We start from the raw sequence: 56,441 nt of genomic DNA on the forward strand, positions 1-56,441 counted from the left end.
GCCGCCAGCGTTCGTCCTGAGCCAGGATCAAACTCTCCATAAAAGTGTTTGACTTGCTCATTTTGCACACCGAATGTGCTTGTTTGAATTCCCTCTATATAATAGAAAGAATGTTTGACGTACTGGTTGGTTCGTTCAGTTTTCAAAGATCGAATTGTTGTCGTTCGCTCGAAAGCGACCTTTACATCATAACATTTAAAGCGATGTGATGTCAACAACTTTTTTCGTTTTTATTTCTTTGTCGTTTTTAGCGACAAGATAAATCTTAACATGTTTCGCTTAAGTAAGTCAATACTTTTTTTGAAACATTGTATTGCTTCGTTTGCGTTGCACCGTTTGTTCTTGATGCGACGCTTAATAATATAGCACGGTTTAAAAGTTACCGTCAATAGTTTTATTTAAAAAAATCCCCTTTCTCAATTTAAGAAAGAGGTTAACAGAAAAGCACAAGGTTAATCCGCTGCCGGTTTATAGGTTCTATGGAAGATCTGCGGTCCTTTCGTCTCTTGCAGTATGACGTTTAACACGCCTTTATCGACCAGATATTCAATCATAGATGATAAATCCAATATATACTCCTGTATTTCAGGATGCACTTTCAATTCACCGAATGACCAAGGTTCTTCCCTCTCATTCATCAGGGTGAGCAGATGGCGGGCACTTGCTCTCGAACGTTTGCTGACGGAATGTTCTACGGCAAGAATCATCAATTGGATTCGTTTATCCGTCGGTTCCCCGCTCTCAATCAATTCCTGATACAGCTTATAAATCTCCGGTTCGATCCGCTTCACCTGGTTCCATACCGTGACCTCCGGATGAAACCCTTTCTCTATAATAGCCAGCCGGGCGAGATAGTGCAGGGAATGAACCATACGGCTGTAGGAATCCAAGTACTGCCCGGAATCGTACAAATCTTTGGATTCACTGTAACTTCGAATCAGCTTTGCAAACTCGATCGCTTTCTTCAAATCACGAGTCTTCTGTGGGAATTCCCTTAAGTTTTCTTTTAAGTGGCTTACATACTCATTTCTTTCAAATACAATCGTCCCGTTGATGACCCATTCAACAGAACGGCGGTAGGAGCTGGTGTCGATCCAATGCTGAAGCAATGTTTCATCTACTATATGCATGGCTGCCGATTTATTATCGAATTCGTAATGTTTTACATACCATAATTCTTCCGCATCCCTGACAATAATGAAAAGAATAACATCGAAATTATCGGTAACAGGGCTGATCGGCTTCATCTTCTCCAATAGCAGAATACCGAGTGTATTGCTTTGGCTCGCGCGCTCTTGATAGATCGGGCGTAATACATCTTCCATTTTTCTTCCTCCAGATTCAGTTTCCCTTACGTATCTTTTTATTCGCTGTTATTTGGCAAATTCCTTTTTTCCATGCGTATTTATGGCAGGAAAAATATGCTATACTACTTGGTAGATACGAAGGAGGGACCGGCATGGCCTTGAAATACAGCAGCAAGATCAATAAGATTCGTTCCTTTGCTTTCTGGCTGATTTTTCTGGGGATTGGTGTCATGTATATCGGCATCGTCTTCAAACAGACTCCTTGGTTAATGACTGTCTTCATGATTCTGGGAATGTTGTTCGTCGGTTTGAGTACCGTCGTTTATTTCTGGATCGGTTTATTGTCGACAAGGACCATCCAAATCATCTGTCCTTCCTGCGAGAAGCCGACAAAGATGCTCGGAAGGGTGGATGCCTGCATGCACTGCGACCAACCACTGACCATGGATCCGTCCTTGGAAGGCAAAGAATTCGACGAACGCTACAATTCGAAACGATACAAACGACAAAAACCGAAAGAACAGTCCTGATTCAGAAAGAGCCGCTATAGGATAGCGGCTCTTTCTATTTGTACATATAAAAAAACTGAAAGCGAAGGCTTTCAGTTTCAATGAGAATTCTTCGATTGACAGTCGGAACATACTCCGTACACTTCCATGCGATGATGACTAACATTAAATCCAGTCACCTGTTCGGCCAATGATTCTACTTCGTTCAAGCTTGGGTAGTGAAAGTCGACAATCTTACCGCATGATTCGCATATCGCATGATAGTGATCACTGGTATTACAATCAAAGCGGCTGGATGAATCTCCGTAGGTCAATTCACGGACAAGGCCGATATCTTTAAAGACGCGGAGATTATTGTAAACCGTAGCTACGCTCATGTTTGGAAATTTACTTTCCAAGGCTTTGTAGATTTCATCAGCTGTCGGGTGAGTCATAGAATTCAGCAGGTATTCAAGCACCGCATGACGCTGTGGAGTAATCCTCACACCAGAGCCTTTCAATGTATCAACGGCTTCTTGGAGTCGATGATCTGACACAGTCATGCACCTCGCTTTCATTAACTGATTCTTGATTTATAATATTATTAAATTAGAATCCTTACAATTAGTGTAACCTCTGATAAAAGCTTTTGTCAATATAAAGACAGCTGCAGATGTTTACACGTCAGGGTTCAGCAGCGACTCTCTGCCGCCAAGCTGCTTATTGATATAGCGTGCTGCAACAAAGAGGAAGTCCGAAAGACGATTTAAATAGGATACGACCAACGGGTTCTGCAGGTCTTCCTCAAGCGCGACAGCAATCCGCTCCGCGCGCCGGACGACTGTACGTGCCAAATGGAAAGAAGCCGAAGCCTCATGCCCGGAAGGTAAAATGAAGTTCTTCAACGGATCCAAAGACTGATCCCACTCATCAATCTGGTTCTCAAGCAGATCGATATGCTCTTTCTTCACCTTCCACATCACTTCCTTCCCTTTAGGGGTGGCAAGCTCCGCGCCAACGTGGAACAATACAGTCTGGACGTTTTCAAGCGCCTGCATAAAAGCATCTTTATCGGCCCAGTCTTCCTTTCTCAAATAGCTTAATGCAAGACCTATATGGGAATTCGCTTCATCACACGTTCCGTAAGCTTCTACGCGGACATCGTTCTTCGGTACTCTCTGACCATAAATCAAGGACGTCTGCCCCTTATCTCCTGATCTTGTATAAATTCTCAATTTCAGTACCCCCGTTTCGTGTCGATTATATTTTGCAGTTCGCCCTCTCCACTTAGAAAGACGGACAGATTATCTTCAAACAATTGGAATCCTCTCGGCACATACCCCGGCGAAATGCCGGAAAGATGCGGAGTGACAGTGACTTGTTTTTCTTCCCAATAAGGATGCCCCTCAGGCAGCGGCTCTTCCTCCATTACATCAAGAACAGCATGAGCGATATCCCCGTTCCTGACCGCTTCCAACAAGACATCAGTCGCCACCAGATCCCCTCTTCCCATATTCAGAAAGATACAGGTTTCCGGCATGGCAGCGAAGTGCTCCTTCTTTAAAAGGTACCTTGTCTCTTCGGTACTCGGAAGGACAGCGACAACGAAGTCAGCCAGCGGAAGAATCAAGTCCATTTGTTCCACAGGAAAAACACGATCGAAATGAGGACGCCGCTTTCCTGATTTGGAAATGCCTGTCGTCTTCATATGAAACGCCTTCCCAAGGCGGGCAACCTCCTGGGCAATCGCTCCTGTTCCGAGCACGACTAATTTCTTCTCGCTTATTTCTGTCATGGTCAGACGCCTGTCCCACTTATGCTGTTTCTCATTCTCCATGAGCGTTTTTGCCTGTCTGCTGACCTGGAGCAGCATGGAAATGGCATACTCCGCCATCGGCCTGGCATGAATACCGCGGACGTTCGTAACTAGAATTCCCCGCTTTTCGATGTCTTCAAACGGCATCTTATCCATCCCCGCCGATAGCACCATAATCCATTTCAACTTTTTAGCGGCGGTGATTTTAGTTTCGTCCAAATCCTCGCCGTATGTAATCAGTACATCTGCATCTTCAAGGTAATGCACCCCTTCATCCATTCCGTGGCAGAAGCAGAATTCAGCCTCGGAAAACCTGGTCCGAAGGTTATGTTGTATTTCATCCGGTACACGTTTAATGACGGAAACGATCTTCATAGAGTTCCCTTCTTTCCTTGGTTTTGTGCAAAAGGAAACCATAGTCCCTGCATGACTATGGTTTCCTTCTCAATTATTGCAGGTTTTCACGAATGTATTGGAGCGCTGCTTCGACATGGCCCTCAACCTTCACTTTACGGAACTCTTGTGCAAGATTCCCTTCTTTATCAATAATGAAGGTGGAGCGTTCGATACCGTAATATTCTTTACCGAAGTTCTTTTTCAGTTTCCATACACCAAACTGCTCGGATACTTCCTGGTCTTCATCGGCCAAAAGTAAAAATGGCAGATCATGCTTATCAATGAATTTTTCATGGGATTTAACTGGATCGGGGCTTACTCCCAGAATTACAGCATCCACGTCGCCGAAGCTCTCGTGATGGTCACGGAAATCACACGCTTCCGTTGTACATCCCGGCGTCATGTCTTTCGGATAAAAGTACAAGACGACGTTTTTCCCTTTATAATCGGATAGTGACACCTGCTCCCCATTGCTGGCAGGGAGTGTGAAATCTGCTACTGGCTTTCCTTGTTCAACTGTCATGAAGGACCCTCCTAAATGAATTCTACCTTAAGGGTACCTCATATGAAGACAAACTTCCAACATCAACGATCTGCCTGATGCTTCTGCCACACTTTTGCTACGAGGGCAGCAGGAAGTGTATAACCGATCATCGCTTCCAGAATAGCGATCCACTTCCCTATCCCGACAGGAATCATATCCCCATATCCTACAGTAAATAAAGTAATGCCGCTGAAATAAATGCTGCGCGCAATCTCCCCCATCCAAAGCGGCTGATAAAGGCTGGATTCAATTCGATAAACGGCCATTCCCTGATTCAGAAGGGCGGCATATATAATTCCGAACCCTATCATGACGATGGCGTAGAGAAGCATAATGGAAATGAAGAGCTGAAAAGAGAAGATCTTATGCTCGAATTCCAAAGAAACGAAGATCTGCCTAAGGCTTGCGGCGATCAAAACAAGTGCGGCCACAGTAATGATGATAGTAATCATGGCATGCTCCCTTTCCCAAGGGCGGAAGGATCACAAGGCCCTCCTTTTCTCTTATGAGGGCTTGTACGATTTTATGCTACTCTCCCTCCGTCACTTTCTTATGAAAAACCGGGCGAATGCACATCCCGCTTTACCGGACCCTGCATACGATACTGTAAACAATGGAAAGGGGGAATTGTGAATGGGTTACGGATATGGCGGAGGCTTTGCGCTAATCGTTGTTCTTTTCATCCTTCTAATCATCGTTGGTGCAGCGTTCGTATACTAAAATCGATACACTAACCTACTTACGTTAAATCGTAAAGGTGGCTATCTTTTTCCGGTGTAAACGATCGGTTACTGTTTCAACGCTCTAGAGTGAAGGAACCGGAAGAAAGACATCCTCTCAGGATGTCTTTTTCCATCTGTCTTCATGAATGGACAAGCATGCTACAATGGTTAGGAAGGAAGAGGTTATAGGAGGTTTATAAAATGAATTTCACTTCATCAGAACAATTATATAAAGAAGCACAGGAACATATCGTCGGAGGGGTAAACTCTCCGTCCAGAGCCTACAAAGGTGTCGGCGGCGGTTCTCCGGTTTACATGGAGCGCGGGGAAGGATCCCGCTTCTATGATGTAGACGGGAATGAGTTCATCGATTACCTGGGAGCTTATGGCCCGATCATCACCGGACATGCCCACCCTCATATTACAGAAGCCATTGTGAAAGCAGCCCACAACGGAGTTCTCTATGGAACGCCGACTTCTCTTGAGAACCGGTTTGCGAAAATGCTGAAAGACGCCATCCCGTCTCTTGATAAAGTCCGTTTTGTTAATTCAGGTACGGAAGCGGTGATGACGACGATCAGAGTGGCGCGCGCGTACACAGGCCGCAATAAAATCATCAAGTTCGCTGGTTGTTACCACGGCCACTCCGACCTCGTACTTGTGGCAGCCGGATCCGGACCATCCACTCTCGGCACCCCTGACTCTGCCGGCGTTCCGAAAGCCATTGCCCAAGACGTCATCACCGTGCCTTTTAATGATATCGAGCCATTTAAGGAGGCACTTCGTAAGTATGGTGACGAAATCGCAGGCGTTCTGGTAGAGCCGATTGTCGGCAATTTCGGAATTGTGGAACCAAAACCGGGCTTTTTACAACAGGTAAACGATCTGGCTCATGAAGCCGGCGCGCTTGTCATATACGACGAAGTCATTACAGCATTCCGCTTTACATACGGCAGTGCCCAGCAGCTGCTGGATATCGAGCCGGATATGACAGCAATGGGTAAAATTATCGGCGGTGGTCTGCCGATCGGGGCATACGGCGGACGCGCAGACATCATGGAACAGGTTGCTCCCCTCGGACCTGCTTACCAGGCAGGAACGATGGCTGGGAATCCAGCATCCATGTCTGCTGGTATTGCCTGCCTGGAAGTGCTGCAGCAGGACGGCGTGTATGTGGAAATGGATCGTCTCGGCAAACGTCTGGAAGATGGTATCCATAAGCATGCAGAAAATGCAGGAATCCAAATCAAAATCAACCGCCTTAAGGGTGCGTTGACCGTTTATTTCACAGATGAAGAAGTGGAAAACTATGAGCAGGCGGAAAATACCGACGGCGAACAATTTTCCAGATTCTTTAAACTGATGCTCGCAGAAGGCATCAACCTTGCCCCGTCGAAATATGAAGCATGGTTCCTCACTACGGCTCATACAGATGAAGATATCGATCAGACATTGGCGGCAGTCGAACGTACTTTTCAGACCATGGCCGATGAAGCATGACCTATCCCCTCCCGTTTTTCCGGGAGGGATTTATTTTATTGTAATTTATCTGAATATTCAATTGATTTAACAAGAATGGCATGCTATGATATATACATAATTCTGAATATTCCCACGAATTATGATCTTTGTTTCATTTCTTTCCCTTTTCATAGGTTCCAGCCAAACAGCTGGATCCCCTCAGGCTTATGCATCTACTTAGCATAAGCTTTTTCTTTGTGTTTTTTTACAACCAAAATAAGGTATAATGGGTTCATCGTTCGTCTGTAGCAGCAGATTGCTACCCATATTATATAGAAGGATGATGTTAGCATGAAACTCGGGGCAAGAATGATGAAGACAGGCTTGGCAGTCGGCGTCGCTTTATATATCGGCCACATGGTCGGATTTGTATCGCCTTTACTTGCTGCTATTGCCGTTGTTTTCTCCATCCAGCCATCCATTTACCGTTCGTACCAGTCTATTATTGAACAACTGCAAGGGAATACCATCGGGGCAATCATCGCTATTGTGGCCGTTTTCACTTTAGGTAATGATCCATTCATCGTTGGTTTTACCATCATTATCGTCATCGGCGTGACGACGACTCTCCGCATGAATGAGAATACCATTTCTCTGGCTGTCGTTGCCGTTATTGCATTGATGGATTCAACCGATCAGACCTTCCTGTACTTTGCAGGCTCGAGGTTTACATCGATGTTGATCGGTATCCTTGCTGCATTTATTGTGAATTTGGTTTTTCTGCCTCCACGATACGAGACGAGGCTGTTTATGAAGATCGATTCCGCCACCACGGATATTTTGCAGTGGCTGAGGGTCACGACCCGCCAGTTATCCGATGAACCTGCGTTAAAGTATGAAATCACACGCATACAGGACAACATGCGCTGGGTAGACCATACGTATCTGCTTTATTCCGAAGAGCGGACCTATTTCAAAGGCACCCGTTTCTCCAAAGGACGTAAACTGGTCCTTTTCCGTCAGTTAATTACAACAACGAAAAAATCATTTGATGTCCTGAAGGCTTTCTACCGGCTGGAACATAAAATTGAGCAGATTCCCGAAGACTTTCAGGATGCGCTCGTCCAAGAGCTGGACAAATTAATCAACGCCCATGAAAAACTGATTTTATCCCTGAAGGGCAGAATTAAACGGACACATAAACAGTCCCTTCGTCAGATTGAAGAGCCGGATATACCACTGTTGGTGGAACGGCTTGTTCATGTCTACGAAGAAAATAACAACCCTGATAAACTGGTATTCCTGCCGCTCGCTTCTCAGTTAATGGAGTATTATTACCAACTGGAGAAATTGAAGAGGCTGTTGAAAAGCTACCAGAATCACCATCAGGATGATTTCATTCAAACAACGGATAAATAAGTTTTTTGACGGAAGAGTATTCCCCGTTGATCCGGCAGACCTAAATATCCATAGAAAAAAAGCTGCCTCCAAGAGGCAGCTTTTTTCTATGGAGAAGACGACAAATCTTCTTCAAATGATTTTTTCCAGCTCGAACTATTTGCTATTTCTAAGCGCCCGACAACGAATGTACTTTACCTTATTTCCTGTTTATTCGTGTCCAGTTCCTGCACCTGATACAGATCATAATAGTGCCCGCGCTGCTGGATCAGTTCTTCGTGACTGCCGACTTCGACAATCTCTCCATTTTCAATCAAGACGATACGGTCTGCATGTGTGATGGTCGACAACCGGTGAGCGACGATAAAGGTCGTTCTTTCCGATGCCAGACGTTCCAGCGCACTTTGAATCAAGCTTTCACTTTCCAAATCCAAAGCGGAAGTTGCTTCATCCAAAATCAACAGAGCCGGATCCTTGAGAAACACCCTCGCAATGGCTACGCGCTGCTTCTGACCACCTGACAACTTCACTCCCCGCTCACCGACGAGTGTATCGTATCCGTTGGTCAATCCCATGATGAAGTCATGGGCATTGGCAGCTTTGGCGGCTGCAATGACTTCTTCATCCGAAGCATCCGGGTTTCCCATCCGGATGTTCATGGCAATGGATTCGCTGAACAGGATGTTGTCCTGAAGTACCATACCGACATTGTCACGAAGGGATCGGGTTTCGTAATCGCGGATATCTTTCCCATCAATCAAGATCCGTCCTGATGTCACATCATAAAATCGCGGAATCAAACTGATGAGCGTCGATTTTCCCCCTCCGCTCATACCGACCAGAGCAATCGTTTCCCCTTTTTCTACATCGAGCGACACGCCCTTCAGTACGTCCGGCTCGTCGTCATCATAACGAAAAGAAACATTCTCTATCTTCACATCCCCATAAGCGTTATCCATCTTCACTGCACCTTCGCGGTCCGTGATGTCATACTTCTCATCCACGAATTCGAATACCCTGTCCATCGACGCGATTGACTGTGTAAGAACGGTCGCCGAGTTCACCAGTCTGCGAAGCGGATTATAGACCCTGTCCATATACCCTACGAACGCAACCATCGTACCGATTGTAAGGGAACCGGTGATGACCTGATATCCGGCAAACGTAATGACGAGAAGCGGCGCCAGGTCCGTGATCGTATTCGTCACGGAGTACGTGTAGGCATTCCAATTCGTATGAACAAGGGCCTTATCAAGAAAATTCTTGTTCTTCCCATTAAATTGGTTCTGTTCATAATCTTCGAGCGCAAAACTTCTTGTCACAGGTACTCCCTGGACCCGTTCATGCAAGTGACCCTGAACTTCTGCCAATGCCTGAGAACGGTCCCTCGTCAGCTTACGTAGTCTGGCGTAAAAGAATTTGACAGCGAATCCGTAAAGCGGGAAGAGAGCGATTGACACAAGGGTGAGCAGTGGATCCATTGTCAGCATAATGATGACAGCTATAACGATCGTAATCATATCCAGCCATATGTTCATAAGCCCGGTAATAACGAACGTCTTCGTCTGCTCTACATCATGGATGACCCTTGATATAATCTCCCCTGTCTTCGTCTTTGAATAGAAACGGAGACTGAGCCGCTGGATGTGATCGAATAAACGCTCCCTGATGTCGTACAGGATTTTATTTCCGATCCATTGAGCCAGATACTGCCGAATGTATTCAATGGGTGGTCTGATGACAAGGAACACAAGAAAAGCTGCGCCCATAAGAAGCAGGAGGTTGTCCATTTTCTCAGAAGCCGCCAGCCCTTGAGCATTGATGATGTCATCAATGACATATTTAATGATTAACGGCATTAATAATGGAATGGAAAACTTAACGATTCCGATCAGAATAGTTATAATAATTTTACCTTTATAAGGACGGACAAATTGGAGATATCTCTTGATGCTGTCCAAACAAACACCTTCTTTCATTTAACCCTGTAACACAAGGAAGCGCACTTTTTAAAGTGCGCGGAGACTGCTTATCTATACGTCAAATAACGCTCGTACCACTGATCGATGAATTCCGGAGAAAACGGTCCTTTTCTCTGCCTGATCCACCGAATTAACGTATCTATATTGTTATATAGAATTCTGTCTAAAACATGCGGATAATTCATCTTACGCTTGTGTACATCATATTCGTCTTCATCAAGGATTTTGAAAGTCATATCAGGAAATACTTTGACATCAAGGTCGTAATCGATGTATTTGATCGTTTCCTCTTCGAAGATGAAGGGAGAACTGATGTTACAGTAATAGTATACTCCGTCGTTCCTTAACATACCGATGACGTTGAACCAATGTCTGGAATGGAAATAACAGATGGCCGGTTCACGCGTCACCCACCTGCGCCCATCACTCTCCGTAACGGTCGTACGATCATTGGCTCCGATAATAACATTCCTTGTTCCTTTTAAAATCGTGGTGCTTTCCCAAACTCTGTGCAGCTGCCCATTGTGCTTATAACTTTGGATTTCAATCCTTTTTCCTGCTTCTGGGCCGGGCATAATATCCCCCCTTCCCTTTCTATCCGCACTACCTTCTTTCCATTATAACGACAAATAGATGGGATTGAAAATAAATAGGACTGCATCAAAAGAAAAGAAGCCGCCTGGCATCCAGGCGGCTCCTTCCATTCGGGGGATTGTGACAGGCTAATAAACAGCCTGGTCAACCTTACCAACGTCTCAGGTTACTTTTTCTTAGCCTGAGATTTTTGGTTCTGCTGCTTTACGTGCTGTGCATCAGTTTCCTGTGCAAATTCAGCACCGTATTGGTTTTGACCCTGAGCAGCTTGTTGGTTCTGTTGTTTTACGTGATTTTTATCAGTACCAGCAGCTGTTTTGTTTTGTTTTGGTTGCTTAGCCATGTGTATCACCTCCGCAAAAATTATTGTGTACAGGAGGCAGGCTTTTCATTCCTCAAAAATAAATTTTTCTAACAAAAAAAGTGCAGGGCCTCCTGACAATGAAGACCTTGCACTTTTTTTCAATTAGTTGGATAGACGTTTCGTTCCAATGTAGCGCTGGCTCCAGTAGTTGCTGGAAAGAGAGCTGATCTCTACACCATTTGTAGAACCAGTGTGAATGAACTGGTTGTTTCCTACATAGATACCGGCATGGGATGCACCAGGCTTGTACGTTTCAAAGAAAACGATGTCCCCGCGTTGACGGCTGGAATCGCTGACGGACGTCATGCGGCTGTCTGCATAAATGGATGCAACCGTACGAGGGATGCTGATTCCTTTTTGAGCAAACACATAGTTAAGGAAACCACTGCAGTCAAACCCGGCCGGAGTGGAACCCCCCCATACGTAAGGCGTACCGATGTGTTTCTTAGCCTCTTGAATAACACCTTCTGCATATCCAGAGTTTGAGCTGGATGCATTTGAGGTAGATGTATGACTAGAGGAGGAAGAAGACGAAGAGGAGGAAGAAGAAACCGTACCATCCACTTTGATCTTCTGACCGACATAAATCATAGAACCGGAAATATTATTCAGGCTGCGCAGTTTAGAAACAGATGTTCCGTATTTATAAGCAATACCGGAAAGCGTATCTCCGCTCTTCACTGTGTAGGAGCTTGCTGAAGAAGAACTGGAAGATGAGCTGGATCCTTTAGACGCAGAGCTGCTGCTTGAACTGTTGGAGCTGCTGCCGGACAAAGAAAGCTTCTGACCAGGATAAATGATGTCACTGGAAAGTCCGTTGATGCTCTTCAGTTTGGATACGGATGTACCGTTACGGGAAGCAATTACCCAAAGGGAATCACCGGATTTAACCGTGTAAGAACCGCTTGTAGAAGTAGAAGTATTAGAACTTGAACTGCTCTTCGTTGATGAACCTTTTTCAACAATCAAATTCTGACCGACATAAATGATGTCTGAATTTAAACCGTTCCAAGATTTGATTTCTGAAATAGATCCGTCATATTGATGGCTGAGTCCCCAAATAGTGTCTCCGGATTTAACTTTATGTAATTCGTCCGCAAATACAGAAGATCCCCACAATGATGCCCCAATCAAAGCTCCGCCGACAGCCGTCACAAGTTGCTTTTTATTCATAATTTATTTAACTCTCCCTATGTATATAATTATTGAAATTATGTGGTCAATTAACCTATGTCCCATTATTCATCTATGACACGTTTTTGTAAATAGCCCGAAACTTCAACAATTACCAACATTTCACGCTTGACACCTTATCAAATAAGGGTTTCTTTGGTTTCATTACAGTTACTTTACAAGTTTGTTACATACGTGAAGGAGTATCGTTGCAGGTATGAGGAATTCGTTGCAGCGCAGACTAGAGCTATAGGAGGAATAGCTATGTATGTAGGTAGAGACTTGTCCGCACTGACGATGGAATCTAAACAGGAATGGCAGGATAAAGAACTCGGTTACTTCCATTATGCCTTATCCCAATCCGCCCCTTATTTGAATGCAGAAGGTGTTACATTGCTCAGGGAGATCAATAACGAAATAAAGCGCCGCGGTCTTAAAGGCAGCAAAGAAGCTACCTGGACCAACGGCACTCATACAGTCATCGATTAATATAGGGATGGGCTTTCTGATGAGAAACTGGGAATGGATATGCTTCAAGCGCTTCTTCATCGACGAAGCGGGCACGGGCACGATCGAGCTCGCCGCCGGTGACGGTAGCTTTGACGACATCCATTTCCCAAATCAAATGGGAAAAGACGTGTTTGATTTGAGTAACCGTCTCCTCAAAGCGAATGCTCAAGCCGTATTCCCCGTAGAACCAGTGGACGGCGGCTTCCATATCAAGGTCTTCCATCGGCACCATTGGATACTGCCACAAGGAGGCCAAAAGACCTTCATCCGGTCGTTTTTCTATAAGCACTTCTCCCTCTTCGTTCGTAATAACCAAGAGCAGATAAGGGTGTTTTTTCTGTTTCTTTTTCGACGTTTTTACAGGTAATTCTTCCTCGATACCTTGTGCGAAAGCCCGGCATTCGGATTGGACGGGACACAAAAAGCAGGAAGGAGATTTGGGTGTACATATGAGGGCACCCAATTCCATCAGTCCTTGATTAAAGGAGCTGGGATCCTCCTGCGAAATAACTCCACGGACGAGGCCTTCAAAAAGTTTCCTTGTGCTCTGTTTAGCGATATCGTCTTCTACATGGAGCACCCGGGATAAGACACGCATGACGTTCCCGTCTACCGCCGGTTCCGGTATATCATAAGCAATACTCAGAATCGCTCCCTTCGTGTAAGGACCGACCCCTTTCAAACTCCCCAATTCATCCGGATCATCCGGGACGACGCCGCCATAATTTTCGACGACCTCTCTCACGGCGTTTTGGAGATTGCGGGCACGGGAATAGTAACCAAGCCCTTCCCACGCTTTCAGAACTTCCTGCTCTTCTGCTTCTGCTAATGCTTTCGGAGTGGGAAACTTAGTCACAAAGTGGTTAAAGTAAGGGATGACGGTATCAACCTTCGTCTGTTGGAGCATAATTTCTGATACCCACACTCTGTAGGGGTCCTGATTCTCCCGCCATGGGAGAATTCTTTGTTCCTGTTTAAACCAATGGATCAGCTGTTCTCTGAACGATCCACCATTGAAATCCTTTAATATGTGCTGTACTCGATCTGTTTTTTTCATTGTTGATCATCCTTCGTGATAAACTACTATTGAAGCTTCCCGGCCAAAGGAGGTAGAGACATGGATACTGCCACACATATAGTCATGGGAGTGGCTCTGGGCGGGCTTGCCACACTGGATCCCGCTGTTCAATCCGACCCGGCTTTATTTAATGCCGTACTCGTCGGTACGATCGTCGGCTCTCAAGCACCTGACTCCGATACCGTGTTGAAATTGAAGAACAACGCTGTTTATATCAGACACCATAGAGGAATCACCCACTCCATCCCTGCTGTCGTTCTATGGGGCATCAGCATTCCGGCTGTCATTCACGCCTTTGTGCCTGAAGTAAGCTTCCTGCACCTGTGGCTCTGGAGTTTCCTTGCGGTTATTCTTCACGTCTTTGTCGATGTGTTCAATGCCTATGGGACACAGGCTTATCGTCCATTTACGAAAAGATGGGTGGCTTATGGCTTCATCAACACCTTCGACCCTTACATTTTCCTGATGCATATCGCAGGGATTATCGCCTGGAACCTCGGTGCATCCCCGGGGCCGATGTGGTTGATCATCTACTTCGTCATTGCCCTTTATTATGTCAAAAGGTATATGGATAAACGGACGATTGTCAAACGGATCCACGCCCACTTCGGTGATGTAGAACAAATCGCGACATCTCCTACGATGAAGCAGAATATTTGGAGAATCGCCATTACGACACCGGACAAATATTACGTCGGCCGCGCTGTTGACGGTGAGATAACGATCCTGGACGAGTTTAGGAACAAACCGATCGATTATGAAGACCCGGTCGTCAAAAAAGCATTAACCGACCATAACATTAAAGCTTTTTTGTCCTTTTCTCCAGTATATCGTTACGAAATGAACTACTACGACGAATATACGGAAGTAAGATTCATCGACCTGCGCTACCGGTCGAGAGGGCGTTATCCATTCGTCGCGCTTGCCCAAATTGATGATGAACACGGAGATAAATTAAAAATACTGAACTCCTATACGGGCTGGGTATTCACGGAAGAAAAGCTGCAGAATAAACTGAGCCCGATGGAGGACAGCAGATAAACAGCAGGAAAGGAGCCCCGTTTTTAGCGGAGCTCCTTTTTGTTTTAATGAAAGTACCCTTTACGCTCAAGCATTTGTTTGTACTTGGGGTTGGTGGCGACGAATTCATGCAGTCTCGGCCCGTAATTATCTATCCAGCGCAGAACGATCTGCTCGGTCACCTGCTTGCCTTGATAATCATGCCCCGCTTTCGCCCTCGTCGTTTCAAAGTCTTCCCAAAGCAGCTCCACCCATGTGGTCGCTTCATCTATAGTCAAATGCTCATTCTTTTCATACAAACGCTCAGCTAACCGCTGATAAATTTCATTCATTTCTACCACTCCAAATTTGCCAATGTTTTCGCATCCATTGTACCACATATCCTCCGATGAGCTACACATACTAACCTTGTCTCCCAAAGAGACACGAGGAGGATGACCGATGCGTAACAAGGCGAAGAATTTTCCTAATGTCAAGATGACACACGCGCCTGATGACCAAAGTGAATACCTTGCTAAACGTCCTGACGGAACAATCAACAACAAGCCCCAGGAACGAGCAGCAAGATCAAGGCACAGGGATGTCAATGATATAGGGAGGAATTATCATGGGTAACCGTATGTTTAACGGAAAAAACTCAGGAATACGTTCGCACCGAAGCCTGAAGCACTTGAACAAGCGAGTGAACGGCGAAACGGAACAGACGCAGGCAGACCAAATCACCGAAGTACAGATGCGTAAAAGAAGCTGATCATACAAAAGCCGGGCCCTTAACGCCCGGCTTTTCCTTATACTATTTTATCTCCCAGCAATGCGATAGGAATCGCTTCTTCTTCCTCTTCGGTAAGCTTCTCTCCCTGCTGGTTCTCCCTATATCCCCAAGCAAAAATACCATTCATATAGTCAATTTTGAATGCAGCAGGCTCCCCTTCTATCCGATACCGTTCTCCCGGATGAAATACGGAGGGGTCCATCATGTAGGACTTTGCCATAATGATCTTCCGTTCATGTACGGCGAACTCGTTGACCATCCCCATCTGCTCCGCCTTCTGGGCCTTTTCCGTCAATTGGGCAATCTCCTGCCTGAGTTCTTCCTGTGTATAATCACTGTATCTTCGTTCCATCCTTGTCCTCCCTTTCTCTGTCTCTTCTTTACATCTTAACAGGATATAGGCACAATGAGTATGGTGAAAGCACGATCAAAGGAGGAGTTTTCATGGAACGCGTATGGATCACTGGTGCCGGGACCGGTTTAGGGAGAGCATTAGCGCACCGTTATGCCGGAGAAGGAAACCACGTCATCTTGACAGGGCGGAACAAAGAAAAGCTGATGCAGGTACACGAAGAGATAATGGAGTATCCAGGAACGTCTGAAATCGTCGTTTGTGACATATCAGACGCGGATTCTGTTGTGGATGCTGTACGTCAGGTCGATCATGCGGATGTATTAATCAACAATGCTGGTGTCGGCATTTTCGGGGAGCTGCAGAATTATACGCCGGAACAAATAGATCTTGTCCTTGATACGAACGTCAAAGGCACCATCCTGCTTACCCAGCATACGGCGTCGATGCTGAAGAAATCAGAAGGACGTGTTTTGAACATCATTTCCACAGCAGGTCTGCGAGGCAAAAGGAACGAAAGCATTTATTGCGCCAGCAAGTATGCGGTCCGTGGTTTCACAGAGAGTCTGCATCAAGAATGGGAAGGGCTTCCGATGACGGCAACCGCTGTTTATATGGGCGGAATGAACACGCCATTCTGGGATCAGTCCGATCACGTAGAGAACCCGGGGCGAATGAAGGGACCGGAAGTTGTAGCGGAACAAATCTTCCAGGAAGATGACGGGCGGAAGGAGATTTTCGTTGATCGTTAAAGGGGAGCAAGAGCGTTTCTCCATTGGAAACCGCTTTTCAAGCAAAAAAAGCTGACCGCAGAGGGCCAGCTTTTTTTGTTAGAGAGAATTACTCTCCAAGGTTTTCTTCTTTTACTTTCGCTACAATTGCCTCTACAGCTTCTGTTTCGTCAGAACCTTCCGCTTTGAAAGTAACTTCCGCACCGTTAGGGATACCAAGAGACATAACGCCCATGATGGACTTCATGTTAACGGATTTACCGTTGTACTCAAGGTTTACGTCGGATTGGAATTTACCTGCTACTTGTACTAGAGCTGTTGCTGGACGAGCGTGCACGCCGTCAGCAGATGTGATTGTGATTGTTTGTTGTGCCATGATTCATTCTCCTCTTTATTTTGTAATTTCAATGATATCTTTATCATTGTGATCGACATGTCCGGAAGCCTTAATGGTTACAGATTGTCCTTCTTCGAGGTTCGTGAAGACGATCGGTGTTACGATAGACGGCGCGTTTTCTTTGACAAAGTCAAGGTCCACTTCCATCATCGTCTGTCCCTGCTTCACTTCGTCCCCTTCAGCAATTCTATCTGTAAACCCTTCCCCTTTCAAGCCTACAGTATCGATACCGATGTGGATAAGGATTTCTGTGCCGTTATCCGCCTGCAGTCCGATCGCATGCTTCGTCGGGAATACGTTCAAGACTTTACCGTTTATCGGCGAAACTATCTTACCATCTTCCGGCTCCATTGCAAAGCCGTCTCCCATCATTTTACCTGAGAACACTTGGTCAGGTACTTCTGTGATCGGCATGATTTTCCCTTTGATCGGGCTGACGAAGTCCAACTCACCTTCTCTGACAGGCATATCGTTATCGCTGACTTCGTTGACAATTTCTTTTACATCTTCCTGTTTACGCGGTGTCTTTCCATCGATGATATCCTGCATTTGTCCACGAAGGGAGTCGGATACAGGTCCGAAGATGGCCTGGATGTTGTTTCCAACTTCCATGACACCGGATGCACCCAATCGTTTCAGACGGTCTTTGTTTACATTACCTTTGTCATTAACAGAAACGCGAAGACGTGTAATACAAGCATCCAGGTGAGCGATGTTTTCCTGACCGCCCATTGCTTCGAGAATTTCATATGGAAGATCGCCCACTTCGCCGTCTTCCTCTGCATTCGCGTCTTCTTTCTCACGGCCCGGCGTCGCCAGGTTGAACTTGAGAATCGCCCAGCGGAATCCGAAGTAATAGATCACGGCAAGGACAAGTCCGACGATGATGACCCACCACCAGTCCGTACGGTTCGGAAGGATACCGAACAGGATGAAGTCGATCAATCCTCCGGAGAAGGTCATACCGATCTTCACATTCAACAGTTCCATGACCATGAAGGAGAAGCCGGCAAATACAGCGTGAATTCCGAAAAGTACCGGAGCTACGAACAAGAATGAGAATTCCAGCGGCTCTGTAATACCAGTAAGGAAAGAAGTCAATGCTGCAGAAAGCATGATTCCTCCGACTACTTTCTTACGTTCCGGTCTTGCCGTGTGGTAAATGGCAAGAGCAGCAGCTGGAAGACCGAACATCATGAACGGGAATTTACCGACCATGAACGTACCGGCAGTGAAGTCCACGCCGTCTTTCAACTGTTCAAAGAAAATCGCCTGGTCGCCACGAACGATATCTCCGGCTGCACTCGTATAGCTGCCGAACTCAAACCAGAACGGTGAATAGAAAATGTGGTGCAGACCGAATGGAATCATGGAGCGCTCGATCAGACCGAAGAAGAACGCGGATATTGTCTGGTTCCCTTCCAGCATCAGACGGGACAGCGCATTCAATCCACCCTGCGCATACGGCCATACGAACAGCATGATGATACCAAGGAATAAAGCAGAGAAAGCGGTAATTATTGGAACGAAACGCTTCCCGGCAAAGAATCCAAGGAACTGCGGCAGTTCAATATTGAAGAATTTGTTGTACAGGGCCGCGGCTAAGATACCGACGATAATCCCTCCGAATACCCCTGTTTGCAGCGTAGGGATTCCTAACACCATTGCATAGGCAGGGTCGGTTACCATATCGGCATCGACGCCTCCCAGTACGCCCATTACGACGTTCATAATCAAATAACCGATGATGGCTGCCAGTCCGGCAACTCCATCCCCTTTTGCAAGGCCGATGGCTACACCGACAGCGAACAGCAACGGCAGGTTATCAAAGACGATTCCGCCGGCTTCCGCCATGACTTGAAGCAATGTCTGAAGCCAAGGTGTTCCGAAGAACGGAACTTTATCGACGAATGAGTCCTGCGCAAAGCTTGTACCGAAGGCAAGCAGGATACCGGCCGCCGGGAGCAGTGCTACTGGTGTCATCAACGCCTTACCTACTTTTTGTAAAGTACCAAAAGCATTTTTGAACATTGTATTTCCTCCTTTTTTAAGTGAATGAAAACAGTTGGACCCGGGATGTATAGTAATAAAACGTTTACAATTATGCCGGGAAACGCTGCACCTGATCAGGCAGGTGCAGCTGTACGACTCGTAATCAGACGAAAAAAAAGCATGAGTACAAGACATTCCGCCTGCAAAAGGGTACACGTATCCCTTAAGCCGTAACAGAATTCCCTTGTACTCATGCCTGATCGCGTCAGTAACACGTACGTCTAGGATTTATGGGTCAACCGCTGCAGATGAATGGTCAAATAAATGGCCTCAGATTCATCTACGGGTTTGTTCAACTGTTTTTGCATCACTTTCATTAACTTCCATGCAAGATTATAGCACACCGGGTACTCCTGTTTCAACATGTCTGCTAAACGAATTTCATCCCCTACGTTCTCCTCCTGATACACACGATCAATTGCTCGGTGAAGATGCTGGACAAGTCTGTGATAATCAATGCTGTTCCGATCAATCGTCAGCTTCATCGTATCTTCGACGATGGATACAAGTCGAGCGATCAGCTGGTTGTGCCTGTTGATTTCTCTCAAGGTTTTGTCCGTGACTGCACTATGGATATGCAGAGCAATAAACCCGATTTCCCCTTCAGGAAACTGCGTACCCATCCGATCGTAAATCATCGTGACGACTTCCATGGCCACCTGGTATTCTTTTGGATAAATCGATTCGATTTCAGATAAGAAAGGATTGGTAAACTGCATGTTCTTTTTCGCGCGATTGATGGCAAAGGCGAGGTGGTCGGTCAATCCGACGTGGATATGCTGGTGCAGTTCCTGCCCCATCCTCTCTTCAATGTGGATGAGAATATCATTCATGAAATCGATCAGCTGCTCATCGATATGAGGCAGAAGGTTAACATACTGTTCTTTCTCTCTCTCGTTACTTAATAAGAAGGTCTTATCGGCTTTGTCAAAGGAAACATCCTCTCCGGATTTCCGGTTAAAGCCGATCCCCTTTCCTATCAATACCACTTCCTCATAAACCGGGTGGGCAGCAATGACAACGTTATTATTTAATACTTTTTCTATCCTTAACTGCTGTTCCATCATGGACCCCCACTCAACACTATTAAAAGCGTTTTCAGCGTTCTCATAACTTCTATCGTATATTCCACAGCGGAATTTTACAAGAGGTTAACATAACAGAGAGGCTTCTCCTTTGTCTGAAAGCGGTTGCGTCGTGTACAATCAGTAAGGTATGTACATCAATGAAGAAACTTGGAGGAGATATATTTATGATCAAACTATTCGTCACAGATCTCGACGGGACCCTTCTCGGCATGGATCACTATATAAAAAACGAAGATATTGATGCATTGAAATGGATGATTGACCACGGCACTCCGCTTACGGTGGCTTCCGGACGTATGGATCACGAAATCGCAGAAGTATTGAAACGTGTGGGCGTCAACGGTCACCGTGTCAGTCAGAACGGTGCTTTCGTTTATGATAACCAAGGACAGGAAATCTACGCAGAAACGTTTGAAGGCAATATGGCGGAAAGAATACTGACTGCCATCGAGAAAGAGCCGATGGTCAAAACCGTCTCCACAGCCGATCAGACCTTTACGGACAAGCACCACGAATGGGTGGATATTATTTCCGAGCAGCTTTTCCATGACATTATCATCCAGCCGGACTTGAAGCAGGAAATCGGCCAAACGATTTTCCCATCCAAGATCACCTTGAATGGACAGGAAGCAGACGTAGTGCATGCCGCCAAAAACATCAAGGAGACGTTCGGTGAAGAGATTGACAGCTTCATTTCCCACGAAACCTGCGTGGACATGATGCCTAAAGGGATCAACAAACGGAACGGAATTCGTAAACTGATTGATAAACTCGGATTAAAACCGGAAGAAGTTGCTTGTGTCGGAGATTCGTTTAATGACATCAGCATGTTCGAAATGACACCACACAGTTATGTCATGGCGACCGCCCATGATGATGTAAAAGCAAAAGCCTCTCAGGTCGTCGACCACGTTCACGAAGCAATCGAAGACTTGGAGAAAAAAGGACTATTGAACAAAAAAGAACAAGCGGCTGACGTCTGAGCCAGCGCTTGTTCTTTTTTAATCTTCCAAATGCTCGTCTAAAAAGCGATCGATCAAATCGAAAGGAAAACCTTTCCTGTATAAACCCGCTTTGATCTTCTGCTTACGCTCGTATCCTTCTTTGGATGCGAACTTACGCTTCAGCTTCTCCCCCTGATAGACGACCGCTTCCCATTCCGAATCCTCCTGCTTTTCATCGGGCAGATTGGCAAGTACCTCCTGGATGACATCCCCGGTAAACCCCTTCTGCATCAATGTCTGCTGAATATTTTGGATTTGTTGACGGTGCGATTTCCGACCATCATGGTTTTGTTTCTTCTCGGCAAATTTCATGGCTTTCTCGTACTGCTTGTCAAACGTATAGTATTCAAGAGCCGCTTCCGCCGCACTGGCAGCCACGCCTTTTTCCATCAATTCTTTCTTGAGAATATGAGGACCTTTGCTTGAGGTCATGATCCTTGTCCGCACCAGCGAAGCGGCAAACTCCTGGTCGTCCAGCAGACGCTCCTTCTTCAATCGTTTGACGATTTCATCTATGTGTTCCGGATCCGCTTCTTTCCCTGTCAAATAGTCACGAATTTCCTTTTCCGACCGCATACGGTAGCTTAAATAATGAATAGCAAGGGTATAAGATTTGTGAAGCGTATCGGTCTGAATCAAAGCGTTGATCAGAGCATCGTCCATCTCCATGTTCTTCTGGAGACGATATTGGACGAGAACGTCTTCATCGACACTGAACCCGTACTCTTCTCCATTTCCCTTATCCATGAAAATATTATATCTATGTTTATGTTTCTTTTGCGTCGTGATTCTAGTGAGCTTAGCCATATCCATCACCTCTTTTTCAGTTTAGCATGTTACCTGGTATGGGAACATGGATTTGAACCGCATCAGAAGCGTAAACTAATCAAGTCTTACTATCGCAAGGAGGAGAATCAATGAAAATTGCTGTTACCGGGGGTACCGGTTTTGTTGGATCGCAGCTGACAGACCAACTGGTTAAAGCAGGGCATGATATTTACATATTGACCCGGAGCCCCGAAAAACATGAGAATCAAGAACGGGTCACTTATGTAGGGTGGCTGAAGGATGAGTACCAACCGGAAAATCACTTACCTGCCCTTGACGCTATTGTTAACCTTGCCGGCCAGTCATTGAACAGCGGACGCTGGACCGAGGAAAGGAAACAGTCGATCCTTGAAAGCAGAATAAAAGCAACCGAGGGTGTGCTCACCCTGATCGACCGCCTTCCCCAACCACCCGAAGTCCTTGTCAATGCTTCCGCCGTGGGCTTTTACGGAAGTTCTCATACGAAAACATTCACCGAAGAGACGACGGAACCAGGGAACGACTTCCTGGCGGACGTAACGGTGAGGTGGGAAAACCTCGCTTCCCAAGCGGCCGATAAAGGAGTACGTACGGTGTATGTCCGGTTCGGAATCATCCTTGGTGAACAGGGAGCTCTTCCGAAAATGATCCTCCCCTATAAGTGTATGATCGGTGGAAACCTCGGTTCCGGAGAGCAATGGATGTCATGGATCCACATCCGCGATGTCGTCGGACTGCTTACATTCGCCCTTCATCATAAGGACACACAGGGACCACTGAATGCCACGGCACCCAATCCGATAAGAAACAAGGATTTCGGCAGGACACTTGCAGAAGTAATGAACCGTCCCCACTGGCTCCCTGCCCCGTCTTTTGCTTTGAAGGCCGCGCTCGGAGATATGAGCACCCTGCTGCTCGACGGACAGTCGGTGCTGCCGAAAAAAGCACTATCTGCAGGATATGAATTCGAATACCCTGAATTAAAAGCTGCCCTTACGTCTATCCTGAAAGAAAGATAAGATGAAGAATCGGATAAAGAGATAAGACCCTACACATATATAGCAGGGACTACGGAAGGGTAATTCCGGGCAGCGGGCTTAGAGAACCGTGCGGGCTCCTGCCCCCCTTGGTAAGCGGCCCAACTTCCAGACGGAAATCACTTCTTAACAAGCCGGAAAAGAACGAAACAAACAGTTTCGTTCTTTTCCGTGAGCCAACCAGCTGAAATCAAGTATAATAAAAGTAATAACATTTGAAGGGCTGTATGTATATGAACACTGTAATTAAGAATGTCCATATTCACCCGATCACCTCCCCTTCCATCCCGAACGGCACCATTTACATCGTGGATGGAAAAATTCATGACTACGGGGTCTCTATCGCCCTGCCGGAACAGGCGGAATACATTGACGGCAAAGGGATGGATCTATATCCGGGGTTTGTCGACGTCCACACCCACCTTGGTTTATATGATGAAGGAACGGGCTGGGCCGGCAGTGATGCCAACGAAACGATAGAAGCGGTCACCCCTCATTTACGAGCCATTGACGGAGCCCATCCATTGGACCCTGCATTCTTCAACGCGAGAAAAGCCGGAGTCACAACAGCGCATATTATGCCTGGAAGTGCGAACATGATCGGCGGGATGACGTCTGTTATCAAAACGGTCGGTCATACGATCAACCATATGATCCTCCGTCACACCGCCGGTCTGAAACTGGCACTTGGGGAAAATCCGAAACGTATTCACTCCCAATCAAAGAATGCATCGATCACAAGACTGGGGATTATGGGGACGCTTCGTGAAACGTTCTATGCGGCGATGAAGGATCCGGATCCCGGCTTGAGAGTACAACCGATCATCAAAGCATTAAACAAAGAAATACCCGTCCGCATTCATGCTCACCGCGCGGACGACATCATCACAGCCCTTCGTTTTGCCGATGAATTTGATCTGGATCTCCGGATTGAGCATTGTACGGAAGGCCACTTAATCGCTGACGAACTGGCAGGAAGGGATTTACAGGTGTCTGTAGGCCCGACATTCACACGCGCGTCCAAGATTGAGCTGCGTAACAAGACATGGCAGACGTATAAGATTCTGCATGATTACGGCATTCGGGTATCGATAACTACTGATCACCCTTACACACCGATCCAATACTTGAACATATGTGCAGCCCTCGCCGCAAGAGAAGGAATGGAAATAGAAGACGCGCTTCGGGGCATTACCATCGTTCCGGCCAGAAACCTTGGTGTAGACGACCGCGTGGGGTCCATTGAAAAAGGAAAAGATGCTGACCTCGTTTTATGGAGCGGGCACCCCTTCGAGTATCTTTCCAAGCCGATATGGACGATGATTGATGGGAAAATGGTATATTTCCAGGAATAATACAGAAAGTAAAACCAGGAACTGTTTCCTGGTTTTTTGTTTTGGGTTTCTATATAACCTATCAGAACCTATACACAGGATTGAAATGTGTGAATAAGGAGAATGTTATAGGTGTGCACCTCCTTTTTTCGTTTTTGAACACGGTTGAAACTGCTGAACAATAACGACAGCAGTGGAGATAAAAAAACTTTGGTAGGAGTGGAGAAATGAAGAAGTTTATTACCTTATTTACTGCTGTCGCTCTTGTTCTCAGTCTGTTTGCCCCATCGGTTTTTGCAGACGGTCATGAAAGTAATGCCATGGTCCGGATTCTGCATGCCTCCCCTGATGCACCAGCCGTAGACGTTTATGTGAATGATGAGGCAGTTGTGGAAGGAGCCGAGTTCAAAGCGGCTACAGATTACATGGAAGTTCCTGCCGGGGAACACAAAGTAGAGATTTATGCAGCAGGAACAAAGGGAGAACAGGATCCGGTCATTTCTACTACCGTAACGGTTGAATCCGGAATGGCTTACACAGCGGCTGCCATTAATAATTTGGACAGCCTCGAATTAAAAGCTCTCCAAGATTCCATGGATTCAAGTGAAGGGATGGCCAAGATCCGTGTCGGCCACTTCATCCCGGGAGCACCAGCAGTAGATGTCGGACCAATTGACGGAGATGCCCTGTTTGCAGGTGCTGAATTCCCTATGGTAACAGATTACAAGGAATTGGAGCCTGGAACGTACGACTTGGAAGTACGGACGACAGACGGCACACAGCTGATCGACTTGTCCGGAACTACCTTGGAATCGGGTAAAGTCTATAGCGCTTTCGCTGTAGGTACAGCGGATAATCCGGAAGTTCTTCTGCTTCAGGATTCGAATGCCATGCCTTCCGAGATGCCTGCGACCGGCTTGGGCGGAACGGCAGCATCCTCTTCCTCCACTATCTGGTATGCAGCAATTTTAGGGGTACTGGCCATGGGTGCTGGCCTGCTGTTCACACGTAAACGTTTCAACACGTAATTGCGCCATATAGTATATTCTCTGGCCCTGGGCTGCCTTGTCTTCTTTATCAGTCTCCTTTTACTGAATACACAAGAAGAAGAAGGCGTCCAGGTCCTTTCTGTATCTGAAGATTCCAGCACCTCTGAGGATATAGAAAGCGCCAAGGAAAGAGAAGCGCCGATAAAGAAAAACTACGAGCAGGCTGTAACCGTCCACAACCGTGTTCAGGAAGGGATCGTTCCTTCCAGATTGGTCATTCCTTCTCTCGGAGTTGATGCGCCTGTCCGTGCTCTTGGTTACACGGAAGAAGGCGGCATGGCTGTGCCGGACAATATTACGGATGTCGGCTGGTTCGAGCCGGGAACGAAACCGGGAAACCAGGGTAATGCAGTGATTGCAGGACATGTCGACGGCAAAAGTGGTCCAGGTGTGTTCTATGACCTTAAAGACCTGTCTTCAGGTGAGGTGATAGAGGTTTACGATCGTACGGGTCAAAAAAAGACGTTCATCGTTTCCCAAGTGGCGGCTTATCCGTATGAGGATGCCCCCATCCGTGACTTGTTTGGACCGTCGAACCAAGCCTCTCTGAATTTAATTACGTGTACCGGTCCTTATGATGCAGATGCCTCTACTTATTCCAAAAGGTTGGTCATCTATTCTGTGGCAGAAAAAACCTCCTCTACCAGCGATCATGGACAACAAAAAAATAATCGTCCAACTTGAAAAAATCCATTCACTTTTTTTAAGTTCTCGATTATTATAAAGTTAGATGTTCATTTATACGTTTTTGGTGTAGGGAAGGCAAATGGTGCGCCACCAGCATGATGCTGGTTCTAGTGGGTTCGATTCCCACCCCGAATTTTTGTGAGCTGTTGATAAAAATTCGAGGGTGGGCCGAATCCGGCTAGGTGCATGCTTTTTTCCCTATGCATCCGGTCCACCCTCCTCATTACAAGGAGGGATTTTTTATGCTGAAAAAACGTGACCTACATGACGCCCCGGTACTTTTTGAATTGATGAGTCATCCCGAAGTCTTTCCGTACGTCCGCCACAAAGCTGCATCAAGTGATGAGTTTTATTTCTTGACGAAGCAGACGATAGAAGCAGAAGATCGGGGGGAATTGATTTCACGTACCATCCTTGATGAGTGGGCACAGCCGATCGGCACGATCAACCTTTTCGACGTGACAGAAGGTAAGGGTTTTCTGGCAACATGGATTGGCAAACCCTATTTCGGTAAAGGTTACAACCAACCTGCGAAAGAGGCCTTCTTTGAAGAATTGTTCTTCCAACTCGGCATCGAAGCGATCTTCATGAAGATCAGGAGAACCAACATCCGATCCATGAAAGCGGCCTTGAAAATCCCTTATGTATCCTTGGCGAACGAAACGTATCCGGAAGTTCTCCAGCAGATCAATGGAGTAGAAGATGTTTATGACTTGTATGTCATTACGAAAGAACAATATATGTTCCATTATTACGGAGACCAGAATCAAGAAGAAGAAATGTTAGAAGCATAAGCCAAGGCTTATGCTTCTTTATTTTAAATAGGCGGAAGTATAGGACGGAACAGGAGCCCGTTTTTCTTTCGGATGCTCTTTCTTCATCCCCTTTAAAGGAATCGACATCTCAGGTGTACCAAACACGCCAGGAGCGACTTCATACTTATTGAATACCAGTACGATTTTGTCTTTTTGAAGATAGTAGGCGGTATTGTCCCTTACACCGCGGAACGTTTTCTGAAAGTACGTATCAGGATCGGATTGGATAATTTTTTCCACAGCTTTGTTTAACCGATCCATGTGAACAACCTCTTTTAAAGGTCTGATCTCCCCTGCTGCTCCATCCACAAAGTTCACAGATGAGACAGTCGAATTATAGCGGTCCCCCCGTGAGATATGAGATGTCATGACAACCGAGAAGAACTCCTTCTCTTCGTAGACAATCGTTTCTTCATAATACAAATAAGGGATGCCTATCGACTCACCTGCGCCCCTCTTGACCATACGGAATTTCTCTTCCAACTTATCGATGATGTCATTGTTCACCCGCTCCTGTATCGCCTTATTCTCCAGTTGCTCAAACAGCGGATAGTCGACATGGATTTCCCAGCCTTCTGTCACTTGATCTTTGTGAACGATTTTGTACTGACTTTCAGCAGCGACACCAGTGCTGTACAATAGAACGAATACAATAGCCAACAGGGCTACATTTAAGCGCTTCAAAGCACATCCCTCCTGTACTTCTTAGCTTATCCCAAAGCGCTAAAAGTAAAGCATCCAGTAGAAATAATTCGAATCATGTCGGATAAACGTAGTACACTATAGACAATCCAACATAAATAAAGGGAGTGCAAGCATGGATCAATCCCCTCTGGTCACTACATCATTCATGTCGAGTCTTCTTACGAAAGACCCTTTGAATGCCGTCTCCTACATATTGGAACAATGCTGTCTTTATTTCAAAGCGGATGGAGCATTCCTTTACCGTCAAGAGAAGGAGGAGGGTATGTTTCATTCATCGTTCGAGCACGTGAACGATTCACGTTTCTACCCACTTCCTGGAATCCAGTGGTACGGAAAGCCCGGGGAGATCCATAACGTTTCTTCCCTCTTTCCAGGCGAAGAAAAGGCAGCAGCGGTTATGCTGCCCTCGGAAAAAGAAATAATTATTCTCGCCGGTCATAATTGTGACATCGAGGCATCAGAAATAGCTGGACTGTTACCCATATTAGAAGCCTGCACCCTTCCATTACGTCAGGGTCCGAAATCGTATTCTTCCCGCGCAAATCGAGAAGAGCGCATTCGCCGTCAGCAGTCGGAGCTGATGAAAATCATGAAAGATGCCCGACTTACAAGGATCGATCTGCTGCCTGCTTTTGAAATGATTTGTAACACAACGATTGAAACCCTCGATACGGACAGAGTCAGCGTCTGGATGTTTGATGAGGCTCGTGAAAACCTTCAAGTGGAAGCTATGAAGGAAAGAGGGGATAGGACCGTTGATCCTCCAATGAAAAACCTTCCCAGGAATGCTTTCCCAGCCTATTTCTCCGCATTGGAGAACGAGCGCACACTGGCTGTCAGTAATACAACACAGGACGACCGGGTCTTTGAGCTGAGCGAAGCTTTTAACCAACCGAATAACGTCCTGGCTATGCTGGATATTCCGATTATCTGCGGTGGCGAAATGGTTGGTGTCCTCTGCTGTGAACAGTTCGACCGCTCGCGTCCATGGGATTTCGATGAGAAAGCTTTTGGTACTTCCATTGCGGATATGGCAGCCTTCATCACCGAGCATGTGAAGCGGAAAGAAGCGGAAATGGAGCTTGAACGAATCGCTTACTATGATTCGTTGACGAACCTTCCGAACCGACATTGGATCGAACATTACCTGGATGACGAGATTCAGAAAGATCAGCCCTTTGCAGTCCTCTATATGGACATTGACCGTTTTTCTGCTTTTAATGAAGAACTGGGGTACCGGGTGGGAGATCAACTGATTATGGGTATAACGAGACGCCTTAAATCCGCTCTTCATGGGAGGGACAAACTTGGATGGTTCCAGGACGGTTTTGTTGTCCTGCTGCATGATCCGGGAGAAGGCATTCAGCTTCATCAGAGGATCAGCCATTATTTACAGCAGTTCCATGCTCCTTATTCTATCGAAAGTCAGGATATATACGTAACGGTAAGTACTGGAGGGGCTGTTTTTCCTGACCATGGAGATTCACCGGCGACCATTATCCGTCATGCGCACCGTGCGAAGACCGCGGCTAAACAAAACGGACGCAGCCAATTTCGGTTCTTTGACCCGGAGATGGATCAGGATCACCTCGCTTACGAACGGTTCCAACTGAATTTAAGAGAGGCGCTTGATAAGGACCAGTTTGAATTGTTTGGTCAGTCTCAGGTGCAAGCATCTACTGGAAAAGTGAGAGGAATGGAAGCTTTGATACGCTGGGAGCACCCGGAAAAAGGTCTGCTCCCCCCGGCATTATTTTTACCGCTTGCAGAGATGACGGGCATGATTGTAGAAATCGGCGAGTGGGTGCTTCAAACCGGTCTTGCTAAGCTGAATGAATTAGAAAACGCCGGCTACACTGGGTTAGTCATGAGTATCAACATTTCGCCGCAGCACTTCGAGCATCCGTCCTTTTTGAAGACGCTCGAAGCAGCGCTCGCCCAGTCAAGGGTGAACCCTTCTCAATTATTACTGGAGGTGACCGAACAGGTTGCCTTCCGACAGGAGAGCAGGACGGTGGAAACCTTAAGGAAAATGGAACGTATGGGCGTCCAAATCGCCATCGATGATTTTGGTACTGGGTATTCGTCGATGAAATACTTAAGCCTTTATCCAATTCATACGCTGAAAGTCGACCGCAGCTTTACGAAAGATCTGCTGCTCAAAGATAAAAGCCGCATTATTGTTAAGACGATGATTGAACTTGGACAGAGCCTTGGATGTGAAGTCGTCGTGGAAGGCGTGGAAACTGCCGAAACGGCTGATTACCTTCAAGGCATCCATGCGGACATGTTGCAGGGCTTTTATATTGAAAAGCCACTTCCTTCCGCCCTGCTCCATGAGTGGATGAGAGATCAGGAATGATTTCCGTTTCATTCCCTGGTCTTTCCTGTGATACGATAAACAGTAAGAAAGGTGGTTCAATACATGGAACAATTAATGTTTATACAAACCGGGATGGGTACGGATGTTCATGGTCAGGATGTGACGAAAGCTTCTGTTCGTGCCATTAAAAATGCCATCCATACTAATTCGATGCCGGGCATCCATACCGTGCTGCCGGAGCAATCCCTTGATAACATGAAAATCAAAGTGAAGCTGGCGGTCCCATGCGATCATGATAAGCTGGATCATGATGCCGTGAAACAAGCCATTCCATACGGGGACGTCACCATTGAAGTGATGGAAGGCGGCATGCTCACATCGAGTGGAATCCTGCTCAAAGACAAAGAGGACAAGAACGATTTAATGTACATTGTGAACGCCGCTGTCGAAGTGGGATATTAAAAAGAGCCTGAGCAATCCGCTCAGGCTTTCCTCTATTCTTCGATTTCTTCCAAATCATCCACATACTTATCGTAGTGCACGTTACGTTCAAATCGGACGTGATCCGCACCTGTGTAGCCATGAATATCGGTTGATACAAACGGTTCGTATTCTTCCACATATCCGACCCCGTCCTGATTGTCCATTAAGGAAGAGTCATCATAGGTCATAGCGCTTTGATTGAAAGACGCTACTTGTTCATAGGCATTCTGCTCATTGTATTCCGGCGTCATGCGGATCTCTCCATAGGCTTCTTCCATTTCAGAAAGCACCTCTTCCTCCGGCGGACGGCCTGAATAAAGCCTGTCGTTCGGAGATTCTTCCGCAATCGTTCTGGCGGTGGGAAGAGCATCGAGCCTTTCTTTTGGTATCTGCCGCCCGGTCTTCTCACAAACACCGTACGTACCCTTTGCTATTTGAGTAAGCGAATAATGAATATCAGAGAGCTCTTCACGCAAATGCCCGGACAACGCGAGATCTTTCTCACGCTCATAAAGCTCCGTCCCGGAGTCAGCAGGATGGTTGTCATACTGCGACAACTCTCCGGAAGCCATATCACTCGCGAAACCACGTTCCAAGCCGAAATTCGCTTCTTCTTCCATTCGTCGTTCTATTTCACGCTTACGTTGCTGTAATCGTTCTTTGTATATAGTGTCATCCATTTTATCTCCACTCCTTGACTTGCCCCCTTAGTTTGGCACGATCAAAAGACACCTATACAGACAAACAAAAAGAGCATCCCATCATCGGAATGCTCCATTTTTTTACGCGCGTAAAGCGGCCAGAAAGTCTTCTTTTAAGTCCTCTATATCTTCCAAACCGATGGATACGCGGATCAATCCGTCTGTAATACCGAGCTCAGCTCTGCGATCTTCGGGAATGGAAGCATGCGTCATCATAGCAGGAACAGAAATTAAGCTTTCTACTGCTCCAAGGCTTTCCGCCAGTGTGAAATAGCGGACGTTTCGCAGAACTTTGTCTGCTTTCTCCCCACTGCCGACGTCAAAGCTGATCATTCCGCCGTTCCCTCTCGCCTGAGCGTGGTGAATGTCACTTCCCTTATGCGAGGACAAGCCCGGATAATAAATCTTCGTCACTTCAGGAAGGCCTTCAAGAAAGCTTACGAATTCCTTCGTATTTGCTTCGATCTCCTCCATGCGGATTCCAAGCGTTTTGATCCCCCGCATAAGCAGCCAGGAGTCCTGTGGACCGAGGATTCCTCCGGTGGAATTCAATACGAAGTGGACAGCTTCTGCAAGTTCCTCCGAGTTCACAACGACAAGGCCTGCCACGACGTCACTGTGACCGCCTAAATATTTCGTTGCACTGTGAAGTACGATATCTGCTCCGAGGTCGATCGGATTCTGCCAATATGGTGTACTGAACGTATTATCGACAATCAGCGTCAGTCCCTTGGCACGGGCAAGTTCCGAGACCCGTTTCAAGTCGGTGATTTTCAATAGAGGGTTTGTTGGAGTCTCTACGTAAATGGCTTTCGTATTCGCTTGGACAGCCGCTTCCACCGTGTCTACGTCGCTCGTATCCACAAAACTTGCTTCCAAACCGAAGCGGTTGATTACTTTGGATACCATCCGGTACGTACCGCCATAGACGTCATCGGTGAAAATTACGTGATCGCCTTTATCAAAGGTCATCAATACAGCCGTGATCGCCGCCATTCCTGAACCGAACGCAAAGCCGCGGTGCCCCCCTTCCAATTCCTTAATCAACTCTTCCAAGGCGAAACGGGTCGGGTTTCCTGTCCGGGAATATTCATATCCGCGATGCTTTCCAACACCATCCTGTTCATAAGTGCTGACTTGATAAATCGGAACACTGACCGCGCCTGTCTTCTCATCTCCAGTAATTCCTCCATGGATCAGCTGCGTTTTCTTTCTCATTTCATCACTCCTCATATATGCCTTGGCTTAGATATCTTTCACTACTATCCGGAAAAATGGTCACGATCTTCGAGCCCGGTTTGGCGGAATCCGCTTCTCTAAGCGCTGCTTCGAACGCCGCACCGGAAGAACTGGCTACCAGCAGCCCTTCCTTCCTTGCCAGCTCCCTCACCCTTTGAAAGGCGACATCATCGGAAATCGTATGAATCGCATCGAAGTAAGCTGTATCCATATAGGAAGGCAGAAACTCCATTCCGATGCCTTCCGTACGGTGAGATCCCGGCTTACCACCATTCAGAATCGACCCTTCCGGTTCCACGATGACGGTTTTAATTTCTTCTTTTTTCCCTTTTAAATACCGGGCCGTTCCCATAAACGTCCCCCCGGTACCGGCGCCGGCAACAAAAATATCTATATCACCGTTTAAATCCTGATAAATTTCAGGTCCTAAGGAATCCGTGTACGCTTGAGGGTTCGCTTCGTTGCTGAACTGCTTAGGGCTGTACGCACCGGGAATGGTCAGGCACAGCTGCTCTGCCTTCTCAATGGCTCCCCGCATGCCTTCTTCTGTAGGCGTGTGGATGACTTCAGCACCGAGCGCCCGCATCAACGTCTGCTTTTCTTTACTGAACTTCTCCGGTGTAACAAAAAGAACCCGGAAGCCCCTGCCGATTGCGGCCAGTGCCAATCCTATACCGGTGTTCCCCGCTGTAGGCTCGACAATGGTGCCACCCTCCCGAATCAGGCCTTTCTCCAGTGCATCCTCAATCAGTTTTAAACCCAGGCGGTCTTTGACACTACCGCCTGGGTTCATGAATTCAAGTTTGGCAAATATCCTAACTTGATTCGGGATGTCTGAATGAGTGAGTTCAATCATAGGTGTCTGACCGATCAGTGACTGTATATTCTTGACGTAACCCATCGCATTCTCATCTCCCGTATATTAAAAGACTTCCGTCCATTCGCTGCGTTTCTCCAGCAGCTCCTTCGCAAGTTCCTTCGCGCCTTCGAGGCTGTGACTGGCTGCGAACCCACACTGTACTTCATTGCAGGCCGGCACTTCATCGGCTTCCAGAACGTCGTTCAATGTTTTCTCAATGACTTCAAGGACATTGTCGTAGCTGTCATCATTCAATACGGCTATATAGAAGCCGGTCTGACAGCCCATCGGACCGATATCAATGATTCGATCGTGGTGGTTACGGCTGTTCTCCGCCATCAAATGCTCCAGGGAGTGCAGCGCAGGCATATCCATATATTCCTGGTTCGGCTGCTTGATACGCAAATCGTATTTATATATTTTGTCGCCGTGTTCTCCTTCTGTCACTCCTACAAGACGCACATAAGGTGCTTTCACTTTCGTGTGGTCTAAGTTGAAGCTTTCTACGTTCATTTTTGGCATAAGATCATTCCCCTTTGTTCGCTTGTATGAGCCAAGCGTATTTATTCAGCTGCTCGAAGGACACTTTAAACCCTTGAGCAATAAACGCCTCCCTTAATTCTTCTAGATAGGCATAGTATTCTTCCTGCAAATCCTGTGCTAAATTTAAAAATCCCGCTTCTTCCGCTTTACGGATCAGCCTCTGTTTATGTGCTTCATCCTGGAAGATGGTATCAATAAAGATGACTTGACCGTCTGTATCCAGCTGGTCGTGGAAGCTTTTGATCGCTGTTTCCTTTTCCTCTTTGGTCAGGTGGTGGAAGGCGAATGAGCTGACAATGGAACGAATCGGAGTCCCAAACTGCGGGTAATCCAGAAAGTTCCCATCATATATTGCTGCTTCCGGACATTTCATCTTAGCAATTTTGCGCATTTCCGAAGAGGGTTCGACTCCGATTACCAATTTTCCTTGATCCACCATCCGGCGGGTTAAATTGGCTGTGCCGACACCGAATTCCATGACAGGCGATACGGACAAAGCGGCGAGGCGGGCAAGCATTTCATCGTACCCGTCGAACACTTCCCTATATTCGGGATCTTTCCCGGCTACTGTGTCATCATACGAACTCGCCCATTGGTCGAATAAGTCGACGAATTCCATTCCCATTTCGTCATCTCTCCCCATAATTTATAATTCCTATAAGTAAACTCGGAATTACATTGTTACTATATCATATTTCCAGACGCCGCTCAATGTTAAACTTTTGTCACTATTCCATAAAAAAAAGACGAAGGCCTCCCGGGCCTCGTCTTTTATTTTCTTCTACGCCTATTATGACGTGGTTTTCTTTCCGTATCTTCCTGTTCCTTCCGCTTTCCTGGTGAAAGACCTTCGATCGTCCGGCGTTCCAGTTTTTCACTGATGAACCTCTCAATATCTCTAAGCGCTGGTTTGTCCTTCGGTGCAGCAAACGTGATCGCAAGTCCCTTGCCGCCTGCTCTCCCCGTCCGTCCGATCCGGTGCACATAGCTTTCCGGATCCTGCGGGATGTCATAATTGAAAACGTGAGTGACACCTTCCACATCCAATCCCCGAGCAGCAACGTCTGTTGCTACCAGATACTGCAGCTTCGCTTCACGGAACCGCTTCATCACTTTTTCCCTTTTTGCCTGGGAAAGATCTCCGTGCAGCTCATCCGATGCAAATCCTTCTGCGGTCAAGGCATCGTTCAACTTCTTCGCCCGCCTTTTCGTCCGGCAGAAAATCACCGCAAGGAAGGGACGGTGCTCCCTCATGATTGTCAGGAGCGCGGCCTGCTTCTGCCTGTCCGTCGTCTCATAGAGAAGCTGCTTAATATTCGAAACCGTGACCTGCTCCCCTTTTACTGAAATACGCGCCGGGTCCTTCAGCATCTTTCTACCAAGCTTCTGGACCTGCTTCGTAATCGTCGCTGAGAAAAGCATCGACTGTCTCTCGGCATTCATTTCAGAGAGAATCGCTTCCACATCAGGAAGAAATCCTGCTTCAAGCATCTGATCCGCTTCATCCAGGACAAGGTGACGGACGGACTGGAGGCTGATCGTCCCTCTCCGCATATGATCGAGGAGCCTGCCCGGCGTCGCGATAACGATATGGGCTCGTCCGTTCAACTTATTCGCCTGCTTCGCAACATCCTGTCCACCGTACACTGCGAGGACATGAGTAGACGCATCCTTCACTTTCGTCACTTCCTCCGTGATCTGCAGCGCAAGTTCCCTCGTCGGGGTAATGACGACAGACTGTACCTCTGCCAGATCCGGGTCAATATTGTGCAGGATAGGCAGCAGGAAGGCGAACGTCTTGCCTGTTCCGGTCTGTGCTTCTGCGATGATATCCCGGCCATCCATTAAAGCGGGGATGGCTTCCACCTGTATATCCGTAGGAGAAGTGACGCCTTGCTGCTTCAGCTTTCCGACTAAATGGGAAGGCACTCCTAATTGTTCGAATGTTTGCATGTATATCACTACTTTCTTCAACTGAGGCCTTGGATGGCCATTACGCCTTATTGTACCTGAAATCCAGCTGCTATGTATCGTTTTTTAAAAAACTGTAGAGAAAATGACTTCATGCTCCTTTTCCTCTTTCCATATACATATAAGGAGAGGAGGCTTTATCGTGGACGTAAAAGTGAGAAGTGGAGATACGTTATGGTATTATGCCAATTTGTTCAATATCCCGCTGACTTTACTAATAGACTCCAATCCCGGGATCGAACCGGGTGAACTCTCCATAGGTCAAACCATCTTTATTCCGGGTTACGAAACAAGCACCTATACCATCCAAAAAGGAGATACATTATGGAAGTTGGCGAGCGAGCGGAGAATCTCCCTGGACGCGCTTGCTCTATTAAATCCGGGGATAGACCCCTCACGTCTCGTCATCGGCCAAAAACTAACTATTCCTGTCCTTGTGACTTACCGGATCCTCGACGGGAACCAACCGTATGACTCGACTATTCTTCGCAAGGATATCGATAAGCTCCTCGCTTTGTATCCATATATCCGGAAGAATGTCATCGGTCAAAGCGTCATGGGCAAAGACCTGGTGGAGCTTCAAATCGGACGCGGTCCGAAAGTGGTTCACTGGAACGGCTCCTTCCATGCGAATGAGTGGATCACAACTGCTGTCATCATGCAGTTTCTCAACGATTATGTCCTCGCTTTAACAAATAAAGAAACGATACGAGGGCTTGATATGCTCCCCTACTATGATCAAATCACCATATCGATCGTCCCGATGGTCGATCCTGATGGTGTCGATCTCGTCTTAAACGGCGCGCCCGAAGGAGAATTCGGCAGAGAAGCATTGCGCATTAATCAAGGAAGTAATGATTTCACCGACTGGAAGGCGAACATCCGCGGGGTGGACCTTAACAATCAATTTCCTGCTAAGTGGGAAGTGGACGCCGCGAGAAAACCGACGGCACCAGCTCCGCGTGATTTTCCCGGATATGAACCACTGACAGAGCCGGAAACGATCGCCATGGCCGAGTTGGCAAAGGATCGGAACTTCGAAAAGATGCTTGCCCTGCATACGCAGGGTGAGGTCATCTTCTGGGGATACGAGGGATTAGAGCCTGCGGAATCCATTGCCATTGCAGAAGAATTCGGGAGAGTCAGCGGCTACGAGCCCATCCGCTATGTAGACAGCTTTTCCGGCTATAAAGATTGGTTCATTCAGGAATTCCGCCGTCCCGGATTCACCCTTGAGCTGGGAGAAGGAGTAAACCCGCTTCCACTTGACCAGTTTGATGAGATCTATCAAGAAACAATGGGGATCTTCCTTGCCAGCCTATACATGTAAAAGAAATCACCTCCGTCTTTCTGAGGAGACGGAGGTGATTATCATTTCAATAATTTTTTATCTACATGGCCGCCGTGGTCCTTCATAATTTTGAGGGCTTCTTCCAAGGACTCTTCCTCTACGGAAAAGTGCAGCACATGAGTCAAGTGCTTTTTATCTGTCAACGCTTCTTCATGATCATGTTTTGGTGAAATCACTTCTGTGAAGGTAAACGTACCTCCCCCTGTTGATGTCGATCCTGCCAACGGAACAATCGGTGTCAAGTCCGCTTCCTCTGGAACAGCTTCCACCATTTCTCCTTCCACCGCTAGCTTCTGCAGGGACGACTTCGCCCCCTCGGCATCGTTCTCTGTTTGAAAATAGGCTTGTACATACTTAGACATGTCACATACTCCTCTCGAGATTAAGGTCGTATGGTTATAATAGCCTTCCAGACATTTTTCAAACGTTTTCATTACTATTCTCTTCCATTAGAAAAGAAAAAGGACACCTGCTCAACCCAGATGCCCTTTTGCCAATTGCAATTGCTTAATCACTTGCTCAAATCCTGTTCCACCTTCACTGTTTCGTGCCGCTACTACATGATCCGGTGCTAGTTTCTCATATATATCCGCTTCAAACAGCTCGGAAAATTCCTTATACTCCTCCATTTTCAAATCGAGCAGATACTTTTTGTTTTCTATCGCATACAGAACGATTTTTCCGATGACTTCGTGCGCTTGACGGAAAGGCATGCCTTTTACTGCCAGGTAATCAGCGATATCCGTCGCATTGGAATAATCTTCTGTGACTGCCTTCTTCATCTCTTTATCATTGACTTTCATGGATGCAAGCATCGGCGCAAGCAGCTGCAGTGCTCCTTCCAGCGTTTCAACGGTATCGAACATACCTTCCTTGTCTTCCTGCATGTCTTTATTGTAGGCAAGCGGGAGACCTTTAAGCAAAGTAAGCAGTCCTATAAGGTTTCCGTATATGCGACCGGTTTTCCCTCTCAACAGTTCAGGAACATCCGGGTTCTTTTTCTGCGGCATGATACTTGATCCTGTACAGAATGCGTCATCGAGCTCCACAAATTGGAATTCCTGACTTCCCCACATCACAAGTTCTTCCGACAGACGGGAGATATGCATGATCAAAATCGAAGAAATCGATAGAAACTCAAGAATGAAATCCCGATCGCTCACGGCATCCAAAGAGTTGGGATACGGTTGGTCGAACCCCAGCGCTTCCGCTGTCATCTGACGATCGATTGGATATGGTGTACCTGCCAAGCAGCCGCCCCAAGTGGTGACCAGTTGACACGCTTCAAGCTGTCCTGCAATCTTTCTTTATCTCTTTCAAACATCCAGAAATAAGCAAGGAGATGATGTCCGAAAGAAATCGGCTGGGCGCGCTGCAAATGTGTATAACCAGGGACAATGGTTTCTACATGGGATTCCGCCTGATCAACAAGAGCCGCTTGGACTGCTTCCAGCAATTGAATGAGATCCTTCGTCTTCTCTCTCAAATACAGATGCATATCTGTCGCTACCTGGTCATTCCTGCTTCTCCCTGTATGCAGTTTGCCGCCAACGGGACCAATTTCATCAATCAACAGCTTCTCAATATTCATATGAATATCTTCATGCTCTACAGCGAACGTGACGTCCCCGTTCTTCACCTTTTGCTCAATAGTTAACAAACCATCTTTGATTTGAGCAGCTTCCTCTTCGGAAATGATGCCGCACGCGCCGAGCATCGTAACGTGTGCCATGCTTCCCTTAATATCCTGAAGGGCCAGTTTTTGATCAAAGCCGATGGAAGAGGTGTACTCTTCCACCAGTTTATTCGTTGGTTTGGTAAAGCGGCCGCCCCACAGCTTAGTCATGCGCGCTCACCTTGGCTTTGTTCAACAGCTTATCGCCTTTATGAACATCAGCATATACTTTCGTCGGAAGCCCCCACAGTTTAATGAAACCGACAGCTGCATTGTGATCGAACGCATCTTCTTTGGAATAAGTGGACAGTTCCTCGTTGTAAAGACTGACTGGCGATTTCTTACCAATCACTGTGTGATGACCTTTAAACAGCTTCACTTTCACTGTACCAGTCACTACGTTCTGTGTTGTCTCTACGAAAGCAGCAAGCGCCGGCTGCAGCGGAGAGTACCATAGACCATCGTAAATGATCTTGGAAAGCTGCTGATCGACATTCGCTTTGTACTGGGATACTTCTCTTGTCAATGTCAGGAACTCAAGCTCTTTATGAGCATTGATCAGGATCATGGCTGCAGGGTTTTCATACACTTCTCTTGATTTGATTCCGACAAGGCGGTTTTCTGTATGATCGATACGTCCGACTCCGTGCTCTCCACCCAGTTCATTCAAGTATTCGATCAATTCTACAATACCCATTTCCTTACCGTTAATAGCTACCGGCTTCCCTTCCACAAAATCGATATCGATCGTTTCCGGCGTATCCGGAGTTTTCTCAATAGGATTCGTCCAGGCGTATGCCGCTTCCGGAGCCTCTTTCCAAGGATCCTCCAGAACGCCGGCTTCGCAGGCACGTCCCCAGATATTCGCATCGATGGAAAAAGGATTTTCTAAATTGACAGGAATTGGAATTCCATTCTCTTCTGCATATACGATCTGTTCATCACGAGTCATTCCCCACTCCCGGACTGGAGCGATCACTTCAAGGTTTGGATTCAAGGCCTGGATGGACACTTCGAAACGAACCTGGTCATTTCCTTTTCCTGTACAACCGTGTGCGACAGCTACTGCGCCTTCCTGTTCCGCTACCTCCACCAACAGCTTGGAGATTAATGGACGGGATAGTGCAGAAGACAGCGGGTATTTCCCTTCATACAGCGCGTTTGCTTTCAAAGCGGGAATCAGGTATTCCTCCGCAAGCAGTTCCTTAGCGTCCACCATAATCGCCTTAATCGCACCGACGTCCAGCGCTTTCTGACGGATCTTCTCCAAGTCTTTCCCTTCACCAACGTCCAACCCTAAGGCGATGACATCATATCCGTACTTTTCCTGAATCCATTTCACTGAAATCGAAGTATCCAATCCACCGGAATATGCGAGTACTACTTTTGGTTTTGTCATAATTAAATTCCTCCTAGTTATTTATATCCATAAAAAAACCGTCTCCTACTAAAGGTAAGAGACGGACGTTATTATCATCCGCGGTGCCACTCTCATTGTCTAATTAAATAGACCAACTCAATGCTGATAACGGGAGCTCCCGGTTACGGCTACTATCGTTCACCGAACTTCTCAGAAGTGCGTTTCCGTATGAATCGATCACCAGGCTTCCACCAACCCCGGCTCGCTGCAGATCCGATGCCTACGTACTCTCTTCCTCAATGAATAATCCTGCATATTTATTACTTGATGTTTATAATTATACAAAACCTATGTAAGAAGTCAACAGGTAAATCGCAATTTTTTAACTAATGAGCCTATTCCACCTCTCCAAGTCTTTCCTTCCCTTTTTCACCTGCTCCATGTTAGAATAAGGGAAGCAATGGAATAAAATCTGCAGACAGATGCAGGAGAGGTTCTAGCGACACCCTCTATAAAAAACTAAGGATGGAACTGTACCTTACCTTAGGTACGGTTTTTTTAGTGTTTTGGGTGTATAGAATACTCTCTTTCCTATATGGAAGGGGAATTTTTTTATGGAAAAAAACAGCAAAGCCGTGGTTGTATTCAGCGGCGGTCAGGACAGTACAACGTGTCTTTACTGGGCTTTAGAGAAGTTCGATCACGTCGAAGCCGTAACCTTTGATTACGACCAGCGGCATAAAGAAGAAATTGAAGTTGCCAAAGAAATCGCCGCCGATAAAGGCGTCCGCCATCATATCCTGGATATGGCTCTCTTGAACCAGCTCGCACCGAACGCTTTGACGCGTAATGATATGGAAGTGAAAGACGGCGAAAACGGGGAGCTCCCATCCACCTTCGTTCCGGGCAGGAACTTGTTGTTCTTATCCTTCGCTTCCATTCTTGCCAGACAGATCGGTGCCAAGCACGTGATCACCGGCGTATGTGAAACAGATTTCAGCGGCTATCCGGACTGCCGTGACGTCTTTGTGAAATCACTGAACGTCACCCTCAACTTGTCCATGGATGACGAATTCGTCCTTCACACACCGCTTATGTGGCTCGATAAAGCCGAGACATGGGAGCTTGCTGATACACTCGGCGGATTCGAATATGTGCGCGAAAAGACGCTTACGTGTTATAACGGCATACGCGGAGAAGGCTGCGGCGACTGCCCGGCGTGCCGCCTCCGTCAGAATGGTCTGGATATGTATCTTGCTCAAAAAGAGGTGAGCCGCTGATGTTCGGCTTTACCATTGTAGAAAACTTACAGAAAATAGATGAAGACATTAAGCGCCAGGATTTGAAGTATCATTCCAAGCGGGTCATGGTAAGCAAAGAATTCACCTTCGACGCGGCCCATCACCTGCACTGTTATGAAGGAAAGTGCAAAAATCTGCACGGCCATACGTACAAAGTCATCTTCGGTATAAGCGGATTCGTTGATGATATCGGACTTGTCATCGACTTCGGTGATATCAAACAGATATGGAAAGAAAGCATTGAGGTCCATCTCGATCACCGCTATTTAAATGACACGCTCCCTAACATGAATACCACAGCGGAAAACATGGTTGTCTGGATTTATAATCAGATGGAAGAAGCACTGTTAAACCGCGGTGACGGCTCCCGCGTGGAGTTCGTGAAGCTTTATGAGACGCCGACAAGTTATGCAGAAGCAAGACGGGAGTGGATGCGCGATGAATAAGTTTCCCGTCTTGGAAATCTTCGGACCTACGATACAGGGAGAAGGCATGGTCGTCGGTAGAAAAACGATGTTCGTCCGGACGGCCGGCTGTGATTACAGCTGCGCCTGGTGCGATTCTGCTTTTACTTGGGACGGCAGCGCAAAAGAGGATATCGAACGCCTGACTGCCGAGGAAATCATCACCCGCTTGAAAGAAACCGGTGGGGAACGCTTCGATCACGTCACCATCTCAGGCGGCAACCCTGCTTTGCTGAAACATTTAAACGAATTGATTGACGGACTTCACGACCTCGGTATCGAGGTCGCATTGGAAACACAAGGAAGCCGTTATCAGGACTGGTTCCCGGACATCGATGACCTTACCATCTCTCCGAAGCCGCCAAGCTCATTGATGAAGACGGATTGGAACATCCTCGATGACATCCTTCATCGCTTGGAAAGGAAGGGCCGGAGTGATTCTACAAGTTTGAAGGTCGTCATTTTCAACGAAGAAGATTTGGATTATGCAGCGCAGGTCCATGAACGATATCCAGCCATTCCTTTCTTCCTGCAGGTCGGAAACGATGACCTCAAGGAAGGCGAACCGGCGAACCTGGCCGGTTATCTGCTTGAACAATATGAATGGCTGATCGATCAGGTAGTCGCCTCGGAAAAGCTTAATCACGTCCGTGTGCTGCCGCAGGTACATGCCCTCGTCTGGGGAAACAAACGAGGAGTTTAATCAAAAAGAAGCGTCTGAAGGGATCCCTTCAGACGCTTCTTCTCATCTATGCTTCTTTCTATCGTAATGACCTTTAACAACTACGGCTGCATGAACCGCTCCCGGCACGTAAAAGAGCATGGTCAAAATTAAGTTCAGCAGCGCTTTCAACGGCTGACCCGTAAACAAGACCGCTAGCGGCGGCAGAAATATAACTAAGATGTATAACATGATGTATCACTCCTCCATCTTCTTATTCCCCCCGGAGCTCATTTTATAACCTTGTTGTCGGCGCCGCTGATTCCAAAGCGTCACTTCGAGAGCAGCGATACAAACAAGCAGCCAGGCAAGTCCGAATAAGAAGCCGGCAGTGATGTCCGTCAGGTAGTGGACACCCACATAAACGCGGGAAAACCCCACGAGCAGGATTACCAGTCCCAGCAGAAGACCGAGCGTGACTTTCCACTTCCGCTGAAGACGGCTGATGACGACAACATAGATCATGAATCCATAGAAAACCATCGACCCTGTCGAGTGACCGCTTGGAAAACTGAATCCTGTCCCGTCATATTGCGCCAGCACCTCGGGCCGCTCCCGTTCGAACGTGAGCTTGAGAGCCTTTGTCAACAGGCTGATACCCGCCATGTTGACAAGGAAGAAGACGGCCACCCATCGGCTGAGTTTGGAGAAGAATAACAAGTAACCCAGTACGAGGACGGTAGCTGTCGTCAAGAACCAGACGGACCCTAGTTCGGTTAATCCGCCCCAGGCTGTATCGAGCCACGGAGACCGAATGGCCCCAAAGAAATCCTGAGCCGCCTGATCCATGAAGAACTGGTCCTGCTCCAATACATCCTCGGCAAGTTCTGCAAAGAAAAACAACGCCCCTCCCACTAGGACGAATCCAGCTGCGATGAGCAGGATCGATACTTTGGAGAGATCGGATAATTTAATTCCTGAAAATAACATACGCGCCTCCCGTCCTTCCTTCTATTCCATCAGATTCCCCTGTTTCTTTAACTATAAAACGCCTTTATATCTGTTTGTGCGTCAGTGCGGCCACACCTTTATCGCCTTTCCCAAAGTTGTCCAGCCACTTGCCGGCGAAGGAGGCAAGGACCTGCTGGAACAACATTCCGACGATGACCGGAACGGCGACCGGTGGTGGAAAATAGGTGATGGCGATCACGGCACCGCCGCTGATATTACGCATTCCACTGTTGAACGTGAGCGACAGGACACTGCCACGCTCCACCCGCAGCAGCCGACCGGTCCAAAACCCGAGCACATAGGACAACGCAGCCAGACACAGGACCGTCACTCCGGTCCAAACCAGCGTTTGGTCGATCACTCTCAAATAAGGAGCGACGGCAGAGCTGTTGATCGTCACAACGAGACCGATCCCGATTTTCGTCAATGGCGCTAGGTTGGTTTCCATTTTGGACGTGAAAGAAGCCCTCCCCCACTGATTGACAGCCATTCCGGCCAGAGAAGGGATAACGATCATGAACAGAAGACCGACCATGATGTCGCCTATGTCCATCTGGACAGAGCCCCCGACCAACAGCTGCATAACCAAGGGTACTGTAAACGGAGCAAGAAGCGTATCAATCAGTATGATGGAGAGCGTCAGCACGACGTTTCCTTTATAGATGGAAACCCAGATCAAAGACGTAATCCCCGTAGGAATGACAAAGGACAGCACCAGCCCGATTGTCGTATAATCCTCCTTCCCGAACAATAAGCTTCCGACTCCAAGAGCAATTAAAGGCATGATGATATGTAATAAGACGATACATGCAACCAGTGCGACCGGATGTCTGAGTACTTTTTTCAAATCGGTAAAGTTCGATCCAAGGCTGCCGGAAAACGTCATGACCGCAAAGATCCACGGCACGAGTAAGACGAAGTTATCGAACCATTCCGCAAGCAGGACACCGATCACCACCGCGCTTGGCGTAATATAGGGCATCAGACGCTGTAAAACACGGTTGAAAGACACGATCATAGCAAAGACTCTCCCTTTTTTTCCTTCTATTATACCTTTTCAAACCACACAAAAACACGGTATCCCAGTGGCACCAAACGCCCGCTTCCTACATAAAATAACAAAAAGGCCCGACCCGTAAAGGATCAGACCCTTGCAGATAATTATCTGCCTCTGTTCATTTTATTCTGGATGCGACCTTGTGTCGCTTGATTCTGCGCACCAGGCTCTTCTCCATCAGGAAGCTCATCGAACTGCTGTGACTGAATCAGACGGAAGATAAGCAATACTTCTGCTTTTTCTACAATCTTACAGAAACGGCCCCACTTGTCGACATGCTTATACAAGTCAATGTCGTTTACCGCACTGAACAAAAGACGGCACTCGATCGGCTCGTTGTAATATTCGAACGTAAGACCGCCGGATACACAATGGTCGCCTCCCATGCCCTTCTTATCAACGAAGATTCTCTCTCCTGTGCTTGTAGACTTTTCACTGAAGAATTGAGTCGGGAAGTTCTCGATTTCCACTGTTTGGTTGCAGCTGAAAGGAACTTCTACAGAGTAATCCTGCAGGTACCCGCTGCACTCTTCTACATACTGAATGTTCTTGTGGATATAACCAGACACGAATACGTTGACGGAAGCTTCTGTAGCGATAGACGGGATCGCTTTACACTGAGTCAAGTACACGTTTCGGCGCACGTTTTTGATTTCACGTGCAGCCGTAGGAAGGGTAATTTCAGACTCAACAAGTGCCTGCAATTCCACATCACGAAGAACGACCGGCAGGAAGAATCCACCTCCAAAGCCTTCCGAATTACAGTTGACGCTTACTGTTTCCGCAATATCACACTCTGGATATTGCTTTGAACAGCTGTTTTTCCTTTCGGGGTAGAATTTCCCTGTTCCAGTCGTACCGCCAGCCAAGTTTCCTGGTTGACGCAGGCCATACCCGCCGTATGGTTGACCTGCGGCATTTGTTCCGTTTGTACGGCTGCAGCCACCAAGCCCGGACAGGCGGTTAGATCTGAAAGACTGACTGTTTGGATCGTAAATATACATCGCTTTCTCTCCTTGAAATAATATAAAGCCAAATTTATTGACTTATTATTATGTATGTCAGAGAGGCAGTGTTGGTATAGTCAAATGATGGACTTATAGTAATTTACATGGAAAATATAGAGAAATAGGCATTCTATCGTTAAAAGGGAATTATAGAAAAAATAAAAAGCACTTGCATATGCAAGTGCTTTTTATATCGAAGTGGAGCATAGCGGGCTCGAACCGCTGACCTCTACACTGCCAGTGTAGCGCTCTCCCAGCTGAGCTAATGCCCCGTATTTTGAAGACAATTAATATAATAGCACCTTCCTTACCCACTTTCAATACTAATCTTTTCATTTATTTTAATTAGATAACGCTCTCATAGAAACATCCTCTTTACAACTCTTAATCCGATGCCGATACAAGAGAGAAGAAAGCACTGGGAGAACACAAAGAAAGTAATACGGGAGGGTACCAATGAAGAAGAAAAAGAAGAGCAAGAAGAAACAGCGTCCATCCATTTTCACAAAGACGATTCAGCGGCAGATTTTGATTCCTTTTCTTACGTTAATTGTCATCGCGGGCATTGTCGTCGGCATTGCCAGCTATTCCTTCAGCGTGGATAACACGACGGCAGAGCTCACTGACAATGTGGAAGAACAAATGAAGACGTTGAGTCAGTCCTTCGATATTTTCCTCGAAGCACAGGAAGATACGATCAATTACTATTCCGGCCAGGAGGAATTCTTAAATATAGAATCAGACCCTGATGCGGTCATAGAAGAGCTCAATGACATACGCGCCTCCAATGATATTGTCCAAAATGCGTATGTAGGTATGGAATCGGAAGGAACGACTGTGTCCGACGATGAACTGCAGCTCCCAGATGACTTCGATGCGCGCACACGCCCGTGGTATCAGGATGCCTTGGACAATGCCGGTTCTCTCGTCTGGACGGAACCGTACTTGGATGTAAATACGGACGAGACCATTATGAGTGTCGCTAAAGCGGTGCAAAACGGTGACGAGCTCGTCGGCGTCTTTTCTATCGATATCAATATGAGCTCCCTCCTCCGTCTGATCGATGGCGTGAAAATCGCAGATTCCGGCTATGCTGCTATTTTTGCAGAAAACGGCATATTCATCTCCCACCCGCAGGAAGACCTTGTCGGAACGGATATTACAGAAAACAGCTTTTATACTTCTATTATGAATCAAAACAAACAGTCAGGCGTTATTTCTTATCAATATGAAGGAAAAGATAAGACACTCGGCTACTCAAAGAATGATATAACCGGATGGATCATAATCGGAACGGTCGATAAAGCGGATCTCGAACAGCAAAGTGCCGCCATCATTATTCCGATTGCCATTACAGTCCTGATCATTTTATTGTTGTCGATCATAGCCGCTACATTGATTACAAGAAGAATCCGCAAGCCGATTGTCCGACTGCAGTCACAAATGAAGGAAGTAGAAGAGGGCAACCTCACCATTGATCTTCGACAGAATCGAGAGGATGAGATCGGTCAATTGGCGGGATCCACTCATGAAATGAAAGAAGGAATCAGACAAATCATCCTCCAACTTCAAGGTGCAGTAGAATCTGTCCGCACACAAAGTTCCGGCTTGAGGCTGTCTGCAAACGAAGTACAGGAAGGTAGTGAGCAGATTGCATCTACGATGGAACAGCTGTCAGCAGGCGCGGAATCACAGGCCCACAGTTCTTCCAAACTATCAGAAATGATGGAAGCTTTCACCACGGAAATACGGGAGGCTTATGAGAATGGCAAGGGAATCTCGGAGTCCTCTGGATCAGTTCTTCGCATGACGAACGAAGGCAGTGACATGATGCGTCATTCTGTCGATCAAATGCAGACAATAGACCGCATCGTCAAAGAATCTGTTGATAAGGTTCGGGGCTTAGACAGTCAATCCCAGCAGATTTCAAAACTTGTCCAAGTCATTCAGGATATCGCCAACCAGACGAACCTTCTTTCTCTGAATGCAGCTATTGAAGCAGCAAGAGCAGGGGAGCATGGGAAAGGATTTGCCGTCGTTGCTGATGAAGTCCGCAAGCTCGCCGAGCAGGTCTCTCATTCTGTCGAAGATATCACATCAATTGTCGATACGATCCAAACGGAATCCGGGGAGGTGGCCGCTACTCTTCAGAATGGATACAAAGAGGTCGATCAAGGTACCACCCTGATGAAACAAACCGGGGAAACCTTTGATAAAATTCAGCATTCTGTCACAGATATGGTGGCGCGCACACGGGAAATTTCTGCAAAGCTCCAAAAGATCTCGGAAGACAGTTATGAAATGAATACATCGATTGAAGAAGTGGCTTCTGTTTCGGAAGAATCCGCCGCCGGTGTCGAACAGGTCACCGCAGCGGCCCAGCAGTCCAACAGTTCTGTGGAAGAAGTATCGAACAGCGCCGAAGACTTAGCAGAGCTATCGAATGTACTGAACGATCAAATAAAACGATTCAAAGTCGATTGAACCTCATAAGAAAAAGCCTCCCGGTCAATGGGAGGCTTTTCTTATGATAATAATGCTTTCGCACGCTGCTTAATAAGATTCTCCAGCAGCTTCCTGCCGTCTGCCGTGCCGATCGATTCCGGATGGAACTGGACGCCCTCTATAGGAAGAGCCTTATGACGGATTCCCATGATTTCTCCTTCCGCAGTCTTCGATGTGACTTCAAAATCCTCCGGCACTCCATCCTGCTTCACTATCAGCGAATGATAGCGCATCACTTCCATCGGATTATTCAATCCATCATAAATACCACGGCCGTCATGGTGGATGAGGGATGATTTCCCGTGCATTAAGCGGTCTGCACGAACCACCTGCCCCCCGAACACCTGAGCAATTGACTGGTGACCGAGACAGACACCGAATATAGGAATGCTGTCCTTGAATGCAGCGATGACGTCCAGCGTCATCCCTGTTTCATCCGGAGAACAAGGTCCCGGCGAAAGGAAAATCAGATCAGGGTTACATTCTTTAATTTCACTCAAGCATACTTCATCGTTTCTTCTGACGATGATCTCCTCTCCCAAATCCCCTAAATACTGCACAAGGTTATAAGTGAAAGAATCATAATGGTCAATCATGTATATCACTCTGCTCCACTCCTCTCAGCTGTGCCGGCAGCGACTATTCGACCAGGTCACGGATGCCTTTAGTAAAGTTATCAAGAGCTTCATCTCTACGGCCGGCTTCTACGTGCTGCAACTCTTCTTCGATCAAACGGATGATTTTACTTCCGATAATGACTCCATCCGCATGATGACGCACAAGTTTCACGTGCTCGTTAGTGGAGATGCCGAAACCGACCGCAACCGGTACCTTGCTGTGTTCTCTCACTTTTTCAATGAAAGAGAGCGCTTCTCCGGACATGTCATTCCGTTCTCCTGTGACTCCAAGTGAAGAAACGCAGTACAAAAAGCCTTTTGCATTCTCTGCAATCTGCTTGATCCGTTGATCGGAGTTCGGAGCGACAAGGGAAATGAATTCAATGCCTCTCTCTTCAGCCATGCTCCGTACCTCTGCACTCTCCTCAAATGGAAGGTCAGGAATGAGCACCCCTTCTACTCCGTTTGCTTCCAGCTTATCGAAGAAGTCTTTATGTCCAATCTGCAGAACAGGATTGTAGTAGGTGAAAATGACAACCGGTATTTCCACCCCGTTGTCCCGCAATGCCGGGACCAGTTCTATCGCTTTTCTCAAAGACATACCGCTCTTCAAAGCGCGCTTGGCGGCGCGCTGGATAGTCGGACCATCTGCAAGCGGGTCCGAATAAGGGACGCCAAGTTCAAGGATGTCCGCTCCTTCCGCTTGGAGTCTAAGAGCAAAGTCTATAGTGTATTGGGGGGCCGGATCACCTGCAACGATGAAAGGAATGAATAAGTCTTCTGTTTTCGTCAATTTACCTTGGAACGCTGTTTTCGTAAGCATGTCATACCTCCTCCTGGAAGTGTTCCATCAATGTCGCCATATCTTTGTCGCCCCGACCGGACAAATTAATGAGAATCGTTTCTTCCGGTTTCATCGACCCGGCTTCCTTGAACGCCTGGGCAAGTGCATGAGCACTTTCAATAGCCGGTATGATTCCTTCCGTTTGCGTCAACAATTTCAAGGCATCCAATGCTTCCTGATCCGTAATCGATTCGTAACGCACACGCTTCGTTTGAAAAAGATGTGCGTGTTCCGGTCCGATTCCGGGATAATCAAGTCCTGCGGAAATCGAATACGGCTCTGTAATCTGGCCATTCTCATCCTGCATCAAATAAGTAAGAGAACCATGGATGACGCCGGGCGTCCCTTTCGTCAATGTCGCCGCATGCTCCGGTGTCTCCACCCCTTTGCCTGCCGCTTCCACGCCGATCAACTCCGATTCATCTTCCAAGAAAGGATAAAACATACCCATCGCATTGCTTCCTCCGCCTACGCAGGCGTAAATACGGTCGGGCAGCTCCGGCTCCGCCTCAAGGAATTGCCGCTTCGATTCATCCCCAATAATACGCTGAAAATCACGGACCATCTTCGGATACGGATGAGGTCCCACGACAGAACCGATCAAATAAAAATGGTCCTCACAGTTGGCTACCCAGTATCGTATAGCTTCGTTCGTCGCATCTTTAAGCGTGCCGTTTCCGCTTGACACGGAAATGACTTCTGCGCCGAGCAGCTTCATTCTAAATACGTTAAGCTCCTGCCGGCGGATATCCTCTTCGCCCATGAACACTTTACACTCCAGACCGAACTTTGCCGCCACCGTTGCAGAGGCGACGCCATGCTGGCCAGCACCCGTTTCGGCGATGATTTTCTTCTTGCCCATACGCTTCGCCAACAGGGCCTGTCCGACGGCATTGTTCAACTTGTGGGCGCCGGTATGATTCAGGTCCTCCCGCTTCAGATACACTTTCGCCCCGCCGAGATGTTCCGTTATCTTATCTGCAAAGGTAAGGGAAGTAGGTCTGCCGGCGTATTCTTTTAATATATGATGATACTCCTCCATGAAGGATGAATCGTTCAATGCTTCATCTAATGCATCTTCCAACTCTTGAAGGGGACCCATCAGTGTTTCCGGAACATATTTCCCTCCGAAATCACCAAAACGGCCTTTTATATCAGGTAATACTTGCAACATTACGCTCCACCTCTTTCATGACTGCTTGAATCTTGCCGATATCTTTTGTTTCATTGGATTCGATACCACTGGACAGATCGATCCCATCCGGGTCGTAAGTAAGAAGCTCTGCCACGTTTTCCGGCCTTATTCCACCTGCAATAAGACAGGGAACGCCCTGCTCATAAGCAGCGCTCTGATAGGAAGGAACAGCTTCCCAATCGAATCGAACGCCGGTTCCGCCCGCTTGACCATCCACTTTAGAATCGATCACATACCCGTCGGCAACTCCTTGAAAAATCTCCATTTGGTTCATCCCGTTCTCTTGATGATGAATGACCTTCCAAACCGGAAGGCCGAATGCTTCTTTAATGCGCAGGAGCTGGGATACGGTTTCGTTTCCATGGAGCTGTATAACGTCAAGTGGAACAAAATGAAGAATCTGTTCCAGTTCCTCAAGTGTCGGTTCAATGAAAACCCCGACAAGCTTCTGCTTTGGCCGGATCTTCCTGATCCAGCGGGAGACGGCTTCCGGACGAACATACCTTTTCGTTCTTCTGACGAAAATGAAACCTAAATGCGTCGCTTCCGAGGAAGTAGTCTTGGCGACATCCGAGAGCGACCGGTTTCCACACAGTTTGACAATCGGCTCCTTCATCGGACATCTTCCCCTTCCATCAGCACTTGAACAGCCTTGCCTATGTCCTGCTGTCTCATCAACGATTCACCGACGAGGATTCCTTCTGCTCCGAAGCTGGATACGGCAAGTAAGTCGTCATGCGTGAAAATGCCGCTTTCCGAAACAAGAAGAGCTTCTGCCGGAGCAAGCTTCGCCATCCGCTCTGTCTGAGAAAGCTTCGTTTCAAACGTATGCAGATTCCTGTTGTTGATGCCGAGTATTTCAGGGGTGAACTGCTTCAACAATCCCTCCAGCGTTTCTTCCCCATGCACTTCCACTAGCACTTCCATTCCAAGTTCATATGCCTGCAGATAAAGTTCGTGCAGGGCCCGTGCTTCCATCGCTTCTCCAATCAGAAGGACCGCATCCGCTCCAATAGAAGCACTTTCTACGATTTGTATGGGATCGATGAGGAAGTCTTTCCTAAGTACGGGTACATCGACCACCTGTTTTATGGAAGATAAGTAATCCCGGTGCCCCTGGAAGAAATGCTGATCCGTCAAAACAGAAATCGCCTGGACTCCCGCTTGATTGTAATCATGCGCGATCTTCACAGGATTAAAGTCTTCACGAATAATCCCTTTCGACGGAGAAGCCTTTTTCACTTCTGCGATCAGTCCCGCTCTATAGGGGGAAGTTTTCAAGGATTCATGCAGAGAATATTTCCTGTATGTTTGTTCTTCCGGTAAATACATTTTTTCAATTTCCTGCTGTTTGACTGCCAAGATGGTTTCAAGCATATTGACGATTCTCCCTTTCCGTTACAATGGATTCAAAGTAATCTTTGGTCACTCCTGTTCGAAGAGCTTCTTCGACCTGCTTTACTCCTTCGTGAAGGTCATCAGCTTTTCCTGCCACGTACAGGCCGGCAGCCGCGTTCATTTTGACTATATCGACGGCGCTTTGGTTTGATTCTCCGTAGAAAATCTCTTTGATGATTGCTGCGCTTTCCGAGGGTTCGGATGCTTTAATATCGTCAAGGGATCCCCTTGATAACCCGAAGTCTTCCGGAGTGATCGTATATCGGGTGATAGACCCTTCGTTCAGTTCAACTATATCCGTCACGCCTGTTATCGTTATTTCATCCAGACCGTCTCTGCCCGTAGCAAGCAGCACTCGTTCGGATCCGAGCTCTTTCAGCGTTTCGGCCATCTTCTCTGCATAATCCGTGGAGTAAATGCCAATCAGCTGCCGTTTGGCATTGGCTGGATTTGACATAGGTCCGAGGAGGTTGAATATCGTCCGGAATCCAAGTTCCTGCCTCGCCGGGCCGGCATGTTTCATTGCCTGATGATACAATGGTGCGAAAAGGAAAGTCATTCCTTTATCCTGCAGAGCCTTCGCTCCTTCTGCCGGTGTTGTATCGATTGGAATACCAAGCATCTCCAGTACATCTGCGCTCCCGCTCTTGGAAGAAACTTTTCGGTTTCCGTGTTTGGCAACTTTGACACCCATACTTGCAAGCACGATCGATACGGCCGTGGAGATATTGAACGTAGATGCACCGTCCCCTCCGGTACCGCATGTGTCGATGATGGTGGAATCATGGACATCCAGCTTCGTCATGTTGGCACGCATCGCCCGGACGAATCCTGTCATTTCTTCCACTGTCTCCCCGCGGAAACGCATGATGCTTAAAAGACTCGTCAACTGGGCTGTCGTAACCTCGCCCTGCATGATACCGTTCATCGTTTCGAACGCCTGCTGCTCATCCATTACTTCCCCTGATACAACTCTATTTAATAGCTCTTTCATCTCATCTCCACTCCTTCTCCGCTCTTCTCAAAAACCTTCTCTGCTAATTGAATCGTCCGCTTCAAAGCACTCGCTTTGTTCAACGTCTCCTGATACTCTGCTTCGGGATCGGAGTCAGCCACCACTCCTGCCCCTGCCTGGACGTATAGATCCCGTCCCATAAGCGTCATCGTCCGGATCGTTATACATGAATCGATGTTACCGTCGAACCCGAGGTATAAGATGCCCCCGCCGTATAGATTTCTCGGAGTCGGTTCGAGCTCCCGCAATATCTGCATAGCGCGGACTTTCGGAGCTCCGGATAACGTTCCTGCCGGAAAGGAAGAAATAAGGGCATCAATCGGTGATACATCCCCTTTCAGTTCACCAATCACTTTACTTATGATGTGCATCACTTTGGAGAAACGACCAATCGTCATATATTCACTGACCTGAACCGATCCGTATTCGGCTACTCGACCAATATCGTTTCTAGCCAGATCCACAAGCATCCGGTGCTCAGCCAGTTCCTTTTCATCCTTCATCAGCTCTTCTGCAAGGCGGTCATCTTCCTCCTTGGTGCGGCCCCTCTTCCTTGTTCCTGCTATGGGATGGATTTCAAGCTTCCTGTCCCTTACTTCAAGAAGGCGCTCCGGAGAGCTTCCGATGACTTCCACGCCGCCCATCTTCAAATAGAACATGTACGGGGATGGATTCACATTCCGAAGAACGCGGTACAGTTCAAATCCGCTCCTGTCCGTTACCGTGTGGAAGCGCTGGGAAAGTACAGTCTGGAAGACATCACCCGCCAGAATGTATTCTTTAATACGTTCCACGTCCGCTTTGAATTTGTCCGGTTCATAATTGCTGTCCCATTCCATCTCTTCTTCAGACTCCGCCTCTTCCTGCATCATCAAGTCCGGCAGACCAGGAGCCTTCGCCAAGCGGGATTGGACTTTCTCGATCCTTCCCAGTGTATCTTCATAGGCACTTGTCAGGTTCTCTTCACCGCCGCTTCCGAGCCTTGCAAAGGACAAGATCGTCGTCTGCTTCGTTTTGTGATGATAAGCGATTAAAGTCTGGCAGAACAGCAGATGATAATTCGCAAGACTTCCAGCCTCCTCGGCTCTTGGAACCGGTTCATAATCGGATATTGCGTCATAGCTGATATAGCCGACACCTCCTCCTTTAAAAGGGAGATCGCTATCTTCAGCCGGTTTCACCTGCAGATCCTCCAACACCTTTTCGTAAGCTGCTTTGAAAGAAGGCGCTTCTTCTTCCTGCTTCGTCTGGAAATCTGTAATATAGAACGTGCTGTCCATTTCTTTTAATTCAATCATTGGATCTAAGCCAATAAAAGAATAGTTCGACCAGGGTGATTCCGGATCCTGGCTCTCGAGCATATATACCGCTTCGTTATTTAAAGCGTGAAACATGTGAATAGGTGTTAACGTATCCGTGTAAAAGGATTTAGTAATTGGGATGGTCCGATACAGGGATGCATCGCTTTGAAATGTTTCAAAAGTAGTCAAAAAGGCTCACCTCTCCATAGTAGTATGGAGAATGAGACGTTGAGGGTGATAAAACGAGTGGGGGGTTGTCATTGAATACTTACTTACGGCCAGGCAATCGGTCAGCTCCTTCGTCCGACGATTCCTCGCTCTCTCGGCTCAGCTCACTCTAACCTCAACTCAACTCATTCTCATCTCAACTTGCTTATTAAGCTTTCTCACAGTCTATAAAATTCAGACTTCAAAGTCAACAGCGATGTTTCCATGATTTGTAGGAAACAATAAGAAGAAGCAGGAACCGCCGCTTTTCACTGATAGGTCTGCAAAAATAGAAAAGAAAGAAAAAAATTGAACGGATGACAGGGTTCATTCGTCGTATAGGCAGATAGGAAATGAGGGATGCCCATGGACCTTGAGAGAATAAGAGCTGCCCAAGGGGACAAAAAAGCTTTAGCAGGGCTGCTGAAAGATCACTACAGCTTCTTGTTCAAATACGCCTGGAAGATGTGCGGGGAGGAACAACTGGCTTATGACATTACCCAGGAAACAATCATGAAAGCGATCCGAAAGCTCCATCAGTATAAAGGGAATGCCAGCTTCTCCACATGGCTGCTGCAGATTGCAACGCATACCTTCCTTGATATGAAAAAGAAGCACAAGAATACCCGGTTCCTTCATGAGCATGAAATCAATCATATCGAAGCTGCCAAAGTACCCGAAGAATGGTTCGAAACCCAAACGGCCATATGGAAGCTGGAAGAGAAGCATCGTATCCCCATCCTTCTGAAGCATTATTACGGTTACGAATATGAAGAAATCGCTAACCTGTTAAAACTGAAAACCGGCACGGTCAAATCACGTGTTCACTATGGCCTGGACCGTTTACGGAAGGAGCTTAATATCGATGAATGATAATAATAAGAAACGTCTGATTGAACAGCATCTTCACGAAACGAGCAAAAAAATCGATGACTATTTGGAAGTGGATGAACCTTCCTTTCATCAATTTGAAGCTTGGATAGAAGAACATTCCAGGCGTTGGTACCAGCGGTTATGGATAGAACTTGTATGTCTGTGGCTGGTGGCAGCCATCGGTCTTTCCGCCTTATCGTTCACGTTTATCATGTTCCCATCCTTGTTCCTTATCATCCAGATTATTGCTGTCGGGAGCATGTGTGTGTATGCCCTTCGTGAAAAGCGGCGATCGGTGGTGACATCATGAAACAATACGGGCCTGAAGATATCCCTTTATGGGGATTTCTGCTTCTTGGAGCGGTCTTGCTTACTCAAAGCTCGATTCTTTTTATAAAAGCAAGGCGAATCGATAAAGCTCCGTGGTTCTGGGGGCTGATCGGCATCATTCAATTTCCGGTACCGAGCATTCTGTTTTTCATCCTGCGGCGCACGGTCTGGAGGGAGACGCGTTGAAAATCAATCTTGTATTCGCTTGTCTTTTACTGCAGATCGCAGGATACGTCTCCTTGTTCTTCCATCTATGGACGGGGCTGATTCTTATCGCATGCTCGTATGCAGGGTTGTTCACTATATTATTTTTACTTGCGCAGGAGCGTAAAAAGGAGGAACCATTTAATGATTATCGTGACTACTGATTTTGTACATGGGTATGATCTTACAGCTATGAAAGGATTCGTCCGGGGAAGCACCGTTCAGTCGAAGCATATCGGACGCGACATCCTTGCCGGGTTAAA

64 protein-coding genes, 1 tRNA gene, 1 pseudogene and 1 other annotated feature (1 of these 67 running past the window's edge) are annotated in these 56,441 nt (G+C 47.1%); of the genes and pseudogenes, 27 read left to right on the forward strand and 39 right to left on the reverse strand.

Features of this window, described 5'->3' with window-relative positions; genetic code table 11:
• Positions 1-452: 452 nt before the first annotated feature.
• Positions 453-1,325, reverse strand: coding sequence for a nucleotidyltransferase-like protein (locus D479_RS00795; protein ID WP_008632539.1), 873 nt, complete (start codon positions 1,323-1,325; stop codon positions 453-455).
• Positions 1,326-1,459: 134 nt separating this feature from the next.
• Between D479_RS00795 and D479_RS00800 the strand changes: the two genes are divergently transcribed.
• The gene (locus D479_RS00800) at positions 1,460-1,837 is read left to right on the forward strand and encodes a YgzB family protein (RefSeq protein WP_008632541.1); all 378 of its coding nucleotides are present in this window, start codon (positions 1,460-1,462) and stop codon (positions 1,835-1,837) included.
• A gap of 77 nt (positions 1,838-1,914) precedes the next feature.
• On the opposite strand, the gene perR is transcribed toward D479_RS00800, so the two are convergent.
• From perR to D479_RS00825, 5 genes are all read right to left on the reverse strand, one after another.
• Complete coding sequence (perR, locus tag D479_RS00805) at positions 1,915-2,352, reverse strand: peroxide-responsive transcriptional repressor PerR (protein ID WP_008632543.1); 438 nt, start codon at positions 2,350-2,352, stop codon at positions 1,915-1,917.
• Positions 2,353-2,472: 120 nt separating this feature from the next.
• Complete coding sequence (locus D479_RS00810) at positions 2,473-3,030, reverse strand: cob(I)yrinic acid a,c-diamide adenosyltransferase (protein ID WP_008632545.1); 558 nt, start codon at positions 3,028-3,030, stop codon at positions 2,473-2,475.
• Between the two features lie 2 nt (positions 3,031-3,032).
• Positions 3,033-3,986: a D-2-hydroxyacid dehydrogenase gene (locus D479_RS00815; protein ID WP_008632552.1), complete on the reverse strand. Its 954-nt coding sequence runs from the start codon at positions 3,984-3,986 to the stop codon at positions 3,033-3,035.
• 73 nt (positions 3,987-4,059) lie between these two features.
• On the reverse strand, positions 4,060-4,530 hold the full coding sequence (gene bcp / locus D479_RS00820; RefSeq protein WP_008632555.1) for a thioredoxin-dependent thiol peroxidase: 471 nt from the start codon (positions 4,528-4,530) through the stop codon (positions 4,060-4,062).
• A 62-nt stretch (positions 4,531-4,592) separates the two neighbouring features.
• Complete coding sequence (locus D479_RS00825) at positions 4,593-5,003, reverse strand: potassium channel family protein (RefSeq protein ID WP_008632557.1); 411 nt, start codon at positions 5,001-5,003, stop codon at positions 4,593-4,595.
• 181 nt (positions 5,004-5,184) lie between these two features.
• Between D479_RS00825 and D479_RS20085 the strand changes: the two genes are divergently transcribed.
• The 3 genes from D479_RS20085 to D479_RS00840 all read left to right on the forward strand — a co-directional run bounded on the left by D479_RS20085 (position 5,185) and on the right by D479_RS00840 (position 8,153).
• A complete protein-coding gene (locus tag D479_RS20085; protein ID WP_079478425.1) occupies positions 5,185-5,271 on the forward strand; it encodes a YjcZ family sporulation protein in 87 nt (28 codons plus the stop codon).
• Between the two features lie 203 nt (positions 5,272-5,474).
• Positions 5,475-6,773: a glutamate-1-semialdehyde 2,1-aminomutase gene (locus D479_RS00835; RefSeq protein WP_008632559.1), complete on the forward strand. Its 1,299-nt coding sequence runs from the start codon at positions 5,475-5,477 to the stop codon at positions 6,771-6,773.
• A 312-nt stretch (positions 6,774-7,085) separates the two neighbouring features.
• Positions 7,086-8,153, forward strand: a complete 1,068-nt coding sequence (locus tag D479_RS00840) for an aromatic acid exporter family protein (protein ID WP_008632560.1) — start codon at positions 7,086-7,088, stop codon at positions 8,151-8,153.
• A 173-nt stretch (positions 8,154-8,326) separates the two neighbouring features.
• On the opposite strand, the gene D479_RS00845 is transcribed toward D479_RS00840, so the two are convergent.
• From D479_RS00845 to D479_RS00860, 4 genes are all read right to left on the reverse strand, one after another.
• Positions 8,327-10,093 (reverse strand): ABC transporter ATP-binding protein, encoded by a 1,767-nt coding sequence (locus tag D479_RS00845; protein WP_008632564.1) that lies wholly within the window; start codon positions 10,091-10,093, stop codon positions 8,327-8,329.
• A gap of 68 nt (positions 10,094-10,161) precedes the next feature.
• Positions 10,162-10,689 carry a DUF402 domain-containing protein gene (locus D479_RS00850; RefSeq protein WP_008632566.1) on the reverse strand — a complete coding sequence of 176 codons (528 nt, stop codon included), beginning with the start codon at positions 10,687-10,689 and terminating at the stop codon, positions 10,162-10,164.
• A gap of 185 nt (positions 10,690-10,874) precedes the next feature.
• Entirely contained in the window at positions 10,875-11,051 is a 177-nt protein-coding gene (locus tag D479_RS00855) for a gamma-type small acid-soluble spore protein (RefSeq protein ID WP_008632568.1), read from the reverse strand.
• Positions 11,052-11,174: 123 nt separating this feature from the next.
• Entirely contained in the window at positions 11,175-12,245 is a 1,071-nt protein-coding gene (locus D479_RS00860; RefSeq protein WP_008632569.1) for a LysM peptidoglycan-binding domain-containing protein, read from the reverse strand.
• A gap of 264 nt (positions 12,246-12,509) precedes the next feature.
• Here D479_RS00860 and D479_RS00865 point away from each other — a divergent pair, with 264 nt between their 5' ends.
• The gene (locus tag D479_RS00865; RefSeq protein WP_008632571.1) at positions 12,510-12,734 is read left to right on the forward strand and encodes a hypothetical protein; all 225 of its coding nucleotides are present in this window, start codon (positions 12,510-12,512) and stop codon (positions 12,732-12,734) included.
• On the opposite strand, the gene mutY is transcribed toward D479_RS00865, so the two are convergent.
• On the reverse strand, positions 12,724-13,812 hold the full coding sequence (gene mutY, locus D479_RS00870) for an A/G-specific adenine glycosylase (RefSeq protein ID WP_008632573.1): 1,089 nt from the start codon (positions 13,810-13,812) through the stop codon (positions 12,724-12,726). The genes D479_RS00865 and mutY overlap by 11 nt on opposite strands.
• Positions 13,813-13,872: 60 nt before the next feature.
• On the opposite strand from mutY, the gene D479_RS00875 reads away from it, so the two are divergent.
• Positions 13,873-14,874: a metal-dependent hydrolase gene (locus D479_RS00875; protein WP_008632576.1), complete on the forward strand. Its 1,002-nt coding sequence runs from the start codon at positions 13,873-13,875 to the stop codon at positions 14,872-14,874.
• 44 nt (positions 14,875-14,918) lie between these two features.
• Here D479_RS00875 and D479_RS00880 read toward each other — a convergent pair whose 3' ends face one another.
• On the reverse strand, positions 14,919-15,185 hold the full coding sequence (locus D479_RS00880) for a YfhJ family protein (protein ID WP_026578587.1): 267 nt from the start codon (positions 15,183-15,185) through the stop codon (positions 14,919-14,921).
• Between the two features lie 109 nt (positions 15,186-15,294).
• Between D479_RS00880 and sspK the strand changes: the two genes are divergently transcribed.
• Both sspK and D479_RS20400 read left to right on the forward strand, forming a co-directional pair.
• Positions 15,295-15,468 carry a small acid-soluble spore protein K gene (sspK, locus tag D479_RS20090; protein ID WP_008632580.1) on the forward strand — a complete coding sequence of 58 codons (174 nt, stop codon included), beginning with the start codon at positions 15,295-15,297 and terminating at the stop codon, positions 15,466-15,468.
• On the forward strand, positions 15,461-15,604 hold the full coding sequence (locus D479_RS20400; protein ID WP_152413291.1) for a YpzG family protein: 144 nt from the start codon (positions 15,461-15,463) through the stop codon (positions 15,602-15,604). The genes sspK and D479_RS20400 overlap by 8 nt, the downstream gene beginning before the upstream one ends.
• 37 nt (positions 15,605-15,641) lie before the next feature.
• Here the strand turns inward: D479_RS20400 and D479_RS00885 are convergent, their stop codons facing one another.
• On the reverse strand, positions 15,642-15,977 hold the full coding sequence (locus D479_RS00885; RefSeq protein ID WP_008632582.1) for a YfhH family protein: 336 nt from the start codon (positions 15,975-15,977) through the stop codon (positions 15,642-15,644).
• Between the two features lie 92 nt (positions 15,978-16,069).
• Here D479_RS00885 and D479_RS00890 point away from each other — a divergent pair, with 92 nt between their 5' ends.
• Positions 16,070-16,729 (forward strand): SDR family oxidoreductase, encoded by a 660-nt coding sequence (locus D479_RS00890; protein ID WP_008632596.1) that lies wholly within the window; start codon positions 16,070-16,072, stop codon positions 16,727-16,729.
• An 88-nt stretch (positions 16,730-16,817) separates the two neighbouring features.
• Here D479_RS00890 and D479_RS00895 read toward each other — a convergent pair whose 3' ends face one another.
• The 3 genes from D479_RS00895 to D479_RS00905 form a co-directional block, all read right to left on the reverse strand.
• On the reverse strand, positions 16,818-17,084 hold the full coding sequence (locus D479_RS00895; protein ID WP_008632598.1) for a phosphocarrier protein HPr: 267 nt from the start codon (positions 17,082-17,084) through the stop codon (positions 16,818-16,820).
• Between the two features lie 15 nt (positions 17,085-17,099).
• Entirely contained in the window at positions 17,100-19,136 is a 2,037-nt protein-coding gene (ptsG, locus tag D479_RS00900) for a glucose-specific PTS transporter subunit IIBC (protein WP_008632601.1), read from the reverse strand.
• A 242-nt stretch (positions 19,137-19,378) separates the two neighbouring features.
• Entirely contained in the window at positions 19,379-20,221 is an 843-nt protein-coding gene (locus tag D479_RS00905; protein ID WP_008632602.1) for a PRD domain-containing protein, read from the reverse strand.
• Positions 20,222-20,409: 188 nt separating this feature from the next.
• Between D479_RS00905 and D479_RS00910 the strand changes: the two genes are divergently transcribed.
• On the forward strand, positions 20,410-21,228 hold the full coding sequence (locus D479_RS00910) for a Cof-type HAD-IIB family hydrolase (RefSeq protein ID WP_008632604.1): 819 nt from the start codon (positions 20,410-20,412) through the stop codon (positions 21,226-21,228).
• A gap of 18 nt (positions 21,229-21,246) precedes the next feature.
• Here the strand turns inward: D479_RS00910 and recX are convergent, their stop codons facing one another.
• Entirely contained in the window at positions 21,247-22,056 is an 810-nt protein-coding gene (gene recX / locus D479_RS00915; protein WP_008632606.1) for a recombination regulator RecX, read from the reverse strand.
• Positions 22,057-22,166: 110 nt separating this feature from the next.
• Between recX and D479_RS00920 the strand changes: the two genes are divergently transcribed.
• The 5 genes from D479_RS00920 to D479_RS00940 all read left to right on the forward strand — a co-directional run bounded on the left by D479_RS00920 (position 22,167) and on the right by D479_RS00940 (position 26,957).
• Positions 22,167-23,075, forward strand: coding sequence for a TIGR01777 family oxidoreductase (locus D479_RS00920; RefSeq protein WP_008632607.1), 909 nt, complete (start codon positions 22,167-22,169; stop codon positions 23,073-23,075).
• A 251-nt stretch (positions 23,076-23,326) separates the two neighbouring features.
• Positions 23,327-24,448 carry an amidohydrolase gene (locus D479_RS00925; protein WP_026578592.1) on the forward strand — a complete coding sequence of 374 codons (1,122 nt, stop codon included), beginning with the start codon at positions 23,327-23,329 and terminating at the stop codon, positions 24,446-24,448.
• A gap of 206 nt (positions 24,449-24,654) precedes the next feature.
• Positions 24,655-25,455: a DUF4397 domain-containing protein gene (locus D479_RS00930; protein WP_008632609.1), complete on the forward strand. Its 801-nt coding sequence runs from the start codon at positions 24,655-24,657 to the stop codon at positions 25,453-25,455.
• The gene (locus tag D479_RS00935; RefSeq protein ID WP_008632610.1) at positions 25,456-26,160 is read left to right on the forward strand and encodes a class F sortase; all 705 of its coding nucleotides are present in this window, start codon (positions 25,456-25,458) and stop codon (positions 26,158-26,160) included.
• A gap of 245 nt (positions 26,161-26,405) precedes the next feature.
• Positions 26,406-26,957 (forward strand): GNAT family protein, encoded by a 552-nt coding sequence (locus D479_RS00940; RefSeq protein ID WP_008632611.1) that lies wholly within the window; start codon positions 26,406-26,408, stop codon positions 26,955-26,957.
• An 18-nt stretch (positions 26,958-26,975) separates the two neighbouring features.
• Here D479_RS00940 and D479_RS00945 read toward each other — a convergent pair whose 3' ends face one another.
• Positions 26,976-27,662 (reverse strand): DUF3298 and DUF4163 domain-containing protein, encoded by a 687-nt coding sequence (locus tag D479_RS00945; protein WP_008632612.1) that lies wholly within the window; start codon positions 27,660-27,662, stop codon positions 26,976-26,978.
• Between the two features lie 133 nt (positions 27,663-27,795).
• Here D479_RS00945 and D479_RS00950 point away from each other — a divergent pair, with 133 nt between their 5' ends.
• Together D479_RS00950 and D479_RS00955 are read left to right on the forward strand one after the other, a co-directional pair.
• Entirely contained in the window at positions 27,796-30,045 is a 2,250-nt protein-coding gene (locus D479_RS00950) for an EAL domain-containing protein (RefSeq protein WP_008632614.1), read from the forward strand.
• 63 nt (positions 30,046-30,108) lie between these two features.
• Positions 30,109-30,468: a Lin0512 family protein gene (locus D479_RS00955; protein ID WP_008632616.1), complete on the forward strand. Its 360-nt coding sequence runs from the start codon at positions 30,109-30,111 to the stop codon at positions 30,466-30,468.
• A 32-nt stretch (positions 30,469-30,500) separates the two neighbouring features.
• Here D479_RS00955 and D479_RS00960 read toward each other — a convergent pair whose 3' ends face one another.
• The 6 genes from D479_RS00960 to D479_RS00985 all read right to left on the reverse strand — a co-directional run bounded on the left by D479_RS00960 (position 30,501) and on the right by D479_RS00985 (position 35,784).
• On the reverse strand, positions 30,501-31,169 hold the full coding sequence (locus tag D479_RS00960; RefSeq protein ID WP_008632620.1) for a TraR/DksA C4-type zinc finger protein: 669 nt from the start codon (positions 31,167-31,169) through the stop codon (positions 30,501-30,503).
• Between the two features lie 102 nt (positions 31,170-31,271).
• Positions 31,272-32,408, reverse strand: coding sequence for a bifunctional cystathionine gamma-lyase/homocysteine desulfhydrase (locus tag D479_RS00965; protein ID WP_008632622.1), 1,137 nt, complete (start codon positions 32,406-32,408; stop codon positions 31,272-31,274).
• 4 nt (positions 32,409-32,412) lie between these two features.
• Positions 32,413-33,330, reverse strand: a complete 918-nt coding sequence (locus tag D479_RS00970) for a cysteine synthase family protein (RefSeq protein WP_008632625.1) — start codon at positions 33,328-33,330, stop codon at positions 32,413-32,415.
• A 21-nt stretch (positions 33,331-33,351) separates the two neighbouring features.
• Entirely contained in the window at positions 33,352-33,810 is a 459-nt protein-coding gene (locus D479_RS00975) for an S-ribosylhomocysteine lyase (RefSeq protein WP_008632626.1), read from the reverse strand.
• Positions 33,811-33,814: 4 nt separating this feature from the next.
• The gene (locus D479_RS00980) at positions 33,815-34,474 is read right to left on the reverse strand and encodes a class I SAM-dependent methyltransferase (protein WP_008632627.1); all 660 of its coding nucleotides are present in this window, start codon (positions 34,472-34,474) and stop codon (positions 33,815-33,817) included.
• 128 nt (positions 34,475-34,602) lie between these two features.
• Positions 34,603-35,784, reverse strand: coding sequence for a DEAD/DEAH box helicase (locus tag D479_RS00985; protein WP_008632629.1), 1,182 nt, complete (start codon positions 35,782-35,784; stop codon positions 34,603-34,605).
• 160 nt (positions 35,785-35,944) lie between these two features.
• Here D479_RS00985 and D479_RS00990 point away from each other — a divergent pair, with 160 nt between their 5' ends.
• Positions 35,945-37,132, forward strand: coding sequence for a M14 family metallopeptidase (locus D479_RS00990; protein ID WP_008632630.1), 1,188 nt, complete (start codon positions 35,945-35,947; stop codon positions 37,130-37,132).
• A 41-nt stretch (positions 37,133-37,173) separates the two neighbouring features.
• Here the strand turns inward: D479_RS00990 and D479_RS00995 are convergent, their stop codons facing one another.
• The 3 genes and pseudogenes from D479_RS00995 to D479_RS01005 all read right to left on the reverse strand — a co-directional run bounded on the left by D479_RS00995 (position 37,174) and on the right by D479_RS01005 (position 40,227).
• Complete coding sequence (locus tag D479_RS00995; protein ID WP_152413292.1) at positions 37,174-37,515, reverse strand: hypothetical protein; 342 nt, start codon at positions 37,513-37,515, stop codon at positions 37,174-37,176.
• 111 nt (positions 37,516-37,626) lie between these two features.
• Positions 37,627-38,999: pseudogene (gene argH, locus D479_RS01000) on the reverse strand (argininosuccinate lyase).
• A complete protein-coding gene (locus D479_RS01005; protein WP_008632637.1) occupies positions 38,992-40,227 on the reverse strand; it encodes an argininosuccinate synthase in 1,236 nt (411 codons plus the stop codon). The pseudogene argH and the gene D479_RS01005 overlap by 8 nt, the downstream one beginning before the upstream one ends.
• Positions 40,228-40,281: 54 nt before the next feature.
• Positions 40,282-40,497 (reverse strand) — a binding site (T-box leader).
• Positions 40,498-40,802: 305 nt separating this feature from the next.
• Here D479_RS01005 and queC point away from each other — a divergent pair.
• Genes queC through queE form a run of 3 tightly spaced genes read left to right on the forward strand, consistent with a single transcriptional unit; the run spans position 40,803 to position 42,656 of the window.
• Positions 40,803-41,468: a 7-cyano-7-deazaguanine synthase QueC gene (queC, locus tag D479_RS01010; RefSeq protein ID WP_008632642.1), complete on the forward strand. Its 666-nt coding sequence runs from the start codon at positions 40,803-40,805 to the stop codon at positions 41,466-41,468.
• Entirely contained in the window at positions 41,468-41,935 is a 468-nt protein-coding gene (gene queD / locus D479_RS01015; protein WP_008632644.1) for a 6-carboxytetrahydropterin synthase QueD, read from the forward strand. Before queC ends, queD begins: the two co-directional genes overlap by 1 nt.
• Positions 41,928-42,656 carry a 7-carboxy-7-deazaguanine synthase QueE gene (gene queE, locus D479_RS01020; protein ID WP_008632646.1) on the forward strand — a complete coding sequence of 243 codons (729 nt, stop codon included), beginning with the start codon at positions 41,928-41,930 and terminating at the stop codon, positions 42,654-42,656. The genes queD and queE overlap by 8 nt, the downstream gene beginning before the upstream one ends.
• A 42-nt stretch (positions 42,657-42,698) precedes the next feature.
• Here the strand turns inward: queE and D479_RS20095 are convergent, their stop codons facing one another.
• The 5 genes from D479_RS20095 to D479_RS01040 form a co-directional block, all read right to left on the reverse strand.
• The gene (locus D479_RS20095) at positions 42,699-42,866 is read right to left on the reverse strand and encodes a YqaE/Pmp3 family membrane protein (RefSeq protein ID WP_008632649.1); all 168 of its coding nucleotides are present in this window, start codon (positions 42,864-42,866) and stop codon (positions 42,699-42,701) included.
• 6 nt (positions 42,867-42,872) lie between these two features.
• Positions 42,873-43,604 (reverse strand): phosphatase PAP2 family protein, encoded by a 732-nt coding sequence (locus tag D479_RS01025; RefSeq protein ID WP_008632651.1) that lies wholly within the window; start codon positions 43,602-43,604, stop codon positions 42,873-42,875.
• A gap of 64 nt (positions 43,605-43,668) precedes the next feature.
• A complete protein-coding gene (locus D479_RS01030) occupies positions 43,669-44,643 on the reverse strand; it encodes a bile acid:sodium symporter family protein (protein WP_008632653.1) in 975 nt (324 codons plus the stop codon).
• A 143-nt stretch (positions 44,644-44,786) separates the two neighbouring features.
• On the reverse strand, positions 44,787-45,686 hold the full coding sequence (locus tag D479_RS19750; protein WP_051348978.1) for a CsxC family protein: 900 nt from the start codon (positions 45,684-45,686) through the stop codon (positions 44,787-44,789).
• 202 nt (positions 45,687-45,888) lie between these two features.
• Positions 45,889-45,961: transfer RNA gene (locus D479_RS01040), tRNA-Ala, on the reverse strand.
• Between the two features lie 184 nt (positions 45,962-46,145).
• Between D479_RS01040 and D479_RS20960 the strand changes: the two genes are divergently transcribed.
• Positions 46,146-48,173: a methyl-accepting chemotaxis protein gene (locus D479_RS20960; RefSeq protein ID WP_008632655.1), complete on the forward strand. Its 2,028-nt coding sequence runs from the start codon at positions 46,146-46,148 to the stop codon at positions 48,171-48,173.
• A 41-nt stretch (positions 48,174-48,214) separates the two neighbouring features.
• Here the strand turns inward: D479_RS20960 and D479_RS01050 are convergent, their stop codons facing one another.
• Genes D479_RS01050 through trpE form a run of 7 tightly spaced genes read right to left on the reverse strand, consistent with a single transcriptional unit; the run spans position 48,215 to position 54,753 of the window.
• Positions 48,215-48,799, reverse strand: a complete 585-nt coding sequence (locus D479_RS01050) for an aminodeoxychorismate/anthranilate synthase component II (RefSeq protein WP_008632662.1) — start codon at positions 48,797-48,799, stop codon at positions 48,215-48,217.
• Positions 48,800-48,833: 34 nt separating this feature from the next.
• A complete protein-coding gene (trpA, locus tag D479_RS01055) occupies positions 48,834-49,634 on the reverse strand; it encodes a tryptophan synthase subunit alpha (protein ID WP_008632664.1) in 801 nt (266 codons plus the stop codon).
• A 1-nt stretch (position 49,635) separates the two neighbouring features.
• Positions 49,636-50,829: a tryptophan synthase subunit beta gene (trpB, locus tag D479_RS01060; RefSeq protein WP_008632670.1), complete on the reverse strand. Its 1,194-nt coding sequence runs from the start codon at positions 50,827-50,829 to the stop codon at positions 49,636-49,638.
• On the reverse strand, positions 50,810-51,466 hold the full coding sequence (locus tag D479_RS01065) for a phosphoribosylanthranilate isomerase (RefSeq protein WP_008632671.1): 657 nt from the start codon (positions 51,464-51,466) through the stop codon (positions 50,810-50,812). The genes trpB and D479_RS01065 overlap by 20 nt, the downstream gene beginning before the upstream one ends.
• Positions 51,463-52,227: an indole-3-glycerol phosphate synthase TrpC gene (trpC, locus tag D479_RS01070; protein WP_008632673.1), complete on the reverse strand. Its 765-nt coding sequence runs from the start codon at positions 52,225-52,227 to the stop codon at positions 51,463-51,465. Before trpC ends, D479_RS01065 begins: the two co-directional genes overlap by 4 nt.
• Positions 52,220-53,242, reverse strand: a complete 1,023-nt coding sequence (trpD, locus tag D479_RS01075) for an anthranilate phosphoribosyltransferase (RefSeq protein ID WP_008632674.1) — start codon at positions 53,240-53,242, stop codon at positions 52,220-52,222. Before trpD ends, trpC begins: the two co-directional genes overlap by 8 nt.
• Positions 53,239-54,753, reverse strand: a complete 1,515-nt coding sequence (gene trpE, locus D479_RS01080) for an anthranilate synthase component I (RefSeq protein WP_008632675.1) — start codon at positions 54,751-54,753, stop codon at positions 53,239-53,241. The genes trpD and trpE overlap by 4 nt, the downstream gene beginning before the upstream one ends.
• A 384-nt stretch (positions 54,754-55,137) precedes the next feature.
• On the opposite strand from trpE, the gene D479_RS01085 reads away from it, so the two are divergent.
• The 5 genes in view from D479_RS01085 to D479_RS01105 are tightly spaced (each overlapping or abutting the next) and all read left to right on the forward strand, a layout consistent with a single transcriptional unit that may run on beyond the window.
• Positions 55,138-55,644, forward strand: coding sequence for a sigma-70 family RNA polymerase sigma factor (locus D479_RS01085; protein WP_008632676.1), 507 nt, complete (start codon positions 55,138-55,140; stop codon positions 55,642-55,644).
• Positions 55,637-55,954 carry a YxlC family protein gene (locus tag D479_RS01090; RefSeq protein WP_008632677.1) on the forward strand — a complete coding sequence of 106 codons (318 nt, stop codon included), beginning with the start codon at positions 55,637-55,639 and terminating at the stop codon, positions 55,952-55,954. The genes D479_RS01085 and D479_RS01090 overlap by 8 nt, the downstream gene beginning before the upstream one ends.
• Positions 55,951-56,160, forward strand: coding sequence for a hypothetical protein (locus D479_RS01095; RefSeq protein WP_008632678.1), 210 nt, complete (start codon positions 55,951-55,953; stop codon positions 56,158-56,160). Before D479_RS01090 ends, D479_RS01095 begins: the two co-directional genes overlap by 4 nt.
• The gene (locus D479_RS01100) at positions 56,157-56,342 is read left to right on the forward strand and encodes a hypothetical protein (protein WP_008632679.1); all 186 of its coding nucleotides are present in this window, start codon (positions 56,157-56,159) and stop codon (positions 56,340-56,342) included. Before D479_RS01095 ends, D479_RS01100 begins: the two co-directional genes overlap by 4 nt.
• Positions 56,323-56,441 carry the beginning of a YbjQ family protein gene (locus D479_RS01105; protein ID WP_008632680.1) on the forward strand. Its footprint extends 205 nt past the window's final position, so the window shows 119 of its 324 coding nt (coding positions 1-119); its start codon is at positions 56,323-56,325; the stop codon falls past the right edge of the window. The genes D479_RS01100 and D479_RS01105 overlap by 20 nt, the downstream gene beginning before the upstream one ends.

This window comes from Halobacillus sp. BAB-2008, assembly GCF_000328325.1.
GTDB lineage: Bacteria > Bacillota > Bacilli > Bacillales > Halobacillaceae > Halobacillus.

Coding starts and splice junctions, on each gene's coding strand:
- D479_RS00795 (WP_008632539.1), bottom strand. CDS start 1,325: ATGGAAGATGTATTACGCCCGATCTATCAAGAGCGCGCGAGCCAAAGC.
- D479_RS00800 (WP_008632541.1), top strand. CDS start 1,460: ATGGCCTTGAAATACAGCAGCAAGATCAATAAGATTCGTTCCTTTGCT.
- D479_RS00815 (WP_008632552.1), bottom strand. CDS start 3,986: ATGAAGATCGTTTCCGTCATTAAACGTGTACCGGATGAAATACAACAT.
- bcp (WP_008632555.1), bottom strand. CDS start 4,530: ATGACAGTTGAACAAGGAAAGCCAGTAGCAGATTTCACACTCCCTGCC.
- D479_RS00825 (WP_008632557.1), bottom strand. CDS start 5,003: ATGATTACTATCATCATTACTGTGGCCGCACTTGTTTTGATCGCCGCA.
- D479_RS20085 (WP_079478425.1), top strand. CDS start 5,185: ATGGGTTACGGATATGGCGGAGGCTTTGCGCTAATCGTTGTTCTTTTC.
- D479_RS00835 (WP_008632559.1), top strand. CDS start 5,475: ATGAATTTCACTTCATCAGAACAATTATATAAAGAAGCACAGGAACAT.
- D479_RS00840 (WP_008632560.1), top strand. CDS start 7,086: ATGAAACTCGGGGCAAGAATGATGAAGACAGGCTTGGCAGTCGGCGTC.
- D479_RS00850 (WP_008632566.1), bottom strand. CDS start 10,689: ATGCCCGGCCCAGAAGCAGGAAAAAGGATTGAAATCCAAAGTTATAAG.
- D479_RS00855 (WP_008632568.1), bottom strand. CDS start 11,051: ATGGCTAAGCAACCAAAACAAAACAAAACAGCTGCTGGTACTGATAAA.
- D479_RS00860 (WP_008632569.1), bottom strand. CDS start 12,245: ATGAATAAAAAGCAACTTGTGACGGCTGTCGGCGGAGCTTTGATTGGG.
- D479_RS00865 (WP_008632571.1), top strand. CDS start 12,510: ATGTATGTAGGTAGAGACTTGTCCGCACTGACGATGGAATCTAAACAG.
- mutY (WP_008632573.1), bottom strand. CDS start 13,812: ATGAAAAAAACAGATCGAGTACAGCACATATTAAAGGATTTCAATGGT.
- D479_RS00875 (WP_008632576.1), top strand. CDS start 13,873: ATGGATACTGCCACACATATAGTCATGGGAGTGGCTCTGGGCGGGCTT.
- D479_RS00880 (WP_026578587.1), bottom strand. CDS start 15,185: ATGAATGAAATTTATCAGCGGTTAGCTGAGCGTTTGTATGAAAAGAAT.
- sspK (WP_008632580.1), top strand. CDS start 15,295: ATGCGTAACAAGGCGAAGAATTTTCCTAATGTCAAGATGACACACGCG.
- D479_RS20400 (WP_152413291.1), top strand. CDS start 15,461: ATGGGTAACCGTATGTTTAACGGAAAAAACTCAGGAATACGTTCGCAC.
- D479_RS00885 (WP_008632582.1), bottom strand. CDS start 15,977: ATGGAACGAAGATACAGTGATTATACACAGGAAGAACTCAGGCAGGAG.
- D479_RS00890 (WP_008632596.1), top strand. CDS start 16,070: ATGGAACGCGTATGGATCACTGGTGCCGGGACCGGTTTAGGGAGAGCA.
- D479_RS00895 (WP_008632598.1), bottom strand. CDS start 17,084: ATGGCACAACAAACAATCACAATCACATCTGCTGACGGCGTGCACGCT.
- ptsG (WP_008632601.1), bottom strand. CDS start 19,136: ATGTTCAAAAATGCTTTTGGTACTTTACAAAAAGTAGGTAAGGCGTTG.
- D479_RS00905 (WP_008632602.1), bottom strand. CDS start 20,221: ATGGAACAGCAGTTAAGGATAGAAAAAGTATTAAATAATAACGTTGTC.
- D479_RS00910 (WP_008632604.1), top strand. CDS start 20,410: ATGATCAAACTATTCGTCACAGATCTCGACGGGACCCTTCTCGGCATG.
- recX (WP_008632606.1), bottom strand. CDS start 22,056: ATGGCTAAGCTCACTAGAATCACGACGCAAAAGAAACATAAACATAGA.
- D479_RS00920 (WP_008632607.1), top strand. CDS start 22,167: ATGAAAATTGCTGTTACCGGGGGTACCGGTTTTGTTGGATCGCAGCTG.
- D479_RS00925 (WP_026578592.1), top strand. CDS start 23,327: ATGAACACTGTAATTAAGAATGTCCATATTCACCCGATCACCTCCCCT.
- D479_RS00930 (WP_008632609.1), top strand. CDS start 24,655: ATGAAGAAGTTTATTACCTTATTTACTGCTGTCGCTCTTGTTCTCAGT.
- D479_RS00940 (WP_008632611.1), top strand. CDS start 26,406: ATGCTGAAAAAACGTGACCTACATGACGCCCCGGTACTTTTTGAATTG.
- D479_RS00950 (WP_008632614.1), top strand. CDS start 27,796: ATGGATCAATCCCCTCTGGTCACTACATCATTCATGTCGAGTCTTCTT.
- D479_RS00955 (WP_008632616.1), top strand. CDS start 30,109: ATGGAACAATTAATGTTTATACAAACCGGGATGGGTACGGATGTTCAT.
- D479_RS00960 (WP_008632620.1), bottom strand. CDS start 31,169: ATGGATGACACTATATACAAAGAACGATTACAGCAACGTAAGCGTGAA.
- D479_RS00965 (WP_008632622.1), bottom strand. CDS start 32,408: ATGAGAAAGAAAACGCAGCTGATCCATGGAGGAATTACTGGAGATGAG.
- D479_RS00970 (WP_008632625.1), bottom strand. CDS start 33,330: ATGGGTTACGTCAAGAATATACAGTCACTGATCGGTCAGACACCTATG.
- D479_RS00975 (WP_008632626.1), bottom strand. CDS start 33,810: ATGCCAAAAATGAACGTAGAAAGCTTCAACTTAGACCACACGAAAGTG.
- D479_RS00980 (WP_008632627.1), bottom strand. CDS start 34,474: ATGGGGAGAGATGACGAAATGGGAATGGAATTCGTCGACTTATTCGAC.
- D479_RS00985 (WP_008632629.1), bottom strand. CDS start 35,784: ATGCAAACATTCGAACAATTAGGAGTGCCTTCCCATTTAGTCGGAAAG.
- D479_RS00995 (WP_152413292.1), bottom strand. CDS start 37,515: ATGTCTAAGTATGTACAAGCCTATTTTCAAACAGAGAACGATGCCGAG.
- D479_RS01005 (WP_008632637.1), bottom strand. CDS start 40,227: ATGACAAAACCAAAAGTAGTACTCGCATATTCCGGTGGATTGGATACT.
- queC (WP_008632642.1), top strand. CDS start 40,803: ATGGAAAAAAACAGCAAAGCCGTGGTTGTATTCAGCGGCGGTCAGGAC.
- queD (WP_008632644.1), top strand. CDS start 41,468: ATGTTCGGCTTTACCATTGTAGAAAACTTACAGAAAATAGATGAAGAC.
- queE (WP_008632646.1), top strand. CDS start 41,928: ATGAATAAGTTTCCCGTCTTGGAAATCTTCGGACCTACGATACAGGGA.
- D479_RS20095 (WP_008632649.1), bottom strand. CDS start 42,866: ATGTTATACATCTTAGTTATATTTCTGCCGCCGCTAGCGGTCTTGTTT.
- D479_RS01025 (WP_008632651.1), bottom strand. CDS start 43,604: ATGTTATTTTCAGGAATTAAATTATCCGATCTCTCCAAAGTATCGATC.
- D479_RS01030 (WP_008632653.1), bottom strand. CDS start 44,643: ATGATCGTGTCTTTCAACCGTGTTTTACAGCGTCTGATGCCCTATATT.
- D479_RS19750 (WP_051348978.1), bottom strand. CDS start 45,686: ATGTATATTTACGATCCAAACAGTCAGTCTTTCAGATCTAACCGCCTG.
- D479_RS20960 (WP_008632655.1), top strand. CDS start 46,146: ATGAAGAAGAAAAAGAAGAGCAAGAAGAAACAGCGTCCATCCATTTTC.
- trpA (WP_008632664.1), bottom strand. CDS start 49,634: ATGCTTACGAAAACAGCGTTCCAAGGTAAATTGACGAAAACAGAAGAC.
- trpB (WP_008632670.1), bottom strand. CDS start 50,829: ATGTTGCAAGTATTACCTGATATAAAAGGCCGTTTTGGTGATTTCGGA.
- D479_RS01065 (WP_008632671.1), bottom strand. CDS start 51,466: ATGAAGGAGCCGATTGTCAAACTGTGTGGAAACCGGTCGCTCTCGGAT.
- trpC (WP_008632673.1), bottom strand. CDS start 52,227: ATGCTTGAAACCATCTTGGCAGTCAAACAGCAGGAAATTGAAAAAATG.
- trpD (WP_008632674.1), bottom strand. CDS start 53,242: ATGAAAGAGCTATTAAATAGAGTTGTATCAGGGGAAGTAATGGATGAG.
- D479_RS01085 (WP_008632676.1), top strand. CDS start 55,138: ATGGACCTTGAGAGAATAAGAGCTGCCCAAGGGGACAAAAAAGCTTTA.
- D479_RS01090 (WP_008632677.1), top strand. CDS start 55,637: ATGAATGATAATAATAAGAAACGTCTGATTGAACAGCATCTTCACGAA.
- D479_RS01095 (WP_008632678.1), top strand. CDS start 55,951: ATGAAACAATACGGGCCTGAAGATATCCCTTTATGGGGATTTCTGCTT.